The organism is Rhizobium sp. 21-4511-3d, assembly GCF_053522545.1.
In genome coordinates this window covers 1-44,850 of record NZ_JBNWCF010000027.1, presented here as the reverse complement: position 1 = coordinate 44,850, position 44,850 = coordinate 1, and the positions used below count along the sequence as shown (strand labels likewise).

Here is a 44,850-nt window from a genome sequence, read left to right as displayed (position 1 = left end):
CCGCCCGGTTGGCGGCAATGGCGGCCTGACCACCTGGTCCTTCGGCCCGACGCTGAACCTGCCGATCTTCGACGGCGGCCGTCTGCGCGCCAATGTCGATATCACCAAGTCGGACGCCAAGGCTGCCTATCTCGCCTGGAAGTCGGCTGTTCTGAGCGCCGTCGAGCAGGTCGAGAATGCGCTGTCTGCCGTTCGCCGCGATGCCCAGACGGTGGAAGCCCTGCGTGCCCAGGTCAAGACGACCCAGGAATCGCTGGAACTGTCGACCGCCAGCTACAAGGACGGCGCCTCCTCGCTGCTCGACGTTCTCGACTCGCAGCGCAACGTCTCGACCGCCCAGGCAAGCCTGGCTGCTGCCGTCCAGCAGATGGCCAAGGACTATGTCTCGCTCAACGTCGCCATCGGCGGTGGCTATGCGCCCGCAGGGGCCAAACCCTCCTCCGAAGCCAAGGCCGATACGGTCGCCGCCACCAAGGGCAGCTGAACCCTCCGAACCACCGCTCGCAGCGCCGATTCATCGGCCGCTGTGGCGGTTTTGCCTTAGCCCAAAGGGATTAATTGATTTCGCTCGCTGATATGGCATCCTGCTGATGGGATCGGGGACAGTAGCGAGTAGAACCAATTCCAAATGCGGCAGCTAATACTCGCGGACTACATCCCGCGACCTGGCTCCTTGCGGAAGGGCTCGCTTCGGAACACGGAGCGAGCCCGGTTTCGTTGCCACGCAAGGAGAGTGGCTGGCGCGGCCCCTGCCCGCGCCGCCTCCAAGGCTGAACCAGCCCCTCCCCATCCCGATAAGCCGAAATGATCATCACTGGTCTCATCACGCACGCCCTCATGTGCGCGCGAGCTACCGCCTGCGGCCAAAAGGACTAACTGCACCTACCGCCTCCAGGGGATTTTACTCGCCACCGTTTCGTCTGATCATCCCTGACACTATGCCCGGCGGCCGTCCGCCAGGCCATGCGAACCGTGAGGCCGTAACATGACGATAGGCGCAAAGGGGCGCGGAACCTTGTCCGCGAGGGTTGTGGGCGCCACCCTGCTACTGTGTTCCGCAGCAATGCCGGCGGCAGCGCTCGCCGGCGCTGCTTACCAGGTCCGCCCGGAAACCCACCTCAAGGTCAGCGTCGTCGAATGGGTCGCGGCCACCGGCGACTACAAGGAATGGACGGCGCTGAACGGCGAGTTCACCGTCACGCCGGCCGGCAACATCTTCATCCCGATGATCGGCCAGCTGAATGTCGAGGACAAGACCGTCGACGAGATCTCGCAGCTGATCGGCACCAACCTGAAGCGCATCACCGGCCTTGCCACCGCGCCGACCGCCTCGGTCGAAGTGGTCAAATATCCGATGATCTATGTCAGCGGCTCAGTGGAGCGCGCCGGCGAATTCGAGTTCCGCCCGGGCCTCACCGTCAAGCAGGCAATGGCGCTCGCCGGCGGCAAGGAACGCCGCAGCAGCCCGCAGGGCGAATATTCCGATGCAGAGCAGATCCGTTATGCCGGCGATCTCGGCCGCCTGGAACTGCAGCTGAAGCAGCAGATGGCCAAGCGCGCCCGCCTGATGGCCGAATTCTCCGGCAAGGACGCCATCGAATTCCCGCCGGAGATCGCCGCAGCCGGCCAGGATCCGATCATCGGCCAGATCATCCAGAGCGAGACGGCTCTGTTTACCGCCCGCGCCGATGCGTTGAACCGGGCGCTGCAATCGGCAAGCGAGCTCGAAACGCTGCTGACCAGCGAAATCAGCGTGCTCGACGAGAAGATGGCGACGCAGGACCGCCAGGTCACCATCGCCCAGGACGAACTGACCGACATTTCCAAGCTCGTCGACACCAAGATCCTGACGACCTCGCGTAAGACCTCGCTGGAGCGCACGGTCGCCGAAATGCAGGGCAGCAAGCTCGACCTCGTCGTCGCCTCGATGCAGGCCAAGCAGAAGCTCAGCGAAACCAAGCGCGATGCCGAAACCCTGAAGAGCCAGCGCACCACCGAAGCCGGCCAGGAGCTGCAGGCGACCGAAGCCGATATCGAAGATACCAAGCTGAAACGCACCACGACGCTGCAGCTGCTGCAGATCGCCGGTGCATCCGTCTCCCGCTACCAGAGCCTGAAAGCCGTCGACCTGCAGCCGCTGGAATTCTGGCTGACGCGCAGCGCGGCCGACATTCCGACGACGAGCGAAGTCGCCGAAACCGAAGAACTCCAGCCCGGCGACGTTCTGGACGTTCGCTACAACGTGTCATCCAGCCTCCAGGGGACGGTCGTTTCCGCCCTCGAGCCTGAACAAAAACAAACGCCTTAGGGAGCTCAGCGAGGATAGACATGGTCATTCAAGAGATCGGCAAAATCGTTCCCGGCAACCATCATGGTTTCGATGAGGCGCAGCGCGAATATATTTCCTTCCGCGATATCTGGCGGTTCCTGAAACGCCATGCCTCCCGCCTGGCGATCTGCACCGCGATCGGCGTTGTCGCCGGCGGGCTCTATATCTTCAGCACCGAGCCGATGTTCTCGGCAACGACCCGCCTCGTCATGGACCCGGAACAGGGCCGCATCGCCTCGCAGGACGCCTTCAGCGGCACGATCATCATCGAAGCCGCCGAAATCGCCAGCCAGGTGGAAATCGTCAAGTCGGAATCGATCGCCCGCGACGTCATCGCCAAGCTGAAACTCGACCACGACCCTGAAATCATCGGCGGCACCTCCTGGCGCGGCGCGATCACACAGGGCATCAAGGAGATCATCCACGGCTTCCGCAAGCCCGAGGCCGCAACGGAATCAGCCACCGAGACGCCCGAGGAAGCGCTGATGCGCCGGACCATGGCGTCCTTCCTGTCGCGTGTCACCGTCACCCGCGTCGGCCAGTCCTACATTCTCGAAATCGGCTACAGCTCGACCGACCCTGAAAAGGCCGCCCGCGTCGCCAATGCCATCGCCGATGCCTATATCCGCTCCGGCCTCGCCGAGCGCGCCGCCGCCGCACAGAGCGGCGCCAAGTGGCTGGAAAGCCGCCTGATCGAGGTCGGCCGCAAGGCCCGCGAGACCGCCATGCAGGCCGAAGAATTCCGCGCCAAGAACGGCATCATGGAGATCAACGCCACCTCCTCGCTCGACCAGCAGCAGCTCTCCGAAATCAGCACCCAGGAACTCGCCGCCCGCACCCAGACGGCGGCCGAAGCCGCCAAATACGACGCCATCTCCCGCCTGAAGAGCGGCGAGGCGCCGGATACGACGGTGCAGGAAGCGGTCAACAATCCGCGCATCCAGAAGCTCCAGGAAGACCTGAGCATCTCGGTGTCGAAGCTCAACAACCTGATGAGCCGCTACGACGCCGGCAATCCCGCCGTCGTCGCCGCGCAGGACGAGGTCGCCGGTCTCAAAAAGGCGATCGACGACGAATATTCGCGTATCCAGTCGCTCTATGCGACCAATCTCGAAGTTGCCAAGGGCCGCGAGCAGCTGTTGAAGAACCAGCTGGATACGCTGACCGCCGCCGGGACCGACAAGAACCTCGCCCGCGTCGAACTGACCGAAATGGAAAGCCAGGCGACCACCTACCGCCGGATTTATGAAACCATCCTGCAGCAGGTGACGGGCGCCATCCAGCGCCAGTCCTTCCCGATCGGCAACGCCCGTATCGTCACGGCCGCAACCGCACCGCTTTCCAAGAACTGGCCGAAGCCAAGCCTGATCATTCCGCTGACCGGCATGCTCGGTCTCGCCGGCGGCCTCGGCATGGCGCTGTTCAGCGATGGCTACCGCCGCCGCCTCAATGTCGTCGGTCGCCTGCGCAACGAGCTCGGCATCAATTCGCTTGGCACCATCCCGCTGATCTCCCGCGAGGGCGATCTTGCCGCTGCCGTCTCGCCTGTCGCGATCGACGTCGCCTATCGCCGCGTCCTCGACGCGCCCTACTCGCGCTTCACCGAGGCGTTGCGCAGCATTCGCGGATCGATCGACGCCGCCTTCCGTTCCAACAACTCGACGGTCATCGGCATCACCTCGATCGCCCCGAACACCGGCAAGACGACGCTCGCCGTCAACCTTGCTCAGGTCTACAAGCATGAAGGCAGCAACGTCGTTCTCGTCGATGCCGATTTCATCAGCGCCCGGCTGAGCGCGATCGCCGCCGATAGCGGCCAGTCTTTTGGGCTCAAGGTGCTCGGCCCCGACTACGCCGCGCCGCGCAAGGGCAATCGCCCCAATACCGAGGCCGAACCGGTAACGGATGGCGAAGGCGCGCTGTCGACCGTCATCGTCCCCGATATCCTGCGCACCGCCGGTCCACACCAGCGCTTCGGCCACCTGATGGCGCTGCGCCAGGAAATCGAGGCGCTGCGCCGCAAGTTCAAGATCGTCATCGTCGACATGTCGCCCTTCGAGGGTTCGGCCGATACGCGCCAGATCTGCAGCTTCATGGACGGCGTTCTGCTGGTGCTCGGCAACGGCAATCCGATGACCGCCGAGCGTATCCAGAATGCACTCGCCGAATTCGCCACCAGCCGCATCAACCTGCTCGGCATCGTGACGACACAGCTCGGACCGGAAAAGACCAAGCCGGTGACCGGCCGCCACCGCTTGCTGAAGCCGGCACCGCCATCGGCGCCGAGCCGCACCGTCTCGTCGGTGCCTGCCATCATCAGCCGCGCCACGACCTCGCCGCTGAAGATGACGATCGGCATCGCCAGCTCCGGCCGCCGCGACATCTTATCGGCGATCCTGCCGCAGATCTCCAAGCAGACGCGCCAGCCCGATGAAGTCATCGTCTGCGTCACCTCGACCAGCGATATCGATCAGGTGTCGCTCGCCTCGCTTGCCTGCCCCGTCCGGATCATCATTTCCGAGCGCGGCCTCTGCCGCCAGCGCAACGAGATCGTCGCCAATGCCGACGATGCCGACGTCATCCTCTTCCTCGACGACGATTTCATCATGGTGCCGAATTATGTCGAGCGGCTGGAATCGATCTTCCAGACCAACCCCGATGTCGCCATGTGCACCGGCAAGGTCCTGGCAGACGGCATCATCGGCCCCGGCATCTCGGTTCATGACGGCCTTAAGCTCGTCAGCGATCGCGCCCGCCAGGCGTCCAACCTGCCGATGACCATCAGCCCGATCTATAATGCCTATGGCTGCAACATGGCGATCCGCATGTCGGCCGTCAGCGCCGGCCAGATCCGCTTCGACGAGAACCTGCCGGCTTACGGCTGGCTCGAGGATGTCGATTTCAGCCGCCGCATCGCCGAATATGGCGGCGTCGTCTCGGCCGATTGCCTCGAGGGCGTGCATCTCGGCGTCAAGGTCGCCCGCACCGCCGGTATGAAACTCGGCTACTCGCAGATCGCCAACCCGATCTACCTGATGCGCAAGCAGACGATGGGCACCCGCTACGGCGCCGCCCAGATCGGCCGCAATCTCGCCGCCAACGTCGCCAAGTGCCTGCGTCCGGAACCCTGGGTCGACCGCCGCGGCCGCCTGAAGGGCAACATGATCGCGCTCTTCGACCTGGTGCGCGGCAGGCTCACCCCGCGGCGTATCGAGAGTATGGATTGACCGGATGCGACACCACCAGCCCGATCGCGTCGTCATCATCAACGATCGTTCAGAGCGGGTTGGCGGCGCATCCAACCTCGCCGTTCTCTCCGCCGAGCTGATCCGCGAACGCGGCATTCCGGTGACCTATTTCGCCGGCGACACCATTGGAGCGGGCATCGGCACCGCCGAGATGGTCGGCGTCGGCGGCCAGCCGCTGGTCAACCAGGGCAAGCTGACCGCAACGATCGGCGGCCTCTACAATCAGGCCGCCTATGACAGCCTGCGCACCGTCATCGCCCGCACGGATTCGCCCGGCACCATCTATCATGTCCATGGCTGGTCGAAGATCCTGTCGCCGTCGATCTTCCGGGCGCTGTGGCGCGTCCGGTCCCGCGTCGTCCTGCATGCGCACGACTATTTCCTCTCCTGCCCGAATGGCGGCTATGCCAATTACCAGAGCCACCGGGTCTGCAATCTGACGCCGATGTCGGCGCGCTGCCTGACGACGCAATGCGACAAGCGCGGCTATCACGAAAAGGTCTGGCGCTCGACGCGCCATCTGATCCGCGAGCACTTCTTTCCGACGCGCTATACGCCCGCCAATATCGTCATCGTGCACCAGCACATGCATGAATATTTCACCCGCGCCGGCATCAATGCCGAATATATCCGCACCATCCGCAATCCGGTGGAGCCCTTCCTGCAGGCGCCGCCGAGCCCGGCCGCCAACAAGCCGTTCTTCTTCATCGGAAGACTGGAACCAGAAAAGGGTTTCGAGGATGCCGCCAAGGCGGCGCGGCTTGCCAATGTTCCGCTGCATGTCATCGGCGACGGCGCCGGGCGCGCCGTCCTCGAGCGCGATTATCCCGAAATCGTCCTGCATGGCTGGAAGAACAAGGACGAGATCGCCGCACTCGTCACCGCCGCGCGCTGCATCGTCATCTCCTCGCGCGTGCCGGAGCCTTTCGGCCTCGCAGCCGTCGAAGCGGTCGCTAGCGGCATTCCGGTGATCATTCCGCAGGCGGCCCTGCTTGCCCGCGAGATCGCCGAGCTCGGCTGTGGCCTGCCCTTCGAGAACGGCAATATAGCGGCGCTGGCCGCCGCCATGACCAGGCTTGCCGGCGACGACGAGATGGTTCGCGCAATGAGCGAGAATTGCCTGCGCCAGCGCAGCAGCATGGCGCATACCTCGCTCTCCTGGGCGGAAGCGCTTTTCGAGCTCTACGACGAAATCCTCGAACGCGCCCACCCCGGTCAACAAGCTGCACTTGCTGGGTAATTCGGCCCGGCAAGGCAACGATTGGACGCTCCGGCTTACCTCTATCTGACTAGCCGACTACCCTCTGGATGAATTGTAAATGGCTGGATGCGCTGGCAACCTCACGATGGGTTCAAGGGTAAATGGGGTTTGACATGTTATCTGCTTTCGACGGCTTTGCCCGCGGCGATCAGGCCACGCCGGAGACCCGCGTCGTTGCTGCCGGCTACCGGCTGAAGCGCACGCTCGACATCCTGCTCGCCGGTGGCGGCTTGCTGTTTCTCGCGCCTGCCCTGATCCTGATCGTCATCGCATTGCTCATCGTCGACGGCCGCCCGATTTCCTTCAGCCATACCCGCGTCGGCCGCTATGGTCGCCCGTTCCGCTGCCTGAAATTCCGCTCCATGCGCACCGATGCCGCCGAGCGGCTGGCCGAAATCCTGGCGACCGATCCGGTGCGCCGCGCCGAGTGGCAGGAAACCCAGAAGCTGATGAACGACCCGCGTGTCCATTGGCTCGGCAAGCTTCTGCGCATGACCAGCGCCGACGAGCTGCCGCAGCTGATCAACGTGCTGCGCGGCGAGATGAGCCTTGTCGGCCCGCGCCCGATCATCGCCGAGGAAATCGAGCGCTACGGCGCCAATGCACATGTCTACCTGTCGATGACGCCGGGGCTTACCGGCATGTGGCAGGTCAACCGCCGTCAGGACACGTCATACGAGGAACGCGTCCAGTACGATCTCGACTACTATCGCACCTGTTCCTTCACCACGGATATCGGCATTCTCTGGAAGACGGTGGGTGTCGTGTTTTTCGCTCAGAACGAGAAAGAGCGGCTCACCAAATGAAAATGGCGGCGAGAACGACCCAGAAGGCGAGGCAGAAAAGCGCCAAGCCCCAACGGAGTTTGTATTTCAGGAACGACGGCCGGGTATCCGGCGCCTGGTGCCCGGAAGCGGCATTTTCGGACAGATCACCGAAGCTGGCTGCGTTCCGCGCATATGCAGAATTTCGTGCCGCCTTTGACTCTGTGACCATGACATTGTCTCCCTACCGTCTCGGCAGCCGACTCAGTACAAGCTCTCCGTCCTGCCGGAAATCGCATACCGCGCCAGCCTTGTCCAACGATTGTTTCCGCGTTGGCAGCCGCCGTGGCATGTCATCCAAGCTTTCCCTAATAACACCGCAGCCGCCTCCTGGTTCAATTTCTGCCGAGGTTTGCTGAGATGATCGGGGAGGAAGACAGCAACAACCGGCCGGAAAAGCCCGGAAAATCAAAGCGGATCAAGATGCCCGCCTTTGTTGGTGCCGGTCTGTGGACGCTGACGGCAAAGATCGTCTCGCAGGTCGCACAGCTGCTCGCCTTCCTGATCGCCGCCCGCGTTCTGGAATCGGCGCAATTCGGCTTCTATGCCTATAGTTCGGCCATCGCCATCCTTCTCGTGCTCTGTGCCGAGGGCGGCTGGGGCGAATATGTGATGAAGTCGCATTGCACCGGCGACGAGCTCGACCAGATCGGCACGATTGCCGTCATCTCCGGCCTGCTCTGCACCGGCGTCGGCTTCGCGCTGTCGATCATCCTGCATTATTGGGGCGATCCCTGGCTCGGCGTGCTGATCGCGCTCTATAGCTGCTGGTTCCTGCCCTCCTCGCTTTCGGTCGTCTATGACGGGCTGCTCGTCAATCGCGGCCAGCTGAAGCAGCAGTCGATCATCCGCATCATCGCCGAATGTCTCGGCCTCGCCGTCACCATCGCCGGCCTACATGTCGGCTTCCATGTCGCCTCGCTGATCGTCGGCCGCCTGGTGATGCAGACCGCCTGCCTGATCGGATCGCAGATCGTCGTGCGCTGGTATCCACGCGTCCACCTGACCCGCGCCTTCCTGTTGGAAATTCTCGAGTTCTCGCGCCACATCCTGTCGAACCGCATCATCTTCTATCTGCGCTCCTATTCCGGCACGCTGGCGCTCGGCAGCTTCCTCGGCCTCGCGGAAGCCGGTTACTACCGCGCCGCCGAACGCATCGTCGGCGCCATATCGGAGCTGCTCGGCGAACCGGCGCGCATGCTCGCCTGGACCGCCTTCCGCAAGATCCGCAACCAGCAGAACGACGCCCTGCGCTTCGAGGAACTCGGCCGGACCGCCACGCATTTCATGACGGCGCTGATGATCGTCTCCGCCCCTGTCTATATCGGCCTGGCGCTGGTCTCGCCCGCCCTCGTCGATATCGCGCTCGGCGATGCCTGGGCGCCGACGGCAGCCCTCGTCTCGATCCTCGCGATCAAGCAGGTTCTGCTGATCCCGGGCTATGTCACCGAGCCGCTGCTGTCGATCACCGGAAACATTGCCCGCATGCCGCGGCTGATGCTGCTGAACGGCGTCGTCGCCATCGGCCTGATCGTCGCCGCAGCGCCCTTCGGCGTCGAGGCCGCCGCCTTCGGCCAATGCGTCGCGGCTCTCATCAGCCTGAAGATTTCCACGCATCTGCAGGGCCGCTACGGCGGCCTCGACTGGAAGCGCGTGTTCAGCGATTGCGGCTACGTATTCGTCGCGATCCTTGCGATGTCGGCCATCGTCTATGCCTTCGGCTATATCGGCGAAGCAACGGCGATGACCCGCATCGAGATGATCGCTTTTCAGGTGCTCTCGGGCGCCGTCACATACTTTGCAGCACTGGGGGTGATGCATCGTATCCATGGCGGCGTCGTTCCGATCTGGGAGGTGAAAGACCATCCGAAAAGCTAATGCCCATTCATCAACACCGGGGGAAAGCCGATGACGACTGTAACGCTGAAAGGCCGCACATCGACTTTGCGTGACGCAAGACGGCGTGCTGAGAAATTCGTGGTACCACTGCAGGCCCTGAGCGGGCGCCTGCGCTATTTTCTTCCCATCCCGCGCCGCTTCACCGGCGCCTATTCAAGCTATCAGGAAGCGCTTGCCGCAGCCAAAAACGGCGCCCTTGCGGGCTACGATCACGATGAGATCGCGCCCGTCGCCTTCGAGCAGATGTGCCGCCTTGCCGCCTGGGATTATCCCGTCCTCTTCTGGATGCGCGACCTCGTGCGCGAGACCGGCAGCCTCGTCGATGCCGGCGGTCACATGGGCACCAAATATCGCGCCTTCCGCTCGCATCTGCCGCTCGGCGAGAATTTCCGCTGGGTGGTCTACGACCTGCCGGCCATCGTCCGCGCCGGCCAGAAGCTCGCCGACAAGGACCAGCTGACCCGGCTCTCCTTCGTCGACAGGATGGCCGATGCCGGACCGACGCCGCTCTTCCTCGGTTCGGGCCTGATGCAGTATCTCGACGTGCCGCTCGGCAAGCTGATCGGCGAAATGCCGGAAGCGCCGAAACATATCCTTCTGAACAAGGTCGCCCTGCGCAAGGGACCGACCGTCGTCACGCTGGAACAGATCGGCCGCGCCAGGGTGCCCTACCAGATCCGCAACGAAGCCGAATTCCTGCAGCACGTCACCGGTCTCGGATACGAGCTCGTCGACCGCTGGGCGATCCCCTCGCTCTCGACACGGATCGACACCCATCCCGAACTCGGCAGGACCGAAAGCGCCGGCTTCTACTTCCGCAAGATTTGACTGAGTAAGTGGTGAGAACTGAGCCCGCCATCGCAAGATGGCGGGTGCTTTTTTAGCTCACCTGCCGCGAGGGCTGCGAGCCCGGCAGCGGACGCCGCTCTTCGGCGAGACGCTCCTGCAGGTGGTCGGCAAGCCGCATCGACAGCGCCACCAGCATCAGCGTCGGGTTCGCATGCCCGGCTGTCGGGAAGACCGAGCTTCCGGCCACATAGAGCCCCTCGACCCCATGAACCATCGAATTGCCATCAACGACGCTGGTCGCGGGATCGCTGCCCATGCGCGTCGTGCAGGAGGGGTGCGCCATGTCCATGAAGGCAGCAGCCGACGGGTCGCCGGCGGCGATCCAGTCTGCGAGCTCCGGCTCCGGCAGACCGAGGCGGCGGAACTCGGCCGACATCGTCTGCGCCAGCCTTGCGATGCTTTCGATCTCCGTCTCGCCGATCTTCCAGTTGACGCGGGCGATCGGCTTGCCGAAGCGGTCGAGTTTCTCCGACAGCGTCACCCGGCTCTCCGGATCCAACTGCTGCTCGGCCATCACGTCGAAGCGCAGCTCGGCCGAGCGATGCGGCAGGCCACGCAGCTTGACGAGGCGCTGATAGGCGCCGGAGGTCAGCATGCCCGGTGAACCGAGCACCGTCATGAGATCGCTGATCGCGCGCTTGCCCCCGCCCTTCGCCAGACGCTTCAGCGCCGCCCAGGGATCGTCGGCCGCATGGATCTGCACCGGATAGGCAGCGCAATTGGTCAGCCCCTCGCGCGCCTGGATCATCGGGCTGAGCGACAAGCCGCGCAGATAGAAATGCGGCGCTCCGTCATGCTTCAGACCGTAGAAATTGAAGTGCCGGGCGACGGCATCGATATCGCTGCTCTTGCGGAATCGCATCAGCGTGGTGCGCGGATGATCGGCGAGATAGCGCCCGACCGTACCGCGCGCATTGCCGAGACCGGCTGAGGACATCGAGTTGGAGGCGAGCAGCAGTCGGGCATTCTCGACGCCGCCGCAGCAGAGCACCACCATCTTCGTCCTGACCGTCGCCATATTGCCCTCGGGGCTGGCAACCGAGAGCGAATGATGCCCGCGCTGCTCGGCGCGGATCTCCGTCACATTGGCATTGGTGAGGAACTTCGTGCCTGATAGCGCCAGGCTGCGCGCCACATTGGCAAAGCGCATCGGCTCGCCGCGCTTCTGCCGCTCATGGCTGAACTGCCAGAAAAAATAGCGCAGCGTCCTGTCGTCGAAATTGAGCTTCTCGGGCGCGGTCCTGAGCAGCGCATGCAGCCCCGCGTCATAGACGTTCGGGCCGAGATTGAGGAGCTCGGCGGCACGGTCGAGATGCGGCATCAGCTCACTGCGCTCGAACGGCCAGCCGGAGAGCCTGAGCCAGGGCCTGAGCGCGAAATCCATCTCGTCGAAAGCCGCGCATTTGCCGACCCACGTATGGGTGCTGCCGCCGAGCATGCGGTTGCGCAGCTCGAAGGCCGGGATGTCGTTCAGCCAGGAAAGGCTGCCATTATAGCCGCGTCCCTCAGGTGCCCGCCGCTCACCGGAAGGCTCGCCGGTATTCTCAACCGCGTTCAGCACCTGCGGCCCCGGCTCGTAGGAAAGGCCGCCGCTGTCGAGCACCAGGACATCGGCCTTGCGCGACAGTTCGCGCGCGATGGTCAGCCCTGCCGGCCCGGCGCCGATGATTGCGACATCCGCCTGCAGCAGCGTGTGGACAGGCATGGATCTGAGGTCGAGAATGCTCAAAGCCTTTTCCCCTTCAATATCTTGCCTTCCTTGATAGCAAGACTGCAAACGCGGCTAAATCGTCCAATGAGGTCCAGCCGATTAGATCGCCTACCGACTTCGGATAGTCCGCCACCCCACACCGCCCTCACCTAAGCCGGAAGGATATGCTGAACGCCCCGGCGCTCCGTTTTAAGGTTCGACGTCGCGCGGCAGGAGCGCCGCGGATTGGGAGCGCAGGAGACTTGACCAATGGCCCGTGTCGGAGTTCGTGAATGGCTGGCGCTTGCGCCGGTAATGCTGTCCGGAAAGCTTGCCCGCTACAGCGATGACACCGGAGGGCCTCTGAAGCGCTTCGAAACGGATTTCTGCGAGAAATTCGGCGTCGCCCATGCGCTGACCATGTGCAACGGCACGGCAGCGCTGATCTCGGCCGTCGCCGCCGCCGGCATCGGCCCGGGGGACGAAGTGCTGGTTCCCGCCTATACCTGGATCGCCACGGCAGCCGCACCGCTCGCCGCCGGCGCCGTTCCCGTGCTCGTCGATATCGATCACACGCTGACGATGGATCCGGCCGATATCCTGCGCAAGATCACCCCGCGCACAAAGGCGATCATCCCGGTGCACATGTCGAACATGGTCTGCGACATGGATGCCATCATGCGCATCGCCAAGGAGCATAACCTCATCGTCATCGAGGATGCCTGCCAGGCCGTCGGCCTGACCTACAAGGGCAAGCGCACCGGCTCCTTCGGCCATGCCTCGGCCTATAGTTTCAACCAGTTCAAGAACATCAACATCGGCGAAGGCGGGGCGCTGGCGACCGGCGACCACACGCTCTTTGCCCGCGCCCGCATGTTCCACGATATCGGCGCGCTCTTCCGCGGCCACCTCGAATTCATCAAGGAACCGCCGATCCTCGGCGTCAACTTCAAGGCCAACCAGATCCAGGGCGCGATGCTGAACGTCCAGCTGAGCAAGCTCGACCCGATGATCGCCAAGATGCGCCGCCGCTACGACGTGATGGCCGAGATCCTCTCGCATAGCGATGTCATGCGCGTCGGCCCGCATAATGACATCGCCGCCGCCGCCGGCCTGCATGTGATCTTCGACACCGAGGACGATGCCAAGCGCTTCGCCGCCGAGCACAAGCGCGGCGTCTACCGCCTCTACGATTCCAGCCGCCACGTCTTCACCAACTGGCAGCCGATCCTGCAGAAGCGCACCGCCCACCCGGCCATGAACCCTTATAACTGGGCCGACAAGGCCGTCGATTACGGCGGCGACACCTGCACCCAGTCGCTGGATATCCTGCGGCGCACCTGCCGCATCAGCCTCGGCGAAAACTATCCGCTGATGCTGATGGCACATCTTGCCAAGCGCATGGTGCAGCAGCGCCCGGCCGGCGGACAGCTCGCCTATGCGACCTGACGCGGGCGGCAGCGACAGTATCATCGACCTCTGGCTGTTCGATATCGAGCCGCCGCTGCATCAGCTGCGAAGCCTTGAACCACATCTCGGCGAAGACGAGCGGGCGCGAGCCGCCAGCTTCGTCTTCGATGCCGACCGCAACCGCTACATCGCCGGCCGCGGCCGCATGCGGGAAATCCTCGCAAGCTATCTCGGCATCGATCCCGGCGAAGTCAGCTTCACCTATAACGAATACGGCAAGCCTTCCCTGGACGAGGGCCATGGCGCCGCGCTCCACTTCAACCTCAGTCACAGCGCCGGCCTGGCGCTGCTGGCGGTTTCGGACCGCTATACGATCGGGGCGGATATCGAACGGGTGGCGCCGCTGAAGGAAGATGTCGCCGGCTATTTCTTCTCGGATGCCGAACGCCGCGACCTCTCGATCCTCCCGCAAGCCGAATATCTCGACGGCTTCTTCCGCTGCTGGACGCGCAAGGAGGCTTTCGTCAAGGCGCATGGCGAAGGGCTATCCCTGCCGCTGCAATCCTTCGACGTCTCGATCGGAACGGAACCCGCCCCTCTCCTCAAGCGGCTGGACTCAGATCCCTCAGGTCCGGAAAACTGGAAGCTCTTCAACCTGGCGCCGGCGGCAGGCTTTGCTGCTGCGCTTGCGGTTCTCGCTAACGGCGGCTCGCCGGAGCTGCGCTGGCGCAGCCTCGATGAGACTTACGCCGTCAGCCGCGCATCCAGTATGTAGCGCCCACCAGCCTCATCGAAATGATGGCAGCCATGCAGCCCGGTCTTGAAATCGGGCGTGATGACGCGCACGCAGCGCTCGCGATAGGCCTCCGGGCTCAGCTCGTCGATCTCCATGATGTTGAGACCATAGCCGTAGATGCCGTTGGTATTGCGCTGCGAGGGCCGGTAGAGATGACCGTCGCGCTCGAACATCCGTCCGCCATTGCGCGCCGCGACACTGCCGAGCACGACGGGATTGTGCCGGTGCGGCTTCAATCCCTTCAGATCGGGGCCGTCGACCTCGTAGATATAGAGCTCGCTGCAGTGATCCTCGTAGGCGTGATAGTCGGAGAGATTGCTGAACAGCCACCACTTGCCGCCATGCCGGACGAGCATGTTGTCGGCCGCCGAGCGGCCCTCGAGCGCCGTGGAATAGAGCTCCCATTTCAGCGGAAACTCGACGCAGCGCCAGATTTCGACACGCTTGGTCGCATGCGTCTCCGGCATCATGAAGATGTCGTCGCCATCCCGGAAGACATAGGGATAGGAAAGATGATGCTCGCAATTCAGCGCGATGCCGACGGGCACCAGCCGGTCGTCCTCGAAACGGCCGACGGAAATATGCGCCTTGTGCCCTCCGGTCGAATAGGACTCGTAGAACAGGTAGCAGTTGCCCTCGTGCTCGAAGAGGAACGGATCGGCCTTGATGTCGTCCTTGGTCGGCGGCACCTCGATCGATTGCGACGGATCGAAGTCGTCGATCTTGCCGTGACCGGTATAGAGCGTCCAGACGGCAGCGCGCAGATGCATGCGCCGCCCGGCGGCCGCAGCGGCGCGCTCGAAGAGATGCAGGCCGAGTGCCGCGCCATAGCGCATGACGGTGGAGAGCTTCGGCGGCGGCGCCGGATTGCGCAGGCGGCCGGGCACTGTCGAAAGCTCGCCCGCCGCCGCCTTGCGCAGCTCGCGCAGCAGCAGCGTCACCGCCCGCTCCTTGATGAAGGCGGTGTTGCGGGCGGCTGAAATCTTGATGTTGAAGCTGCAGGCGGCGATCGTCACTTTGCCGGCGGCACCTCGATCGGCCGAAAGCACCAACTCGGTCGCCGGCGCCTTGGTCAGCAGATCGCGGTAGCCGAACCAGCTGCCATCGGCCGAGCACTCATCCAGGAAATTGAACGACCAGACACCGAGCGGCAGAAGGTTCGCCACCGATGCCGGCAGGCTGGCCGGGGTCATCCGGACGATCAGGTCGAGGCCGAGCTCCGACGCCAGTCTCGATACATAATTGCCCCGTGCCGCCTCGTCGGCCATGGCGTGCATCACGTCGAAGCGCTGGTCCTGCGCCTGAAAGGTACCCGGCAGATATTTCGGCTGGCGGGCAAGCAGGCGGTTCTCGATCTGCCATTGCAGCCGGAACAGCCTGGAGGCCCGCGCCTCGCCCTCTGGACGGTCGTGGACGATGACCGTTTCCAGCACGAAGCGCTTGTCGGCCTTGATCCGGTCGAGGATGGCCAGCTGCCAGTTTTCCAGCGCATCCTTGGTTCCGGCCAGAACGCCGATCCTCAGCGGTCTGTCTTGTTCCATGTCGTCGCTCCGTATCACCGGGTTGCGGTTCATTGTGCGCTCTGGGATTCCAGTTTCTTCGAGATCGCCGAGGCGAGCTCGCGGATGCCGTCGCTGCCGAGCGAATCTTCATGCCAGCCGCTGAGGCTGACGACCGCCGTATCCTTGGCGACCGCATCCCCCCAGCCGAAGCGCAGCTTGGCAGCACGTGGGTGATGAGCCTCGCTGCGCAGGAAGACGATCGATGGATCCTGCGTCTGCGCCGGCTTGTATTGCCGCGAGGCGCGGACCAGCAGGCCGGTTACGGCTTCGTTGGCGACTTCCTCGGGCGAATACTCGCCCTTGCGGACGCCGAAGAAGCGCAGGAGGCCAAGCGTCAGGTTGAACTCCTTGAGATAATCGATCAGCCGCATGCGGCCGCTGAGCACCTTCTGCGTGAAGTAGATCGACCGCTTGACGCGCCGCTCCATGTTCCAGCGCTTCTGCGTCAGCTTCGGCTGCGCCCGGAAGTAACCCGGTGCCCAGGCGTCGATCATCGCGGTGAACTGCACCTCCTTGCCCGCCTCGCGCAGCTGCCGGGCGATCTCGAAGGCGAGGATGCCGTTGACACAGAGGCCGACGATCGCAACCGAGGTCACCTGCGGCGGGATCTCCATCGCCTCGATCGCCAGGGCGGCGATCTCCTCGAAGGACTTGCCGGCAAGCGCATCGTCGAGACGCGCGTTGAACATGTTGACGTTGTAGACGGGCGTGCTCTCGGGAAGCGCCCCAGCGAGCTTGTAGTAAAGGAACGGGTGGTTCAGCGTATAGACCGCGGAGGCCCCGCTCCCCTGCTTGCAGGTCATCAGTTCCCAGGGATTGCCGGGGACTACGGCCGGTGCTTCCACCGGTTCCGCCTTGGCGGGCGCCGCCTGGGAGACGCCGAACACCGCGCCCGTGAAGCGCTCCAGCGTCGGTTCGCGGAAGAGCAGCTCGAGATTGGGCTTCTCCTCGAATTTCTCACGAACCGCCGAGAGCATGCGCAGCGCCAGCAGCGAGTGGCCACCGAGCGCGAAGAAATCGCTGCCGGGCTCGACGGAAGGCACGTTCAGCACCTGCTTCCAGATCGCCGCAACCGCCGCCATCTTCTCCGGATCGGCTTTCAACGAAGCTGTGTTCTTAGGCTTTGCCGCAGCGACCGGCGCGGCTGGCGCCTTCGCCGGCAGGCGGAGCGCAGAGCGATCGACCGAACCGTCAGCCGTCTTCGGAAGACGCATCAGGACGCTGATTTCCTTCGGCAATTTCGCCGCCGGAACTTGCGCTTCGAGATGGCGCATCAACAGCGCAGGCAGCTGGTCGAGCGCCTCGTCGCAGGTCGGCGACGGCACGATGAAGGCAACCGAGCCGGTCTCGCCACCGGCCGATATGACCGCGGCTTCGCCGACAGCCGGATGCGAGCGCAACACGCCCTCGACACTTTCAGGATCGAGACGGCGGGCCTCCGCCGGCGAGCCGGCGCGCAGCGGCACCGTCAATGCAGAGAGGTGAACCTCCGGATCGGCAAGCACCGCGTCATAGGTTTCCTTCCAGTAGCGCAGGAAGGTCTCGATCGTCGCACGGTCGAACAGATCGGTATTGTACTCGATCGACATGCGCCAGCCGCTCGGGCGGCCGACCATCATGAAGCTCAGGTCGTAGATCACGCCAGGCGACTGCGACGGCGCGCTGATCAGTTCGAACTCGCCATAGCGGCGGTCTTCGAGGAAGGCCTTCGACAGGTTGAAATTGACCGAGATCAGCGGATTGCGCGACGGATCGCGCGGCGGATTGATCATCCCGACCAGCTCGTTGAACGGCATGCGCTGATGGGCGAGAACGCCTTCCAGCATCTCGTTTGCCGCATGCACATGCTCGGTAAAGGTCGGATCGCCGCCGATGTCGTATTTCAGCACCAGCGTGTTGATGAAGACGCCGATCAGGTTTTCGAGATCGGTATCCTCGCGTCCCGCGACATTCGAGCCGAACAGCACGCACTTGTCACCCGTCAACCGGTGCAGCATGGCGCTGATGACGGCCGCACCATAGCTGTAGAGCGAGACGCGCGCCTTGCGGGCGGCGGCATCGATCCTGTCGCCGAAATCCATCGGCTGCAGGATCGAGATCAGGTCGGCATTGGTGGTCTTGACCGGACCGCGCGGGCGGTCCGGCTGCACTTCGAAATAGGGCACGTCGGTCAGCTTCTCGCGCCAGAAGGTGCTCTCGGTCTCGAAACCGTAGCTTTCCAGATACTCGGCCTGCCAGAGCGCGTAGTCGCCATATTGAAGCGCCAGTTCCGGTACGTCGGGTGTGCGCCCGGCATCGATGGCGGCAGCGATCTCGCCGAGCTCGCGGCCGAGCACACGGATCGACCAGCCGTCGAAGCAGCTCTGATGCGCCGTGATCAGGAGCACGCCGACATCGTTTTCCATCATCAGCAGCGTGACGCGGAACAGACCGGCCTTGCCGAGATCGAAGGGCACCCGCGCCGTTTCCTCGCCGATCGACGGCACGCGGCTCTTGCGGGTTTCCGGCGTCATGTTGCGCAGATCGATGACCGGCATCTTGAAGTCGACGCTCTTGACCACCTGCTGATAGGGACGGCCGTCCTTCTCGACGATCCGGGTGCGCAGCACCTCATGGCGCTGGATGATCTTGCGGAAGGCGGCTTCCAGCGTTGCCGCCTTGAAGTTTCCGCGGATCTCCCAGCGAACCGCCACGTTCAGGCCGGGATTGCCGGGATTGAGCTGGTTCAGGATCCAGCAGCGCAGCTGTGTCTGCGTGCAGGGAAACTCGCCGATGATCTCCTGGTCGTCTTCCGGCTGTGACGGTGTCTTTTCGAATACGCTCATGATGCTCTCCCCAGCCCGTTGCGGCGAGCGCCGTTACGGAAGTCCTTCAGCGACGGAACGTGATACTGAGCCGCTGTCTGGCTCATCGTGTTCTGCTCCTCGGCGAAGGCCGCAAGTTCGGCGATCGACGGATGGCGCAGCAGGTGCTTGGCTTCGAGCGGCAGGCCGGCGTCCAGCATGCGGGCAGCGATGCGGAAGATGGCGAGCGAGTCGGTGCCGAGTGCGTAGAGATTGTCCTCGACGCCGACGTCGGGGAGGTTCAGCACTTCCTGCCAGATGGCGAGCAGCTTGGCCTCCATGTCGGTCCGCGGCTTGACGGTGATGATCTGCGTTTCGCGCTTCGGCAGGCCGCGCAGCTTCAGCGTCTTGCGGTCGAGCTTGCCGTTTGCGGTCTGCGGCAGCTGGGTTTCAGGTACCCAGAAGGCGGGAACCATGTAGCCCGGCAGCTTGGCCTTGGCATGGGCGGCGAGTTCGGCGGACGACGGCTCGCCTGCCCCGGCGGCCGGCACGACATAGGCGACGAGCGACTTGTCGCCCTTCTCGTTCTCGGCAAGAACCACGGCGCATTGCGCGATCCCCGGCACCTGGGCGACGACGGATTCGATGTCGCCGAGTTCGATGCGGAAACCTCTGAGCTTGATCTGCTGGTCGCGGCGGCCGAGCAGCTGCAGCGAACCATCCACCAGCCGCTTGCCGACATCGCCCGTCCTGTAGAGGCGGTGCGGCTTGCCCTGGTCGAAAGCGACGGGAACGAAGGCCTTCTCGGTGAGATCGAGCCGGTCGAAGTAGCCGTTCGCCAGTCCGTCACCGCCGATGCAGAGCTCGCCGGTCACGCCGATCGGGGCGATCTGGTTGGTCTCATCGAGGATGTAGAGCTGGGTATTGGCGATCGGGTGGCCGATGGTGATCGGCTTGCCGGCATCGGTGACCTGCTCGACCGAGGACCAGATGGTGGTTTCGGTCGGGCCGTACATGTTCCAGAGCTCGCCGCCGATCGTCAGCAGCGTCCGGGCCAGGTCCTTCGGCATCGGCTCGCCGCCGCAGAGCATCTTCAGCGAAGGCTGGTTCTTCAGCCCGGCCTCGACCAGCATCTGCCAGAGGGTCGGCGTTGCCTGCAGGACGGTTGCCCCGCTCCTGTTGACGAGGTCGACCAGCGCAAAGCCATCCTGCACCGTCTGGCGGTCGGCGATGGTCACCTTGCCGCCGGAGATCAGCGGCAGGTAGAGTTCGAGTGCGGCGATATCGAAGGAGATCGTGGTGACCGCGACGATGCTGTCATCTGCCGTGAACTTCGGCTCGCGCTGCATCGACAGGAGGAAGTTGGTCAGCGCCCGGTGCGGAACCTCGACACCTTTTGGCACGCCGGTCGAACCCGATGTGAAGATGACATAGGCGGCCGCACTGGCCTCAGGCAAGTTTTTTAGGACCGCCTCCGTCAGCGACGCAGCATCCCGAGTCTTGTCGAGGCGAATGACCGGAACGCCGGCGGCAAGGGCTGCCATCTCGTCGCTATCGGCAATCATCGCGCCGATGCGGGCGGCATCGATGGTCTGGCTGAGGCGCTCGACCGGATGACCGGGATCCATCGGCACATAGGCATGGCCAGATTTCATGATCGCCAGCAGGGCGACGACCATGGCGATCGAGCGGTCGCAGAGCAGCGCGATGCGCTGGCCGGGCTGCGGCACCGCCATCTGGATCTCGAGCGCCAGGGTGTTCGAGCGGGCCTCGAGATCGCCGTAGCTGATCGTCTCGGCGCCGTACTGGACGGCCGTTGCATCGGGATGCTCGGCAGCGCGCTTGGCGAAGAGCGAGACGGCGAGTTCTTCCTGGTCGTAGCTGGAAGCCGTGTCGTTGAGATCGCCGATCAGCCACGAGCGTTCTTCGGCTGAAAGCATCGGCACCTGTTCGATCGCCATCGTCAGATCGTCGGCAAGGGCGCTGACCATCGTGTCGAAGTGGCCGATCCAGCGCTCGACCGTTTCGCGGTCGAAGACATCGGCATTGTAGTCGACGTCGATGCGGACGCTGTCGCGGCCTTCGATCATGTTGAAGAACAGGTCGAAGTTGGAGAAGGCCTTGGCATTCGGCGCCATCTGCGCCTTCAGATCGCCGAAGCTTTCGTCACCGGCAACACGCTCCAGGTTGAACTGGATTTCCGTCAGCGGCAGGCGGCGGGCGTCGCGCTTGACGCCGAGCTTCCTGACCAGCGTGCCGTAGGTATAGGCCTGGTTTTCGAAGGCCTTGAACACCAGCTGCTGGGTGGCCTTCAGATGCGTCAGGAAGCTCTCATGCGCATCGACGGTCTGGCGCAGCGGCAGCAGGTTGACGCAGTGGCCGAAGAGCACCTCGTCACCGGCGAGCGTCTGGCCGGCAGACGGGATGGCGATGACGATGTCCTGCTGGCCGGAGAGCCTTGCGACCATCACCTGCAGGGCGGCGAGCAGCGTCGAGAACAGCGTTGCTCCCGACTTCGCACCGGCCTTCTTCAGCGACTTGTAGTGCTTGCTCGAAATGAAGCCGGTGCAGGTGCCGCCCGCAAAGGTACGCGGCTCCTGGCGCGGGCGGTCGAGCGGCAGCTCGGGCAGTTCGGGAATGGTCTTGAACTGATCGAGCCAGAAGGCTTCGGTCGCCGGATCGGTATCGGAATTCGGCGCATATTGCGTCGCATAGGTGGCGAAGGACATGGCCGCCGGCAGTTCCGCCTCCTTGCCTTCCTTGATCGCCGAATAGACGGTCGAGAGCTCGTTGACGAAGATGTTCAGCGACCAGCCGTCACAGATGATGTGGTGACCGGTGAAGACGAAGACATGCTGGTCCGCAGCGAGCTTGATGATCGCGGCGCGGGCGAGATAGCCCTCGACGAGATCGAAGGGCGTGCGCGCCTCGCCGTCGAGGATTTCCTGCAGGCGGGCTTCCGGATCGCTGTCGCCGGACATGTCGATCAGCGGCACTTCGAGGCGGAAGTCCGGGATGAACTCGAAGTTTTCGCCGGTGCGCGAGAACTTGATGGACACCGCATCGTGGCGTGCCGCGACACGGTCGACGGCCTGCTGGAAGACGGCATGGTCGAAATCACCTTCCAGCCGCAGCAGGAAGGATTCGTTGAAGGCGCAGGACGCCTCGTCACCGGCCTGGGCGGCGAGCCAGACTTCCTTCTGCGCCTCGGTCAGCGGCGCCGAGTGCAGCCGCGGCTTGTCCTCAGACTTGAAAGGGTTGGAGACACCATTGGTCTTGCGTTCCGCCGGAGCCAGGATACCGACGCCCTGCAGGGCATCGAGCGCCTTGCGGAAGGCGGCGGCGATGGCGTTGAAGTCTTCCTCGACATGCGCCGTCGTCAGGAAGCAGGGATAGCCTTCCTGGATATGGATGCCGTTCAGGCGCATATGCGGATAGACGAGCGCGCCGAGCGGGTCTTCACCGCCGAAATCGGTGATGAACCAGCTCTTGTAGCCGTGGATCGTCATGCTGATGCCGCGCTTGGCGAGATCGGCATTCATTTCGGCAATCAGCGCCTGGGTCCGTTCTGCGACCCAATCATAAAGAATGGCACCGTCGCCCTTGATATGGTCGATGACCGCGCGCATGGCGGCAAGAACCAGAGGATGGCGGACGAAGGTGCCGGCGAAGAAGGTCGGTGCCGTCATCGGCACCGAGTCATCGCCATAATTCCAGTGGCCGCCGTCGAGGGCGTCCATGAAGCGGGCATTGCCGGTCAGGACACCGATCGGCATGCCGCCGCCGATGACCTTGCCGTAGGTGGCCATGTCGCCCTTGATGCCCCAGATCGCCTGCATGCCGCCCGGATCGACGCGGAAGCCGGTGACGACTTCGTCGAAGACCAGCGCGAATTCGGCATCGGTAGCGATCTGGCGCAGCGAACGGACGAACTCGACCGGGCGCAGTTCCGGATGGCGGCTCTGCACCGGCTCGATGATCACGGCGGCGATATCGTCGGCATTACCGCGGATATAGTCGAGGCTCTCCGGTGCGCCGTAGCGCAGCACGACCATGTTGGAAACCGAAGCGGTCGGGATGCCCGAAGCAATCGGGATCGCCGACGGATTGTCGGCGCGGTTGCGGCCCTTGACCAGCACTTCGTCGAACTGGCCATGATAGTCGTTGGAGAACACCACGATCTTGTCGCGGCCGGTAACGGCGCGCGCCAGGCGCATCGCCGCCATGACGGCTTCCGAGCCGGTGTTGCAGAAGGTGACGCGCTCGTGGCCGGTCAGCGTCGCGATCGCGTCGGCGACTTCACCGGCAAGCGGCGTCTGCGGGCCGATGGCAAAGCCGTCGTCGGCCTGGTCCTTGACGGCGCGGACGACGAAATCAGGCGCATGGCCGAAGGCCGTCTGGCCGAAGCCGTTGACCAGATCGATATATTCGTTGCCGTCGATATCCCAGAGGCGCGAGCCCTTCGAGCGGTCGCAGACCAGCGGGAAGATCATTTCCTTCCATTCCGGGCGGAAGCCGGAGGCCGTGCGCGGATCGGCAAGGCGGCGGCGATAGCGGGCGGTCGAGGACTTCGACCGGCGCGTCTTGGTTTCATAGGCGGCAATAAGATCCGAGATGAACTGGCGTTTTTCCGGCGACAGCTCGGAAACCGTGCTCTTGGTGCCCGGCTTGTAGAGCTTCATGCGGCGCGAGGCCTGCGGAGCATCGCCACCACCCTCGCCTTCCGGCGCAGTGGATGCTGCAACAGCGGCAGGCGCTGCGGGCGCGGCTTCAGTGACCGGCTGCGGTGCAGGAGCGGCAGGCACGACGACCTGCGCCGGCATCAGCGCGGCTTCGGAGACGCCACCCTGCATCAGCGCCATCTGCTGAGCAAACAGCGACTGCATGACCTGCAGCTGCGACTGCATCAGAGCTTCGAGGCCCGTACCGGAAGCCGCCGGCAGCGGATTGATGCGCGGCGCGGCAACCGGCATGACCGGCTGCGACACCACCTGGACCGGAGCGGCAGCAGCGGCCGGGGCAGTTGCGACAGGTGCGGCAGCGGCCGGCGCCTTGTCGGCCGGCATCTCGCGGTCGAGATGGCGGGCGAGATCGGCGATCGAGGGGATATTGCTCAAGAGCTCGCGGAAGGAGATCTTGACCTTGTATTCGCGCTCCACCTTCTGGGCGAATTGGCCGATCAGAAGGGAATCGAAGCCGAGTTCGAGGAAGGTTGCGGAACTATCGCTGGCACTGAGCGACTCGCCCGAAATGTCGCTCAGAATCCGAAGCAGGGAAGCTTCGATGACAGGAACACGATCGACAACGGATGCAACGGTCATTGGTTTACTCTCACCGGTAGGTTGCTCTTGAATGCTGGTGGCGGGGGTTGCCACGGGTACGGAAGCGGGTTGTGAAGCAGCGCCTGCCGCGGCGCGGCGTGCCGAAGGCGGCGCGTCGATCCAGTGGCGCTTGCGCTGGAAGGGATAGGTCGGCAGATGAACCTTGCTGCCGCCGCGCGACCAGGCCGACCAGTCGATGTTGCAGCCGGCCATCCAGAGCTTGCCGACGGCATCGCCGAGCGTCTCCGGTGCCGCATCGGCGCGGTCATGCTCGGGCAGCGACTGGATGATCGTCGCGACATTTTCCTTGGCGAGCGTCTGCGAGGCGAAGGTCGAGAGCGCCCGGCCGGGGCCGATCTCCATCAGCACCGGCTTGACGCCGCGGCAGAGCGTTTCGAGACCGGCGGCGAAGCGCACGGTTTCGCGGCAATGGCGTGCCCAGTAATCCGGCGACGTGCCCCGCTCGCCGGTCTGCCAGTCGCCGGTGACGCAGGAGATGTAGGGAAGCGTCGCCGTGCCGTAGGTGACGCGGGCGGTCTCGTCGCGCAGCGCATCGGCTGCCGCATCCATCATCGCCGAGTGGAAGGCGTGCGACGTATGCAGGCGGCTATAGGCGATACCGGCGCTGTCGAGCGAGGCACAGGCGGCATCGACAGCAGCGAAGGTGCCGGAGATGACGCAGAGCTTCGGCGCGTTGACGGCGGCGATCTCGACGCCCTCGCGCAGATGCGCCGAGACCGTCTCGATATCGGAGCGCACCGAGACCATCGCCCCATGCGGCTGGTTCTGCATCAGGCGGCCACGGGTGGCGACCAGGCGAAGACCGTCTTCGAAGGAGATGACATTGGCGAGCGTCGCGGCAACGAATTCGCCGACGCTGTGGCCGATCATCGCGAAGGGACGCACGCCGCGGCTCATCCAGAGACGGGCCAGCGCATGCTCGACGAGATAGAGGCAGGGCTGGGCGATCTGCGTCTCGCGCTGCTCGTCCATCATCGTCTGCGTCACGGCGCCGGAATGGCAGATATATTCGCGCAGATCCGCATTCAGCGTCATCTTCAGCAGTTCGGCGCCGCGGTCGATCCAGCGGGTGAATTCCGGCTCGCGGCTGTAGAGGGCGGCGCCCATGCCGACATATTGCGCGCCCTGCCCCGGGAACATGAAGGCGATCGGCGGCGCTGTGTCCTCGGCGGTCATCGATGTGTAGCGCTCGGACTTCAGCCGCTCGATCGCATCGTCGCGGTTCATGGCGGCGAAGGCGCTTCTGTGGGCGAAGGTGCGGCGGCCGGTCTGCAGCGTGTGGGCGGCATCGGCAAGCGTCACATCCGGCTTGCTTTCGAGATGGGCACGCAGATTGCCGCGCATCGCGGCAAGCGCCTCAGGCGTGCGGGCCGAGAGCGGCACGATGAACGGACCCTGGGCCGCCGACGCTTCGGCAACGGCGGGTGCTTCCTGCAGGACGACGTGAATATTGGTGCCGCCGACGCCGAAGGCGCTGACACCTGCCCGGCGCGGCGTATCGGAGGCCGGCCAGTCAGCCATTTCGTTGAGGATGTAGAAGGGGCTGTTGGCAAGGTCGATGCGCGGGTTCGGCGAACGGTAGTTCGGCATGCCCGGGAGCTTGGCATTCTTCAGCGCCAGTGCCGTCTTGATCAGGCCGCAGACACCGGCAGCCGCATCCATATGGCCGACCGTGCCCTTGACGGAGCTCAGCGCCACATTGCGGCGGCGGCCGGAAATGCTGGAAAAGGCCTCGCTGAGGCCGCCGAACTCGATCGGATCACCGAGCGGCGTGGCCGTGCCGTGGCACTCGATATAGCCGATGGTTTCAGGCTCGATACCGGCATTGGCGATGGCTGCCGAGATGACATTGGCCTGACCGGCGATGCTGGGCGCCGTGAAGCCGACCTTTTCCGATCCATCATTATTGACCGCATAGCCGCGGATCACGGCATAGACGCGGTCGCCGTCGCGCAGCGCATCTTCGAGACGCTTCAGCGCCACCACACCGGCGCCGCTGGCAAAGACGGTTCCGGCGGCATCGGCATCGAACGGGCGGCAGACGCCATCCGGCGAGACCATGCCGCCTTCCTGATACATGTAGCCGCGCTTCTGCGGCAGGGTCACGGAGACGCCGCCGGCAAGCGCCATGTCGCAGCTATAGGTGAGCAGGTTCTGGCAGGCCTGGGAGACGGCAAGCAGCGAGGTCGAGCAGGCCGATTGCAGCGAGAAGGCCGGCCCCTGGAGATCGAGCTTGTAGGCAACGCGGGTGGCCAGCGCATCGGTCAGCGATCCGACGATCTGCTGGTAGAAGCCGATCTGGTAGTTCGAGGTCATCTCCTCGGCCGTCTGGCGGTCGCGGAGCACGTTGTTGATCAGGTAGGTCGGCATCGAGGCACCGGCGAAGACGCCGATCAGGCCTTCATACTTGGCAGGATCGTAGGCGGCGTCTTCCAGCGCTTCCCAGCAGATTTCCAGGAAGATGCGGTGCTGCGGATCGGTGACCGCGGCTTCTTTCGGGAACATCCCGAAGAAATCGGCATCGAACATGTCGACATCGGCAAGCGCCGGGCGTGCCGGGACGAAATTCGGGAGAGCCCTCTCCTCATCGGTAAAGGAGTCTTCGAGCTCATCCAGCTTGTACTTGTAGAAGCTGTTTTCGCCGGACGCGACGAGGTCCCAGAGCGCATCGACGTTCTTCGCTCCGGGAAACCGTCCCGACATGCCGACGATTGCGATCTGCCCTGCATCAGGCAAGGCTTCTCCGGCGTCGCCCCCACGATCCCCTGTCATTTGGTGTTCCTCCGGAACCGAGCCATATTGTTGCGCTGCTGTTCGGCGCGCAGGGCTGCCGCAGCGTCCCGGCCCGAATTGTCGTGTTTGCCCTCGAGGAAGCGCGACAGTTCGCGGATCGTCGAATGCTTGAAGAGCTGGACGACCGGAACCTGGCGGCCGAGCTCGGCCTCCATGCGGGCGTGGATCTGCATCAGCTGCAGCGAAGTGCCGCCGAGGTCGAAGAAGTTGGTGTCGAGATCGACCGGCTTGTTGCCCAGTGCATCGCGCCACAGCCGCGTCAGCATCGCCTCGCTGCCGGTGTCAGCGGCAATCTCGATCGCGCTCGGCGCAGCCTCGACAACAGGGGCCAGAAGCTTCGAGCGATCGATCTTGCCGGCCCGGGTCATCGGCATCTGATCGATGACGATTGCCGAGTTCGGGATCATGAAGGCCGGCAGGCGGCCGCGCAGCGTCGCCATGACATCGCGCGTCAGTTCCTGGTCCCTGCCGCGCAGATCCTCGCGCGGGCAGAGGAAGGCGATCATCTGCTTCAGTTCCGGTCCCATCACCTGGCAGACGACGGCCGCTTCCGAAAGCCGTGTATCGTTGCGCAGCGCCGTCTCGATCTCGTCGAGCTCGATGCGCTTGCCGTTGACCTTCACCTGGCGGTCGCGGCGGCCGTGGAAATGAACGGTGCCGTCGGCATCCATCGTGCCGAGATCGCCGGTCAGGTAGCAGCGGACCGGACCATCGCGGGTCTCGACCATGACGAAGCGCTCGCGCGTCAGCTCCGGCCGGTTGAAGTAACCGAGGCCGAGCCCCTCGCCGGCGAGAGCGATCTGGCCCTCTTCGCCAACAGGCACTTCATGCAGATGATCGTCGAGGATGAGGATCTGCGTGTTGCCGATCGCCTTGCCGATCGGCATTTCGGTGCCCTTGAAATCGGCCGGGATGTTATAGCCGGTCACCAGCACCGTCGCTTCGGTCGGGCCGTAGGCGTTAGTGAGGCGGCAGTTCGGATGCGACTGCAGGAAGCGCAGCGAATGGGCGACCGAGGCGACATCGCCGCCGAACAGCACATGGCGCAGTGACGGAACCCGGTCGCGGCCGAAATCGGCGAGCAGATTGAACAGGCCGGGCGTCGAGGCATGGAAGGTGACGCCGTGCTCTTCGATCAGGTCGCAAAGGCGGCTGATCGAGAAGTTCAGATCCGGCATGCCGACCAGCTTGCAGCCGTTCAGCAGCGCGCTCCAGATTTCCAGCGTCGAGGCATCGAAGGAGATCGTCATCGCATGCAGCACGACATCCTTGCTGGTGAGCGGATTGAAGTCCTGCTCCTGCACCAGATTGGCAATGCCGCGATGCGCCACGACGACGCCCTTCGGACGGCCGGTCGAGCCAGAGGTGAACATCACATAGGCGACGTCGCCGCCAGTCGGCCGTGCAGCCGGGCGAACCGTCGGAGATGCGGAAGCTTCAGCGATAACCGCCCGTGCATCGAAAACCTTGCTCGGAAGGCCCGGGATCAGCGCCAGCTTCTGGATCGACGCCGCTTCGGCGAAGATCACCTTCGGAGCGCATTCGCGGATGACATAATCGAGATGTTCGGCCGGATAGGCCGGATCGAGCGGCAGGTAGGCGGCGCCCGCCTTCAGGGCGGCCAGCATGCAGACGATCGTTTCCAGGCTGCGCGGCAGAAGAAGACCGACGACGTCACCCCTCGAGACGCCCCGTTCTTCCAGCGTCACGGCCACCTTGTCGGAGAGCTCGTCGAGCTCGCGATAGGTCAGCGAGACGCTGCCAAAAACCAATGCCGTGGCCGACGGATTCTTCTGCACATGCGCGCGAAAGATCTCCGGCAATCCCTTGTCGCGGTCGTAGCTGACCGTATCGCTTCTCTCGATCGTCCCTGGATATGCTAGGCCCGTCATTGCACTTCCCCCTTGTCGTCTGCTGGCGGGTTTCTGCTGCGCGGCATTCGTGTGGCGACCTTCCCATTTCAGCGGGATTTCGCCAGATGATCATTGGGATGACCCCTTCGCCAAACCGGCCCTCCAAATCGCTAGAGGGTGTAGAAAAGCCGACGTATGGGGCTATCCGGTAGTGCCCTACCTAGCCGAAAGAATTAGCCTGCCCGGGAGGGCCGCAAATGCGCCGGGAGCGGCATCTCTGCCGCTCCCGCAATTGCTTGTGAAACCTGGAAATTACGGCTGCTGCGGCAGCGCGTAGACATGCACGTAATCGACATACATATGCGATGGATCGGGTGCGCTCGCCTTGGTGACATTGTCGACCAGGCCAAGGTTGAGCAGCACATACATCGGCTGCTGGTGTTCCGGCCGCGTCTCGGTCTTCCAGACCATCTGCCGGTCGAAATACATGCGGATGTATTTCTCGTCGATCTTCACCCCATAGGTATGAAAATCGCCCGGCTTGTTCTTCAGGAAGGCGTTGATGCGCGAGAATTTCGAATAGTGGTCGCCGTTGCGATACCAGACGTGCACGGTCGAGGAATAGCCGTCGGGCTTGTCGCCGTAATATTCCATCACGTCGATCTCGGCGGTCGATTTCGAGCGGTCCTTGCCGATCAGCCAGAAGGCCGGCCAGAGACCCGGTCCGGTCGGCAGCTGCGCTCGGGTCTCGAAGTATCCGTACTGCTGCGCAAAGCCATTGCCCTTCGGATCGACGGAGGCAAGCAGGCCGGAGCGCCACTCACCCTTGCCGTCCCTCGAGGACTCGATGCGCAGCACGCCGTCGTCGACGGTGAAAGGAAAGCCGTCCTTGGGATTGGCAAAGCGCGCCCCGCCGAAATCGCCCGACCACGGCGTATGGGCGATCCAGCGCGTTCCCGGCCCCCAGGCCGAAACGCTGAGATCGTCGAACTCGTCGGCGAAGGTCATCTTCATCTTGTCGAGATCGAGCCCGTCACCGGTATCGCCGGTTACAGCCGCATCCTCGGCAAAAACAGGCACCGGTGCGGCCATCGCGAGAGCGGCCGCACAGAGCGCCAGCAGCAAAGGCCGCCGGCCGCCCGTCAATTCATCACTGCGAGAAGTCTTCGATAGCTTTGACATGCCGCGAACGATAGGCAGAGCGCAAAACCGGGTGAAGAACCACGTTCGGCCGAAGCCCTGCCCGAAAGAAGTAGTCCGGGGCGTAAATACGCGCCGGTTCCTAGCATGCTAGTCTTTTTCTAAATCGGGCGGGACAACGACTTCCATGCACTTTCAGATCATGGGACTGCTGACGTTGGTACTTGGCGCGGCGGCACTCTATATGCCGCCGGTCTGGTCGTTCCTGTTCATGTTCGCCTCCACCGTCTTCGGCTCGGCCGCCGCCTTCAACCTGTCGGGCCTCGGCGGTGCATCGGTGCTGGTTCCCAACCTGTTTCTGGTCTTCTTCTGCATCCGCGTCATCATGAGCTGCGGCGAAGGCCGGGTGTTTGCGGCTTTCGTACCACCACGGATCGGCTTCTTCCTGCTGACGCTCACCATCTTCGGGCTGGTGACGGCAGTCTTCTTCCCGCGCCTGTTCGCCGGCATGGCCGAGACCATGGTGGTCGAGCGGCAGGTCGGCGCCCGCAGCTTCATTGCACTCACGCCGCTGCGCTTCTCCTCCAACAACATCACGCAGACGGTCTATGCGATCGGCGGCTTGCTCTGCTTCGGCTGCACATTCGCCTGGTTCCGCCGCGAAGGGATCGCCACCTCGCTGGTCACGGCGCTGATCGCCACCACCACCATCAACCTCGCCTTCGCCCTCGCCGATATCCTCACCTATTACTCGCGCACCGAATGGCTGATGGGCTTCGTGCGCACCGCCAATTACGCGCTGCTGACGGGTGCCGAAAAGGGCGGCCTGAAGCGCATTTCCGGCACCTTCCCGGAGGCGTCCGCCTTCGCCGACTATACGCTGGTGTTCTTCGCCGCGATCTCAAGCCTGTGGCTCGACGGCATCCGCACGCGCGTCACCGGCATATTGGCGCTGTCGCTGCTGGCGGCCCTGCTGCTCTCGACCTCGGCGACCGCCCTCGTCGGCGTTGCCGCGGTGATGCCCTTCCTGCTGCTGCGGGCAATCCGCGGCCGCCACGCGCTGGCAATCACCGTCGCCGCCGCCGCCTTGCCGCTGGTGGCCATCATCGTCGTCGTCGCCCTGCCCGACATGGCGGCCGGCCTCCACGACTTCCTCGACGAAATGGTGCTCTCGAAGGCCGACAGCCAATCCGGCCGCGAGCGCTTCATGTGGAATGCCGTCGCCTATGAAAGTTTCGTCAATACCTATGGCTTCGGCGCCGGCCTCGGCAGCGCCCGCGCCTCGAGCTTCGTGCTGGTGCTGCTCTCCAATCTCGGCGTCGTGGGCACGATGATCTTCGTCATCTTCGCGATCGCCGTCTTCACCGCCCGGCTGCCGAAATACGATCCGGAACGCAACGAAGACATCGCCGCCGTGCGCGCCGCCAAGCTCGGCTTCTATGCCGTGCTGGTGACGGCAACCATATCGGGCACCGTCTACGATCTCGGCCTGACCTTCTACATCCTGGCCGGTGGCGTTGCCGCCCTGTCGCTGCCGCGCTCCCTCAGCCGCCCGGCCCATAACAATCCGGCATTCCGCTTTGCGGGCGCGCATCAGGATGCTGCACAGGCCCGCTCATGAAAATCCTGGTCTTCAACGTCAAATACAGCGAGAATCTCGGCGACGGCCTGCTGGCCGATTGTATCGAGGAGACCCTGCGGGCCGAAGGCGACGAGGTGGAGACGCTGGATCTCGCCGGGCGCACCGCCGTCGGCACCAGCCGCAACCGCGCGCTCATCCTCAATATCCTCCGGCACCTGCCCGCACCGCTGCGCCGCGCCGTCGTCACCCGCGCGCTTGCAAAATCCTTGAAGGCGAGCCGCAGCCTGTGGGACGCGAAGATCGCCGCCGCGGACGCCGTCATTCTCGGTGGCGGCAACCTCTTCCAGGACGACGACCTGAATTTCCCGCTGAAGGTCGGCACGCTACTCGATTGCGTCGCCCGGTCGAAGAAGCCGCTTGCGATCTATGCGGTCGGCGTCGGCCCGCACTGGTCGGAACCGGCAAAACGGCTATTCGGCCGCCTGCTCGGCACCAATCTGAAGCATCTCTCGGTGCGTGACGGCTTTGCATACCGCAACTGGCTGCAGCATTTCCCCACCGGCCCCATTCCAGAGATCGAGCCCGATCCCGGCTTGCTGGCAGGCTCTCTCGCACCTGCCGCCTCCCCCATCCAGGGCAATGTCGGCCTCTGCGTCACCGAACCGAAGATTCTCGCCCGCCACGCCTCGCGCGCCGGCGCTGCCATTCCGCTGACCTCGGTTGCCGACTATCTGGCGCTGATTGCCGAGCTGACCGGCACCGGCTACCGCGTCACGCTCTTCTCCAACGGCGCAAGCGAAGACCAGCGGCTGGCCGAAGCGGTCTTTTCCGCCGCTGAAACTGCCGGCATCGGCACAGCAGGAGAGCTGGCACTTGCCGGCCGCCCGCAGGACCCGCAGCAGCTGCTTTCGGTCCTTGCTGAAAACAGCGTCATCGTCGCCCACCGGCTGCACGCCTGCATTGCCGCGCATGCGATGCAGATCCCTGCGATTGGCATTTCCTGGGATGGGAAAGTCGAAGGTTTCTTCAAGGCGATGGACCGCTCCGGCTTCTTTGCCGCCGCCGGAACCACCCCATCAGAGATCGCCGCGATGGTCGCCAAAGCGGAGCGCGAAGGCATCGATCCAGCCCGTCATCACGAACAAGTGACTTCAGCCAAATCTGCGCTTTTGAACGTGCGGTCGATTTTGCGCGGCGACGAATACTTTAACGCGAGTCCAAAGGCCAAAAAACGTAATAAATTGACACAGAGTGTATAAATACGAGAATTATTCTGCACCACTATTGAAAATAACCATTCCCGCAAATCTATCCCCACCAACAATGGCATCGGCGAGACAACGATAAATATTCATGTTACGATCTTCTCATATTTAATGGTTAAAAGGTAATTAAGGGGAAAGAGAACCACGAAGTTTGCTGGAGGCGGGGCGTGGCGATATACGAAGGGTCGGACCACGAAAATCTTGGGCTGGTCAGAATACAAGGGCAAAGGGTTTCGTTATCGGGCGGGAGTTACCGCGCCTATGACGACGGCGATATCGTCTTTGACCCGGAAGCCAGAAAAGCGGCGCTGCTTATTCTTGTGAGCGGCTGGGCGGTATCGTGCAAATCGCTGCCCAACGGCACGCGCGTCATTCTCGAATTCATTCTCCCCGGCGACATCATCTGGACGCCATCGGTGGCAATCGCCCGTGAGATGATCGAAGCGATTTCGCCTACTCAATTCTACGAGCTCAGCGGCATGACGCTGGCCCGCTATCTCGACAGCACCACCGGCCAGGACATCGTGATGGCCGAGATGATGCGCTGTCACGCCCGGATGTCCGAGCGCCTGGCCAATGTCGGCCGCCGCGATGCGCTTGCCCGCACCGGTCACCTTCTCCTTGAGCTTGCCGCCCGTATTGGGCCTGACCGGAAGCGCCCCGGCATGGATGGTTTCCAGTGCCCGCTGACACAATCCGATATCGGTGACGCCGTCGGCCTGTCGACCGTCCATATCAACCGCGTCCTGAAGGACTTGCGGGTCAACGGCCTTGTTTCTTTTAGAAACGGCATCGTTGAATTCCTGAATCGCAGGAAACTTGAAGAGCTTGTCGAGTTTGACGACAGTTACTTGGCGACACAACCGCAGATTATTCCGCGGTAATTCAATAGTCCGAATTAAGTAGGACAACCATTTCTGGGCTAATTACTTCTACTTTCGATATTTTAATAGAGCCTTAACCTATGTTAATGCCACCGCTTTTGGCTTCATCCATATTTACACTCAAGAGATAAATTCCGGAGCCAAGGAATTCATAAATTCTCAGCACATAGTGCTAAGTAATAATTCTCGGGCTTACTTCTCTTGCACGTTTAGTATTGAGTTCAACCAATGTAGGGGCGTGAAATGGAAGGTCTTACAACAACAAGTGATCAGATTCGAACTGACACAGCAGCTCACCTCATCTCTCTTCGCACATCGGATTCCCTGAGGCACTTTTCCTCATCTTCCCGGGCAGATGCCCAGGAAGACCTGCCGGAATACGTGCTTCTTCTGGATCCCCGTTCGCTGCAGAGCGAATGCCTGTCGCGCAGCCTTTCCGAATATGACGAGGACCTCAAGGTCATCACCGCGACCTCGATCGAAGACTGGCAGCGCAAGCGCATGCGCTTCGAGCCGGCGCTGATCCTTTGCATGATCGGCGGCAAGCACGTCTCGGACCCGGATGTGAGCGATAAGATTGCCAAGCTCACTCAGAAATTTCCATCGGTACCGGTTGTCGTCGGCGCAGAGGGCGACGAGATCCAGCAGGTGCTGAAGGCGCTGGAATGCGGAGCAAAGGGATACATTCCGGCCAATATCGGTATCGGCGTTGCCGCCGAAGCCATTGCACTTGCCCGTGCGGGCGGCGTCTTCATTCCGGCCAGCAGCCTGCTCGCCGCCAAGGAGATGATCACCTCCAGCACCACGGCAGCCAAATGCGGCGATCATTCCTTCACGCCGCGCGAAATGTCCGTCGCCGACGCTCTGCGCCGCGGCAAGTCCAACAAGATCATCGCCTATGAAATGAACCTCTGCGAAAGCACCGTGAAGGTTCACATTCGCAACATCATGAAGAAGCTGCATGCGACGAACCGCACGGAAGTCGCCTACAAAATCCGCGAGTTCGCTCAATAATGTTTCATATCGCAGGAAATTGAGCCGGAGCGCCATAAACGCTCCGGTTCTTTTTGCGTGCCGTGCATTCAGCTGCCGCCAGGCTCTAACGTCCTGAGAATGCATAACACTTTCGGCTAGCCCCCTACCCCTATTTGATCCGCCGGCCGCCGATGGAAGCGCTAGGGCGCACGCCCGCCTTCGCCGATGATGGCACCGCTTCAATCGAGGGGACATCCATGCGCGTTGCAATCGTTCATTACTGGCTCGTGTCCATGCGCGGCGGCGAAAAGGTCGTCGAGGCGCTCTGCGACATGTATCCGGAAGCGGACATCTTCACGCTGGTCTATGACGAAAGCCGCGTCTCCGAGAAGATCAAGCGCCACAAGGTGACCTCTTCCTTCCTGCAGAAGATCCCGGGCGCGGTGAAGCATTACCAGTCGCTGCTGCCGCTGATGCCCTTCGCCCTCGAAAGCCTTGATCTCAGCGGCTACGACCTGATCATCTCGAGCGAATCCGGCCCGGCCAAGGGCATCATCGCCCCGCCGCATTCGACGCATGTCTGCTACTGCCACTCGCCGATGCGCTATATCTGGGATCACTACCATTCCTATCGCGCCAATGCCGGCCTTGCCTCGCGCATGCTGCTGCCCTGGATGGCGCCGCTGCTGCGCTCCTGGGATGTCAGCACCAGCATGCGCGTCGACCGTTTCGTCGCCAACTCGCACCACGTCAGGGCCCGCATCGGCAAATACTACGGCCGCTCGGCAACAGTCATCTATCCGCCGGTTGCCGTCGACGACTACGCGCCCGCGACTGAAACCGGAGACTTCTATCTCTGCGCCGGCCAGCTCGTCTCCTACAAACGCGTCGATCTCGCCGTGCGCGCCTTCACCAAGATGGGCCGCAATCTCGTCGTCATCGGCGAAGGCAAGGAACTGGCAGCACTCAAGGCAATTGCCGGTCCGACCATCACCTTCCTCGGCCGCGCCCCCTTCCCGGTGCTCAAGGAGAAGCTCGCCCGCTGCAAGGCGCTGATCTTCCCCGGCGAAGAGGATTTCGGCCTGATCCCCGTGGAAACCATGGCGAGCGGCCGCCCGGTCATCGCCTTCGGCAGCGGCGGCGCGCTGGAAACCGTCGTCCCCGGCCTCAGCGGCGTGCTCTTCCACGAGCAGACACCTGAGGCGATCATCGACGCCGTGCACGCCTTCGAGGCAGAATCCGCCGCCTTCGACCCCGCCGCTATCCGCGAACACGCCGCCCGCTTCAGCACCCGCAATTTCAAGCTCGGCATGGATCTCGTCATTCAGGAAGAACTGCGCGCCCGCAAAACCGCCTCGCTGCAGACCACCCCCCACGGCGAAACCCGCCGCTTCCCCTTCGAACCGGCCTTCCCGGCCGCGGCGGCGGAGACCGACAGGGTGCATTGAGGCTTAGAGATGGCGGACACTGAGTGCGCCGCCCCACTTGCCGTTGAGATACTCGCAGACCAGTCTGCGATGGCAGCGGTGTGGCGTGTCTTCCGAGCATAGGAGGCAGCAGCCCTGAAACATATCAGGCCGCAACCGCTCTTCGATCTTGCGTTGCCCCATCAAATCCAGGAATACGCTTTGATAAACGCCCCAATCTCCCTTGTCCCGCTTGAAGGCCTTCAAGATGTCATCGGTGGGGGCGAGAAGCGGTTGATGAACATAGTCAGCGCCGCATATCTCTTTCAGAAAATACGAGAGATCATCTGCTTTCGCAAACCCAGCGAGCTGCGACGTGTTGTGAAGGCGAACGTCTATGACCTTCTTGACACCTGCGCTCTTTATCCTCGCAAAGAACCGCTCGGCCGTGGTTTTCGTGAAGCCGATGGTCGTCACATCAATGCTATCAGACATTATCGCGCCACGACCTGTTTTGGAGTGGGGGCCGCGAATGCGACCTTTGAAGCTTGTTCCCGATATGCGGCCGACAGGCGTGCCTCTGGACGTTCGAAGAGATCGGCTTTGTTCTTGCCGGACATATCCATGAGCATACTTTCGACGTCAATGTGGTTAAGAAGTGCGCCGGTATTCAGGATATGCCGTACCGTCCTTCCCTTTTCATGAAGCGCACGCCCGACAAGAAGGCAGCGATGGCATTCAAGCGGATCCTGCTCCGAGCACATCATTGCGATCCGGTACCGCTGCGAGCCTGATAGGACACGGTCCAAGCCCTGCGCGAATTCCGGCGTCCGCGACATTTTCTCGTAATCAGCAACGCCATCGCAGAAAAACCTGCTGTCTTTGGGACGGCCGCCAAGCTCGTTTCCAAGATAGACATAGGCTATGCCATCGGCCTTCAATTCTTCCTGGAGGTCCTCCCGATTGAAATGCGGGTAATAGCGGGAATAGGGGGCCGTTCGAACATCGGCAACAGCGGTCACCGATGCACTTCTCAGGAGAGACAGGAAGTCTTCATAGGACAGGCTTGAATGACCAATGGTCAGAACTTCGGTAGCGCTCATCGGCCTTTTCTCCGTCATATGCAGCCAGCCGGCCGCCTTACAGTAACTCAGCGCGATATGAACTCACACGACCACGATCGACATTCTGGATATACTGCCAATTGTTGAGCGTTTCAGAAAAAATATACCCCGTTGATCTGCGCGAAGCACGAGTCAGGAATGTCGTTCATCGGTCGGCTCAAGCCAAGCCTTACATGTATTTTCGAGCTAGCCTTCACTTGTTCATTTAGCTTATTCGCGCCAAGCGTCCTAGCCGCATCCGCAGGAACCGAGAAATCATAGCGCTTATTGTCTTCAATGATCGAAGCACGAAGCCTGTGCTTACCCCCATCCCCTGTTTCGTAAAAGTGGATTTGATGTGGATCAATCTCAATCGCGTCCAAAGAACCGGTCTTAGTACCCGCGTGAACGTATGAAGTACCCGTGCTAGTACGTGACAAATTTCCCTCGAACGCAGACTTCAGCGCAGAAGCAAAAGTGTCAGAGGGGACTTCTGCGAGTTTGTCTACGTCTAGCTTCTCGAATAACTTGGCATCTCCCGCAATTCGATCCTCGGTCGCGTGAGGGAAAGAAAAATTATCCGGCGGGTCATCGAGATCTAACCTAACAAGATTCCCGACTTCAAAAAGCTTTCCAGTACCGACATACTGGGTGTCCCAAAAACGCGACGCCTCTCCAGTGGCCGTAGCAGTAGATGGCTCTGGCCGTATCATTCTGTTCCGTTCAACGTCCCATCCCGCGACACAGAACAAGGTTCCATACCGAGTTAGATCAGTGATTATCAATTTGTAAATACTCATCGGCCCCTCCTCATTGTAAGCGGTACAAAGATGACGATAGGCAGATTCAATTTCAAGTAGAGTAAATTTACTTTTGCTCCGACGCTAGCGGGCTCACGCCATGTGACCACTACGCGGAAAGCGTGATTCTCATCCGGGAACAACTGATAACGTGCATCGTTTTCTCCCCGCAAACCGAGCTAAGGAGAAACGAAAATGTACAAGATCCTACTTGTGTCCAGCGCGCTGGCGCTGTCGTCCCTGGCCACGAATGCGCTGGCTGATGGTGCTGTGACCGGCGCTGCCGGTGGTGCTGTGACGGGTGCAATTGTCGGCGGCCCCGTGGGCGCTGCCGTGGGTGGTGTCGCAGGCGCCGTTGCCGGTGCCGTGATCGATCCGCCGCCGCGCGAGGTCGTCACCTATGTCGAGGCCCAGCCCGCCCCGCCGCAGGCCGTGGTCGTTCAGCAGCCGATCGTCGTCGGCAAGCCGCTTCCGGCCGAAGTGCAGGTCATGCCGGTGCCGGAAAATCCGAAATATGCTTACACGGTGGTCAACAACCAGCGTGTGATCGTCGAGCCGCAGACGCACCGTGTCGTGCAGGTCATCCAGTAACGATCCCGGCTGCAGGCAACGCTCCAGACCCCGCTTCGGCGGGGTCTTTTCGCTTGCGGAGGTGCAGGCGAAAAGCGAGGCGGCGAAGAAGCGAAAGACGCGGCGGCGCGAGCAGCACCGGCAAATCGTCTACCGGGATGCGATCGCCATAGAGCTTGCCCTGATCGAGCGAGACGATGCTGAGTGCCGAGAGCATGGAAACCTCCCCTGATGGTCAGGTCATCCTGCGGCAGCGCGGCGCGCGGATCCTTAAGCCGCGCGTGAAAACTTCCTAAAAGATGCAAAGGCTATTCCGCCTGCAGCCCGGCAAGCGCCAGGCCTTCCAGCACGATTGCGAACCGGCTCGGGTCCTTCGCCGGCTGCCCAGCCCGGATGCTGGCGAGCGAGACGCCGGGCGCGATCCGGCGCAGGCTTTCGAGATGGCGATGCGCCTCGCCGAGCTCGCCGCGATGGGCATGGGCGGCGATCAGCATCCAATAGGTGGCATCGAAATGCGCATTCAGCGCCAGGGATCGCGTCGCCCAGGAGATCGCCACCTCGAAATCCCGCTTAAACAGGGCCGCCATGGCAAGTCCCGTCAGCGAGAAGCGGGCATCGGCATCGCGCGGGCCGAGGGCCACGGCACGCTGTAGGCGCTCGACGCCGGTGCAAACATCGCCGCAATGAAGCAGGGCGATGCCCGAGGCGGCAGCGACCATCAAGTCATTGGGATTGGCCGCGAAAGCCGCCTCCAGCACGGCGACGCCGCCCTCGTAATCCCGCCCCGCCTGCAGCAGCGCCATGCCGCAATGGGTCATCACCCGCGGATCGCCGGCGCAATACTGCAAAGCGCGGCGCGCCAGCTCGACGCTCTCGCCCGCATCATCTGCGGTAAAGGGCGGCCAGCCCATCGCGTGCCGGTGCTCGAGCACCCAGGCGGCATGCGACAGCAGCATCGCATTGTCCGGCTCGATCGTCAGCGCCTGCTGCAGCAGCGCATGCGCCGCCGCATTGCCCTCCATCGACTCGTCATGAAGGGCTGCGAGCGCCCGGAGATAAAGATCGTAGACGGCAACGCTCTGCGGCCGCTCGCGGCGCGAGCGCTGCATCTCGGCAATCTCGATCGAGGGTTCGACCGTGGAGGCGACGCGCTCGGTGATCAGATCCTGGAAGTCGAAGATATGGCCGATGACATCCTCGAAACGCTCAGCCCAGAGATGCCCCGCCGTGACGCCATCGACCAGCTGGACATCGAGGCGGATACGCTCCCCATCGCGCCTGACGCTGCCTTCGAGGAGATAACGCACGCCAAGCTCCGTTGCCGCCTGGCGGATGTCGACGGCCCGGCCCTTATAGGCGAAGGAAGAACTGCGCGACACGACCGAGAAGGAGCGGAAACGCGCCAGCGCCGTGATGATCTCGGCCGCCACGCCATCGGCGAAATAGTCCTGCTCGGCCCCGGCGCCGAGATTGACGAAGGGCAGGACGGCAACGGCGGGCGGATGCGGATCATCGGCGGCAACGGCACTTTCCAGCGCCAGCCGGTAGCCGAGCCGCGGGATCGTCACGATCCATTCGGTGCCATCGCCGCGCTGGCCGAGCGCCTTGCGCAGCGCTGCGATCTGCACCGTCAGATTGCCCTCTTCGACGGCGAGACCCGGCCAGCCGCATTCCATCAGCGCGGCCTTGGAGACGGCCTTGCCCTCCTCCGCCGCAAGTGCCGCCAGCAGGAGAGCGCTCTTCCGGCCGATCGCCATGGGCTTGCCCTCCCGCGCCAGATCACCCGTCGCGACATCGATGCGGAATGGACCGAAGGAGACAACCGGCTTGCCCATGCGCCACAATAGCGCGGAACCGGGTGCAGGGAGAAACGGATTCAGCCAGGGATGCAGGGGCCGCAGCAGCAGGGATGCAGGGGCCGCAGCAGCAGAGCTGCGGCCCTCTGATCGTCACACCTTCAGCTCGCGCCTGTCGCGCTCGGTAACGACGGAGAGGTCGATCACCTTCTGCAAGTTGGCGGCATGGCGGAAGTTCGGATCGGGCTGAACGCCGGTCATCACCGCTTCGGCGAAGCGCTGGTAGTTGGTCGGCACGGCGGGAACCTCGATATCGCTCCAGGTCGCCGTCTCCACATCGTCTCCAAGGCAGCCGCGCAGCGACGAGCCGTTGGGATTGTGGTTCACCTCCAGGCTGCCGCGCTCGCCATAGATGCGCAGTTTCAGCTCGTTCAGATGCCCCGTCGCCCAGCGGCTGGCATGGACGACGCCGAGCGCGCCATTGGCGAAATCGACCGACATGGTGAAGCTGTCATTGGCATCCAGCATATATTCGCCGATCTGGCCGCCCGGCGCCTTGTTGAAGGTCTTCAGGCGGGCAAAGACATGGTCGATATCGGTCGCAGCACCATAGGCCGCGAAGTCCAGAATGTGGATGCCGACATCGCCGAGCACGCCGTTCGAGCCGTGGCCGGTCGACAGGCGCCAGAGCCAGGTCGATTCCGTGCGCCAGTCGCCCCAGGCGCGCGACACGAGCCAGCTCTGCAGATAGGAGGCTTCGACATGCTTGATCGTGCCGAGCTCGCCCGACAGCACCATTTCGCGGGCGCGCTGCAGCGGCGCGACATTGCGATAGGTGAGGTTGACCATGTTGATGACACCGGCGGCCTCAGCCGCTTCCGTCATCTCCAGCGCCTTCGGATAATTCTCCGCCAGCGGCTTTTCGCAGAAGACGTGCTTGCCCGCTGCAATCAGCGCCATGGTCGTCGGGTGGTGGATCCTGTCAGGCGTCACATTGGTCGCCGCGTCGAATTCGCCCCAGGCGATCGCCTCGTCGAGGGTCAGGAAACGCTTTTCGATGTTGAACTTGTCGGCGAAGGCCGCAAGGCGGACGGTGTCGGTATCGACAGCGCCGACCACTTCCACGCCGTCAATGCGGGTAAAGTGGTCGAGCTGGTTCTTCGCCATCACGCCCGTTCCGAGAACGAGTAGTCGCATGGATGCTCCTCAGCGGTAACCGGCTTCGCCGGCCTGGTGCAATCTTGGGCCGCGTTCTTCGATCGGCTCCAGTGCCTTCTCAACCGGCACATTTGGAGCATCGTGGATCGCAGTCAACGCGCCGGCCGGGTTATGGGCCCATTTAACGCCGTTGATCAGCACCTTCTTGACGTTGGCGTCGTGATAGGTCGGGTAGGTTTCGTGACCCGGGCGGAAATAGAAGATGTTGCCGGCGCCGCGCCGCCAGGTCATGCCCGAGCGGAACACTTCGCCGCCCTGGAACCAGGAGATGAACACCGTTTCCAGTGGCTCGGGAACCGAGAACTGCTCGCCATACATCTCTTCGTTCTCGAGCACGAAATTCTCGTCGAGACCGGCCGCGATCGGATGGCGCGGATTGATGACCCAGAGCCGCTCGCGCTCGCCCGCCTCACGCCATTTCAGCGCGCAGGGCGTGCCCATCAGCCGCTTGAAGATCTTCGAGAAATGGCCGGAATGCAGCACGATCAGACCCATGCCCTCCCAGACGCGCTTGGCGACGCGCTCGACGATCTCGTCGGAAACGGCCCCGTGATCCTTGTGGCCCCACCAGAGCAGCACGTCGGTCTCGTCGAGACGCGACTGCGGCAGGCCATGTTCGGCCTCCTGCAGCGTTGCAGTCGTCGCGTTGATGCCGGGGTCGCTGTTCAGCGCCTTGGCAATCGTCGTGTGCATGCCCTCCGGGTAGATCCCCCTGACGATCTCATTGGTATTCTCGTGAATATTCTCTCCCCAGACGACGGTACGAATGGCCATGCTGGTGCTCCTCTAGGCTTTCGGGGTTGTCAAAACTGGCAGGTCGAGAAGAATTCAAAGCGCTTTGGGAAAATGCTCAAAACTGCGCCGTGCCTCCTCCAAGTCACAAGAAGACATAGACCTTTGGCCGCAATTTGACAAAGGGGAAAATTCCGCGCGGCGATGCGGCGCAGGAATACGCACAAACCCTAATGAAATCAGTGCGAAACGGATTTCGAGAACAGATTGACGACGAGCACGCCGGTAATGATGAGCCCAAGGCCGATCATCGCCGGAAGATCGAGGCGCTGCTTGAAACAGATGAGCCCGACGGCGGAAATCAGCACGATTCCCAAAGCGCTCCAAATCGCATAGGCGATGCCGACGGGGATCGATTTCAGCGTCAGCGACAGCACGTAGAAGGCCGCCGCATAGCAGATGACGACCACGGCGGCCGGCAGCAGCCGCGTGAATTGCTGCGACATCTGCAGCGCCGTCGTGCCGATGACTTCGAGCACGATCGCGAGGAAAAGCAGCGCATAGACGGCAGCCGGGTTCATGGTCATCAATCCTGGAATTATCGCTTGGTCAGTTCGCCGAGCCGCGCAATCAGCGCCCGGCGCTCGGCGGGGCCGAGATCGTGGCTCTCCGTCGTATCCGAAAGCCACAGCCCGTCCGCCGCAAAGCGGACGATCTGCGCGTCGACGGAGGAATCGGTGCCGACATATTCGTCGGCCCTCGCCTGCACCCATTCGCGCCAGCGCTGGCGAAGCCGCGGCTCGGCGAGCATGGCGATCGTCACCTGCGCCCAATGACGCGAGTCCTCGCGGTCGTCCTGGATATCGGCGACAGCCAGCAGATAGGCCCGCGTGAAGCGGCCATGCGAGACCGGATCGACGCGCATCCGCTCCTCGATATCGGCATCGAAACGCTCGAGCAGACTCTCGAACAGCGCATCGAGCAGCGCATTCTTCGTCGGGAAGTGATGCAGCAGCCCGCCCTTGCTGACGCCGGACGCGCCGGAGACCGCATCGAGCGTCACCGACGCCATGCCATTCTCCGTCGCCAGACGCGCGGCGACGTCCAGCAGCTGCCGGCGGACGAGTTCGGGTTGTTTCTTGCGGTGATGCGCGAGTGCCATGATCACTAAAAATACCGGCTGGACGGTTTTGTCAATCGAAATCGAGGGAACCGCCTGCAGCTGCGGGCATTTGGACGAATTGCCGCGCCTTGGAGCCATCAGGTTGCGCTCGCCGCCTGTCCGTTGCATGACAGATGCGGGGTATCAAGGGATGGTTCAGTGGCTGAAGAGGTAATCACGCTCTATCAGGCGATCGGTGGCGACGACACGGTAAAGGCGCTGTCGCACCGCTTCTACGAGCTGATGGATACGCTGCCGGAGGCAAGGCATGTGCGGGCTGTTCACCCGCCGAGCCTCACGGGCAGCGAAGAGAAATTCTACGAATATCTGACCGGCTATCTCGGCGGCCCGCCGCTCTATACCGACAAGCGCGGCCATCCGCGCCTGCGCAGCCGCCATTTCGTCGCGGAGATCGGCCCGGTCGAGCGCGACGAATGGCTGCTCTGCTTCCGCCAGGCGATGGACGAGACGATCGCCAATCCGAAACTCCGCGAAATCATCTGGCCGCCGATCGAGCGGCTCGCCTTCCACATGCAGAACAAGGAATAGAGCGCATGCTCGACAATCACCGCATCGCGCCCCTCTTCTTCCTGTTCGCAGGCCTCTTCGGCGTCGCCGGTGTCGGCCTTGCCGCCGTCGCCGCCCATGGCGGCGGCGATGCCAGCCTCGCCGCCTCGGCCTCAGCCATGTGCCTCGCCCACGCACCCGCCCTGCTCGGCCTGGCGCTCGCAGGCGAGAAGCTGAAAACCGCCTGGCTGGCCGGTTTGCTGATGATTCTGGGTACCGCGCTCTTTTCCGGCGACCTCGTATCGCTGCGTTTCGCCGGGCACGGCCTCTTCCCCTATGCGGCGCCGACAGGCGGCTGGGCGATGATGCTCGGCTGGCTCGCGATCGCCATCGGCGGCTTCCTGCGCCGCCCGGCCCGATGACCGCCACCACGATCCGCCCGGCACACAAGGACGAGCTCGAAACGCTGCGCGCCATCGAGATGGATGCTGCAGGCGCGCTGATCGACGCCGGCGTCCCCTTCCCGGGCGAGCCGCATCCGCTTTCGCTGGGCCAGCTCGGCGCTTACCTGGCGGACGGCCTGCTGCTCGTTGCAGCGGACGGCGATGATGTGGCGGTTGGTTTCCTTGCCGCAGAGGAGATCGACGGCATGCTCTATATCGCCGAGGTCGACGTGATCAGGCACCTCCACGGCAACGGCATCGGCCGGTCGCTGATGCTGGCGGCGATCGATATTGCGCGGGCACGCGGGCTGTCGGCGGCGATGCTGACGACGGACCGGTTTGTCGTGTTCAATTATCGGTTCTACCGGTCGATGGGATTTGAGGAACCGACTGATATGCCCGCGGGGTTGCGGACGATCCTGGAGGGCGAGATCGCCAACGGCATGGATGCCGCGCGGCGCGCGGGGATGGTGCGGGGGCTTTGAGGGTGGCGGGCGGATAGTGTCGAGCCCGCGGCCCCCTCACCCTAGCCCTCTCCCCGAGGGGAGAGCGACTGTCTTCTGCGTCAAGCGTCTTGCCATGGTTTGTTGTCCCTGATGATGGCGTTGAGGATGGTGAGGAGCTTTCG

The 44,850-nt window shown here is 63.1% G+C and carries 33 protein-coding genes; 18 read left to right on the top strand and 15 right to left on the bottom strand.

The window, feature by feature from the left end; genetic code table 11:
* The 7 genes from ACQZ5H_RS32205 to ACQZ5H_RS32175 form a co-directional block, all read left to right on the top strand.
* Positions 1-484, top strand: a 484-nt coding sequence (locus ACQZ5H_RS32205; RefSeq protein WP_449100176.1) for a TolC family protein, incomplete at its 5' end; no start/stop codon positions are given.
* Positions 485-1,015: 531 nt separating this feature from the next.
* Complete coding sequence (locus ACQZ5H_RS32200; RefSeq protein WP_449100175.1) at positions 1,016-2,308, top strand: polysaccharide biosynthesis/export family protein; 1,293 nt, start codon at positions 1,016-1,018, stop codon at positions 2,306-2,308.
* A gap of 20 nt (positions 2,309-2,328) precedes the next feature.
* Positions 2,329-5,556: a glycosyltransferase gene (locus tag ACQZ5H_RS32195; RefSeq protein WP_449100174.1), complete on the top strand. Its 3,228-nt coding sequence runs from the start codon at positions 2,329-2,331 to the stop codon at positions 5,554-5,556.
* Positions 5,557-5,560: 4 nt separating this feature from the next.
* The gene (locus ACQZ5H_RS32190) at positions 5,561-6,817 is read left to right on the top strand and encodes a glycosyltransferase family 4 protein (RefSeq protein WP_449100173.1); all 1,257 of its coding nucleotides are present in this window, start codon (positions 5,561-5,563) and stop codon (positions 6,815-6,817) included.
* A 134-nt stretch (positions 6,818-6,951) separates the two neighbouring features.
* Positions 6,952-7,644: a sugar transferase gene (locus ACQZ5H_RS32185; protein WP_112711348.1), complete on the top strand. Its 693-nt coding sequence runs from the start codon at positions 6,952-6,954 to the stop codon at positions 7,642-7,644.
* 378 nt (positions 7,645-8,022) lie between these two features.
* Positions 8,023-9,540 carry an oligosaccharide flippase family protein gene (locus ACQZ5H_RS32180; protein ID WP_112711350.1) on the top strand — a complete coding sequence of 506 codons (1,518 nt, stop codon included), beginning with the start codon at positions 8,023-8,025 and terminating at the stop codon, positions 9,538-9,540.
* Positions 9,541-9,570: 30 nt separating this feature from the next.
* Positions 9,571-10,389, top strand: coding sequence for a methyltransferase, TIGR04325 family (locus ACQZ5H_RS32175; protein ID WP_112711351.1), 819 nt, complete (start codon positions 9,571-9,573; stop codon positions 10,387-10,389).
* A gap of 52 nt (positions 10,390-10,441) precedes the next feature.
* Here the strand turns inward: ACQZ5H_RS32175 and ACQZ5H_RS32170 are convergent, their stop codons facing one another.
* On the bottom strand, positions 10,442-12,139 hold the full coding sequence (locus ACQZ5H_RS32170; protein ID WP_449100172.1) for an FAD-dependent oxidoreductase: 1,698 nt from the start codon (positions 12,137-12,139) through the stop codon (positions 10,442-10,444).
* A gap of 231 nt (positions 12,140-12,370) precedes the next feature.
* Here ACQZ5H_RS32170 and ACQZ5H_RS32165 point away from each other — a divergent pair, with 231 nt between their 5' ends.
* Both ACQZ5H_RS32165 and ACQZ5H_RS32160 read left to right on the top strand, forming a co-directional pair.
* The gene (locus ACQZ5H_RS32165) at positions 12,371-13,549 is read left to right on the top strand and encodes a DegT/DnrJ/EryC1/StrS family aminotransferase (RefSeq protein ID WP_413710039.1); all 1,179 of its coding nucleotides are present in this window, start codon (positions 12,371-12,373) and stop codon (positions 13,547-13,549) included.
* The gene (locus ACQZ5H_RS32160; protein ID WP_449100171.1) at positions 13,539-14,285 is read left to right on the top strand and encodes a 4'-phosphopantetheinyl transferase family protein; all 747 of its coding nucleotides are present in this window, start codon (positions 13,539-13,541) and stop codon (positions 14,283-14,285) included. The genes ACQZ5H_RS32165 and ACQZ5H_RS32160 overlap by 11 nt, the downstream gene beginning before the upstream one ends.
* On the opposite strand, the gene ACQZ5H_RS32155 is transcribed toward ACQZ5H_RS32160, so the two are convergent.
* The 5 genes from ACQZ5H_RS32155 to ACQZ5H_RS32135 form a co-directional block, all read right to left on the bottom strand.
* Positions 14,255-15,847 (bottom strand): glucosamine inositolphosphorylceramide transferase family protein, encoded by a 1,593-nt coding sequence (locus tag ACQZ5H_RS32155; protein ID WP_130283877.1) that lies wholly within the window; start codon positions 15,845-15,847, stop codon positions 14,255-14,257. The genes ACQZ5H_RS32160 and ACQZ5H_RS32155 overlap by 31 nt on opposite strands.
* A 29-nt stretch (positions 15,848-15,876) precedes the next feature.
* On the bottom strand, positions 15,877-18,693 hold the full coding sequence (locus tag ACQZ5H_RS32150; RefSeq protein ID WP_449100170.1) for a condensation domain-containing protein: 2,817 nt from the start codon (positions 18,691-18,693) through the stop codon (positions 15,877-15,879).
* On the bottom strand, positions 18,690-26,765 hold the full coding sequence (locus ACQZ5H_RS32145; protein WP_449100169.1) for an amino acid adenylation domain-containing protein: 8,076 nt from the start codon (positions 26,763-26,765) through the stop codon (positions 18,690-18,692). The genes ACQZ5H_RS32150 and ACQZ5H_RS32145 overlap by 4 nt, the downstream gene beginning before the upstream one ends.
* Entirely contained in the window at positions 26,762-28,678 is a 1,917-nt protein-coding gene (locus tag ACQZ5H_RS32140) for a non-ribosomal peptide synthetase (protein ID WP_449100168.1), read from the bottom strand. The genes ACQZ5H_RS32145 and ACQZ5H_RS32140 overlap by 4 nt, the downstream gene beginning before the upstream one ends.
* A 273-nt stretch (positions 28,679-28,951) precedes the next feature.
* Complete coding sequence (locus ACQZ5H_RS32135; RefSeq protein ID WP_449100167.1) at positions 28,952-29,785, bottom strand: glycoside hydrolase family 16 protein; 834 nt, start codon at positions 29,783-29,785, stop codon at positions 28,952-28,954.
* Between the two features lie 181 nt (positions 29,786-29,966).
* Between ACQZ5H_RS32135 and ACQZ5H_RS32130 the strand changes: the two genes are divergently transcribed.
* The 5 genes from ACQZ5H_RS32130 to ACQZ5H_RS32110 all read left to right on the top strand — a co-directional run bounded on the left by ACQZ5H_RS32130 (position 29,967) and on the right by ACQZ5H_RS32110 (position 35,933).
* A complete protein-coding gene (locus tag ACQZ5H_RS32130; RefSeq protein ID WP_449100166.1) occupies positions 29,967-31,400 on the top strand; it encodes a hypothetical protein in 1,434 nt (477 codons plus the stop codon).
* On the top strand, positions 31,397-32,620 hold the full coding sequence (locus tag ACQZ5H_RS32125; protein ID WP_449100165.1) for a polysaccharide pyruvyl transferase family protein: 1,224 nt from the start codon (positions 31,397-31,399) through the stop codon (positions 32,618-32,620). The genes ACQZ5H_RS32130 and ACQZ5H_RS32125 overlap by 4 nt, the downstream gene beginning before the upstream one ends.
* Positions 32,621-32,793: 173 nt before the next feature.
* A complete protein-coding gene (locus tag ACQZ5H_RS32120) occupies positions 32,794-33,510 on the top strand; it encodes a Crp/Fnr family transcriptional regulator (protein ID WP_246777448.1) in 717 nt (238 codons plus the stop codon).
* Between the two features lie 381 nt (positions 33,511-33,891).
* Positions 33,892-34,524 carry a LuxR C-terminal-related transcriptional regulator gene (locus tag ACQZ5H_RS32115; RefSeq protein ID WP_449100164.1) on the top strand — a complete coding sequence of 211 codons (633 nt, stop codon included), beginning with the start codon at positions 33,892-33,894 and terminating at the stop codon, positions 34,522-34,524.
* 218 nt (positions 34,525-34,742) lie between these two features.
* Complete coding sequence (locus ACQZ5H_RS32110; RefSeq protein WP_449100163.1) at positions 34,743-35,933, top strand: glycosyltransferase; 1,191 nt, start codon at positions 34,743-34,745, stop codon at positions 35,931-35,933.
* Positions 35,934-35,936: 3 nt separating this feature from the next.
* On the opposite strand, the gene ACQZ5H_RS32105 is transcribed toward ACQZ5H_RS32110, so the two are convergent.
* The 3 genes from ACQZ5H_RS32105 to ACQZ5H_RS32095 form a co-directional block, all read right to left on the bottom strand.
* A complete protein-coding gene (locus tag ACQZ5H_RS32105; RefSeq protein WP_449100162.1) occupies positions 35,937-36,386 on the bottom strand; it encodes a DUF488 domain-containing protein in 450 nt (149 codons plus the stop codon).
* Positions 36,386-36,994: a DUF488 domain-containing protein gene (locus ACQZ5H_RS32100; RefSeq protein ID WP_449100161.1), complete on the bottom strand. Its 609-nt coding sequence runs from the start codon at positions 36,992-36,994 to the stop codon at positions 36,386-36,388. Before ACQZ5H_RS32100 ends, ACQZ5H_RS32105 begins: the two co-directional genes overlap by 1 nt.
* Positions 36,995-37,107: 113 nt before the next feature.
* Entirely contained in the window at positions 37,108-37,794 is a 687-nt protein-coding gene (locus tag ACQZ5H_RS32095) for a dual OB domain-containing protein (RefSeq protein WP_449100160.1), read from the bottom strand.
* Positions 37,795-37,989: 195 nt separating this feature from the next.
* Between ACQZ5H_RS32095 and ACQZ5H_RS32090 the strand changes: the two genes are divergently transcribed.
* Positions 37,990-38,385 carry a DUF1236 domain-containing protein gene (locus ACQZ5H_RS32090; protein WP_112711361.1) on the top strand — a complete coding sequence of 132 codons (396 nt, stop codon included), beginning with the start codon at positions 37,990-37,992 and terminating at the stop codon, positions 38,383-38,385.
* Here ACQZ5H_RS32090 and ACQZ5H_RS32085 read toward each other — a convergent pair.
* The 6 genes from ACQZ5H_RS32085 to ACQZ5H_RS32060 form a co-directional block, all read right to left on the bottom strand.
* Positions 38,375-38,581, bottom strand: coding sequence for a hypothetical protein (locus tag ACQZ5H_RS32085; RefSeq protein ID WP_449100159.1), 207 nt, complete (start codon positions 38,579-38,581; stop codon positions 38,375-38,377). The two genes, ACQZ5H_RS32090 and ACQZ5H_RS32085, sit on opposite strands and share 11 nt — an antisense overlap.
* A 91-nt stretch (positions 38,582-38,672) precedes the next feature.
* Positions 38,673-40,199 (bottom strand): winged helix-turn-helix domain-containing tetratricopeptide repeat protein, encoded by a 1,527-nt coding sequence (locus ACQZ5H_RS32080; protein ID WP_449100158.1) that lies wholly within the window; start codon positions 40,197-40,199, stop codon positions 38,673-38,675.
* 114 nt (positions 40,200-40,313) lie between these two features.
* A complete protein-coding gene (locus tag ACQZ5H_RS32075; RefSeq protein ID WP_199627567.1) occupies positions 40,314-41,357 on the bottom strand; it encodes a Gfo/Idh/MocA family protein in 1,044 nt (347 codons plus the stop codon).
* A gap of 9 nt (positions 41,358-41,366) precedes the next feature.
* Positions 41,367-42,152, bottom strand: coding sequence for a ThuA domain-containing protein (locus tag ACQZ5H_RS32070; RefSeq protein WP_130283894.1), 786 nt, complete (start codon positions 42,150-42,152; stop codon positions 41,367-41,369).
* A 197-nt stretch (positions 42,153-42,349) separates the two neighbouring features.
* The gene (locus tag ACQZ5H_RS32065) at positions 42,350-42,691 is read right to left on the bottom strand and encodes an SMR family transporter (protein WP_130283895.1); all 342 of its coding nucleotides are present in this window, start codon (positions 42,689-42,691) and stop codon (positions 42,350-42,352) included.
* A 17-nt stretch (positions 42,692-42,708) separates the two neighbouring features.
* Positions 42,709-43,272 (bottom strand): TetR/AcrR family transcriptional regulator, encoded by a 564-nt coding sequence (locus ACQZ5H_RS32060; protein ID WP_112711463.1) that lies wholly within the window; start codon positions 43,270-43,272, stop codon positions 42,709-42,711.
* A 159-nt stretch (positions 43,273-43,431) separates the two neighbouring features.
* Between ACQZ5H_RS32060 and ACQZ5H_RS32055 the strand changes: the two genes are divergently transcribed.
* From ACQZ5H_RS32055 to ACQZ5H_RS32045, 3 genes are read left to right on the top strand one after another with little or no spacing between them, the layout of a single operon-like run.
* The gene (locus ACQZ5H_RS32055) at positions 43,432-43,821 is read left to right on the top strand and encodes a group II truncated hemoglobin (RefSeq protein ID WP_199627571.1); all 390 of its coding nucleotides are present in this window, start codon (positions 43,432-43,434) and stop codon (positions 43,819-43,821) included.
* A gap of 5 nt (positions 43,822-43,826) precedes the next feature.
* Positions 43,827-44,201 carry a DUF423 domain-containing protein gene (locus tag ACQZ5H_RS32050; protein WP_449100157.1) on the top strand — a complete coding sequence of 125 codons (375 nt, stop codon included), beginning with the start codon at positions 43,827-43,829 and terminating at the stop codon, positions 44,199-44,201.
* Positions 44,198-44,707, top strand: a complete 510-nt coding sequence (locus tag ACQZ5H_RS32045) for a GNAT family N-acetyltransferase (protein ID WP_449100156.1) — start codon at positions 44,198-44,200, stop codon at positions 44,705-44,707. Before ACQZ5H_RS32050 ends, ACQZ5H_RS32045 begins: the two co-directional genes overlap by 4 nt.
* The last annotated feature ends 143 nt before the right edge of the window (positions 44,708-44,850 follow it).

What these genes read in the sequence shown, in the direction of transcription:
- ACQZ5H_RS32065 (WP_130283895.1), bottom strand. Translation starts at nt 42,691, where the DNA reads ATGAACCCGGCTGCCGTCTATGCGCTGCTTTTCCTCGCGATCGTGCTC.
- ACQZ5H_RS32175 (WP_112711351.1), top strand. Translation starts at nt 9,571, where the DNA reads ATGACGACTGTAACGCTGAAAGGCCGCACATCGACTTTGCGTGACGCA.
- ACQZ5H_RS32110 (WP_449100163.1), top strand. Translation starts at nt 34,743, where the DNA reads ATGCGCGTTGCAATCGTTCATTACTGGCTCGTGTCCATGCGCGGCGGC.
- ACQZ5H_RS32100 (WP_449100161.1), bottom strand. Translation starts at nt 36,994, where the DNA reads ATGAGCGCTACCGAAGTTCTGACCATTGGTCATTCAAGCCTGTCCTAT.
- ACQZ5H_RS32060 (WP_112711463.1), bottom strand. Translation starts at nt 43,272, where the DNA reads ATGGCACTCGCGCATCACCGCAAGAAACAACCCGAACTCGTCCGCCGG.
- ACQZ5H_RS32155 (WP_130283877.1), bottom strand. Translation starts at nt 15,847, where the DNA reads ATGGAACAAGACAGACCGCTGAGGATCGGCGTTCTGGCCGGAACCAAG.
- ACQZ5H_RS32125 (WP_449100165.1), top strand. Translation starts at nt 31,397, where the DNA reads ATGAAAATCCTGGTCTTCAACGTCAAATACAGCGAGAATCTCGGCGAC.
- ACQZ5H_RS32185 (WP_112711348.1), top strand. Translation starts at nt 6,952, where the DNA reads ATGTTATCTGCTTTCGACGGCTTTGCCCGCGGCGATCAGGCCACGCCG.
- ACQZ5H_RS32070 (WP_130283894.1), bottom strand. Translation starts at nt 42,152, where the DNA reads ATGGCCATTCGTACCGTCGTCTGGGGAGAGAATATTCACGAGAATACC.
- ACQZ5H_RS32150 (WP_449100170.1), bottom strand. Translation starts at nt 18,693, where the DNA reads ATGAGCGTATTCGAAAAGACACCGTCACAGCCGGAAGACGACCAGGAG.
- ACQZ5H_RS32085 (WP_449100159.1), bottom strand. Translation starts at nt 38,581, where the DNA reads ATGCTCTCGGCACTCAGCATCGTCTCGCTCGATCAGGGCAAGCTCTAT.
- ACQZ5H_RS32165 (WP_413710039.1), top strand. Translation starts at nt 12,371, where the DNA reads ATGGCCCGTGTCGGAGTTCGTGAATGGCTGGCGCTTGCGCCGGTAATG.
- ACQZ5H_RS32190 (WP_449100173.1), top strand. Translation starts at nt 5,561, where the DNA reads ATGCGACACCACCAGCCCGATCGCGTCGTCATCATCAACGATCGTTCA.
- ACQZ5H_RS32105 (WP_449100162.1), bottom strand. Translation starts at nt 36,386, where the DNA reads ATGTCTGATAGCATTGATGTGACGACCATCGGCTTCACGAAAACCACG.
- ACQZ5H_RS32195 (WP_449100174.1), top strand. Translation starts at nt 2,329, where the DNA reads ATGGTCATTCAAGAGATCGGCAAAATCGTTCCCGGCAACCATCATGGT.
- ACQZ5H_RS32045 (WP_449100156.1), top strand. Translation starts at nt 44,198, where the DNA reads ATGACCGCCACCACGATCCGCCCGGCACACAAGGACGAGCTCGAAACG.
- ACQZ5H_RS32130 (WP_449100166.1), top strand. Translation starts at nt 29,967, where the DNA reads ATGCACTTTCAGATCATGGGACTGCTGACGTTGGTACTTGGCGCGGCG.
- ACQZ5H_RS32140 (WP_449100168.1), bottom strand. Translation starts at nt 28,678, where the DNA reads ATGACGGGCCTAGCATATCCAGGGACGATCGAGAGAAGCGATACGGTC.
- ACQZ5H_RS32050 (WP_449100157.1), top strand. Translation starts at nt 43,827, where the DNA reads ATGCTCGACAATCACCGCATCGCGCCCCTCTTCTTCCTGTTCGCAGGC.
- ACQZ5H_RS32145 (WP_449100169.1), bottom strand. Translation starts at nt 26,765, where the DNA reads ATGACAGGGGATCGTGGGGGCGACGCCGGAGAAGCCTTGCCTGATGCA.
- ACQZ5H_RS32095 (WP_449100160.1), bottom strand. Translation starts at nt 37,794, where the DNA reads ATGAGTATTTACAAATTGATAATCACTGATCTAACTCGGTATGGAACC.
- ACQZ5H_RS32080 (WP_449100158.1), bottom strand. Translation starts at nt 40,199, where the DNA reads ATGGGCAAGCCGGTTGTCTCCTTCGGTCCATTCCGCATCGATGTCGCG.
- ACQZ5H_RS32180 (WP_112711350.1), top strand. Translation starts at nt 8,023, where the DNA reads ATGATCGGGGAGGAAGACAGCAACAACCGGCCGGAAAAGCCCGGAAAA.
- ACQZ5H_RS32160 (WP_449100171.1), top strand. Translation starts at nt 13,539, where the DNA reads ATGCGACCTGACGCGGGCGGCAGCGACAGTATCATCGACCTCTGGCTG.
- ACQZ5H_RS32075 (WP_199627567.1), bottom strand. Translation starts at nt 41,357, where the DNA reads ATGCGACTACTCGTTCTCGGAACGGGCGTGATGGCGAAGAACCAGCTC.
- ACQZ5H_RS32090 (WP_112711361.1), top strand. Translation starts at nt 37,990, where the DNA reads ATGTACAAGATCCTACTTGTGTCCAGCGCGCTGGCGCTGTCGTCCCTG.